The 54071-nt window shown below is 59.1% G+C and carries 47 protein-coding genes and 6 pseudogenes; 19 read left to right on the top strand and 34 right to left on the bottom strand.

All coding sequences use genetic code 11. The annotated features are described in order from the left end of the window. From DQ405_RS19925 to DQ405_RS19905, 5 genes are all read left to right on the top strand, one after another. Positions 1 to 500 (top strand): tetratricopeptide repeat protein (locus tag DQ405_RS19925; RefSeq protein WP_168425793.1); only part of this gene is annotated, 500 nt, incomplete at its 5' end. A gap of 4 nt (positions 501 to 504) precedes the next feature. Next, complete coding sequence (gene bamB, locus DQ405_RS19920) at positions 505 to 1653, top strand: outer membrane protein assembly factor BamB (RefSeq protein WP_168425792.1); 1149 nt, start codon at positions 505 to 507, stop codon at positions 1651 to 1653. Between the two features lie 108 nt (positions 1654 to 1761). Continuing rightward, entirely contained in the window at positions 1762 to 3240 is a 1479-nt protein-coding gene (gene der / locus DQ405_RS19915; protein ID WP_168425791.1) for a ribosome biogenesis GTPase Der, read from the top strand. A gap of 81 nt (positions 3241 to 3321) precedes the next feature. Continuing rightward, positions 3322 to 4470, top strand: a complete 1149-nt coding sequence (locus DQ405_RS19910) for a pyridoxal phosphate-dependent aminotransferase (protein ID WP_168425790.1) — start codon at positions 3322 to 3324, stop codon at positions 4468 to 4470. Beyond that, positions 4458 to 5252, top strand: a complete 795-nt coding sequence (locus tag DQ405_RS19905; RefSeq protein ID WP_168425789.1) for an amidohydrolase — start codon at positions 4458 to 4460, stop codon at positions 5250 to 5252. Before DQ405_RS19910 ends, DQ405_RS19905 begins: the two co-directional genes overlap by 13 nt. Before the next feature lie 12 nt (positions 5253 to 5264). Here DQ405_RS19905 and DQ405_RS19900 read toward each other — a convergent pair whose 3' ends face one another. From DQ405_RS19900 to leuA, 6 genes are all read right to left on the bottom strand, one after another. Continuing rightward, positions 5265 to 5645 (bottom strand): DUF2784 domain-containing protein, encoded by a 381-nt coding sequence (locus DQ405_RS19900; RefSeq protein ID WP_168425788.1) that lies wholly within the window; start codon positions 5643 to 5645, stop codon positions 5265 to 5267. A gap of 5 nt (positions 5646 to 5650) precedes the next feature. After that, positions 5651 to 6277, bottom strand: coding sequence for a DUF2238 domain-containing protein (locus DQ405_RS19895; protein ID WP_168425787.1), 627 nt, complete (start codon positions 6275 to 6277; stop codon positions 5651 to 5653). Between the two features lie 118 nt (positions 6278 to 6395). Further along, positions 6396 to 7127, bottom strand: coding sequence for an endonuclease (locus tag DQ405_RS19890; protein ID WP_168425786.1), 732 nt, complete (start codon positions 7125 to 7127; stop codon positions 6396 to 6398). Positions 7128 to 7219: 92 nt separating this feature from the next. After that, positions 7220 to 8077, bottom strand: a complete 858-nt coding sequence (locus DQ405_RS19885; RefSeq protein ID WP_168425785.1) for a carboxylate/amino acid/amine transporter — start codon at positions 8075 to 8077, stop codon at positions 7220 to 7222. A gap of 121 nt (positions 8078 to 8198) precedes the next feature. Further along, positions 8199 to 9257 carry an NAD(P)-dependent alcohol dehydrogenase gene (locus DQ405_RS19880; protein ID WP_168425784.1) on the bottom strand — a complete coding sequence of 353 codons (1059 nt, stop codon included), beginning with the start codon at positions 9255 to 9257 and terminating at the stop codon, positions 8199 to 8201. 423 nt (positions 9258 to 9680) lie between these two features. Continuing rightward, positions 9681 to 11351: a 2-isopropylmalate synthase gene (gene leuA / locus DQ405_RS19875; protein ID WP_168425783.1), complete on the bottom strand. Its 1671-nt coding sequence runs from the start codon at positions 11349 to 11351 to the stop codon at positions 9681 to 9683. A gap of 303 nt (positions 11352 to 11654) precedes the next feature. Here leuA and DQ405_RS19870 point away from each other — a divergent pair, with 303 nt between their 5' ends. Both DQ405_RS19870 and DQ405_RS19865 read left to right on the top strand, forming a co-directional pair. After that, positions 11655 to 12035, top strand: coding sequence for a DUF2946 domain-containing protein (locus DQ405_RS19870; RefSeq protein WP_168425782.1), 381 nt, complete (start codon positions 11655 to 11657; stop codon positions 12033 to 12035). Positions 12036 to 12090: 55 nt separating this feature from the next. Beyond that, complete coding sequence (locus tag DQ405_RS19865; protein WP_168425781.1) at positions 12091 to 14223, top strand: TonB-dependent copper receptor; 2133 nt, start codon at positions 12091 to 12093, stop codon at positions 14221 to 14223. A 72-nt stretch (positions 14224 to 14295) separates the two neighbouring features. On the opposite strand, the gene DQ405_RS19860 is transcribed toward DQ405_RS19865, so the two are convergent. Genes DQ405_RS19860 through xseA form a run of 4 tightly spaced genes read right to left on the bottom strand, consistent with a single transcriptional unit; the run spans position 14296 to position 18449 of the window. Continuing rightward, positions 14296 to 15600 carry a mechanosensitive ion channel family protein gene (locus DQ405_RS19860; protein WP_168425780.1) on the bottom strand — a complete coding sequence of 435 codons (1305 nt, stop codon included), beginning with the start codon at positions 15598 to 15600 and terminating at the stop codon, positions 14296 to 14298. A 57-nt stretch (positions 15601 to 15657) separates the two neighbouring features. Beyond that, positions 15658 to 16200 (bottom strand): hydrolase, encoded by a 543-nt coding sequence (locus DQ405_RS19855; RefSeq protein WP_168425779.1) that lies wholly within the window; start codon positions 16198 to 16200, stop codon positions 15658 to 15660. Positions 16201 to 16223: 23 nt separating this feature from the next. Then, positions 16224 to 17042, bottom strand: coding sequence for a M23 family metallopeptidase (locus tag DQ405_RS19850; protein WP_168425778.1), 819 nt, complete (start codon positions 17040 to 17042; stop codon positions 16224 to 16226). A 27-nt stretch (positions 17043 to 17069) separates the two neighbouring features. Continuing rightward, a complete protein-coding gene (gene xseA / locus DQ405_RS19845; protein ID WP_168425777.1) occupies positions 17070 to 18449 on the bottom strand; it encodes an exodeoxyribonuclease VII large subunit in 1380 nt (459 codons plus the stop codon). Between the two features lie 127 nt (positions 18450 to 18576). On the opposite strand from xseA, the gene DQ405_RS19840 reads away from it, so the two are divergent. The 6 genes from DQ405_RS19840 to DQ405_RS19815 all read left to right on the top strand — a co-directional run bounded on the left by DQ405_RS19840 (position 18577) and on the right by DQ405_RS19815 (position 24809). Beyond that, a complete protein-coding gene (locus DQ405_RS19840) occupies positions 18577 to 19128 on the top strand; it encodes a sugar ABC transporter ATPase (protein ID WP_168425776.1) in 552 nt (183 codons plus the stop codon). Positions 19129 to 19253: 125 nt separating this feature from the next. Further along, positions 19254 to 20723: an IMP dehydrogenase gene (guaB, locus tag DQ405_RS19835; protein WP_168425775.1), complete on the top strand. Its 1470-nt coding sequence runs from the start codon at positions 19254 to 19256 to the stop codon at positions 20721 to 20723. An 87-nt stretch (positions 20724 to 20810) separates the two neighbouring features. Further along, positions 20811 to 22391, top strand: a complete 1581-nt coding sequence (gene guaA / locus DQ405_RS19830; protein WP_168425774.1) for a glutamine-hydrolyzing GMP synthase — start codon at positions 20811 to 20813, stop codon at positions 22389 to 22391. Positions 22392 to 22691: 300 nt separating this feature from the next. Continuing rightward, positions 22692 to 23948 (top strand): tyrosine-type recombinase/integrase, encoded by a 1257-nt coding sequence (locus DQ405_RS19825; protein ID WP_168425773.1) that lies wholly within the window; start codon positions 22692 to 22694, stop codon positions 23946 to 23948. Positions 23949 to 24007: 59 nt separating this feature from the next. After that, the gene (locus DQ405_RS19820) at positions 24008 to 24280 is read left to right on the top strand and encodes a hypothetical protein (RefSeq protein ID WP_168425772.1); all 273 of its coding nucleotides are present in this window, start codon (positions 24008 to 24010) and stop codon (positions 24278 to 24280) included. Between the two features lie 4 nt (positions 24281 to 24284). Continuing rightward, positions 24285 to 24809 carry a helix-turn-helix transcriptional regulator gene (locus tag DQ405_RS19815; protein ID WP_168425771.1) on the top strand — a complete coding sequence of 175 codons (525 nt, stop codon included), beginning with the start codon at positions 24285 to 24287 and terminating at the stop codon, positions 24807 to 24809. 14 nt (positions 24810 to 24823) lie between these two features. Here DQ405_RS19815 and DQ405_RS27560 read toward each other — a convergent pair whose 3' ends face one another. After that, positions 24824 to 24970, bottom strand: coding sequence for an AlpA family transcriptional regulator (locus tag DQ405_RS27560; RefSeq protein WP_241730085.1), 147 nt, complete (start codon positions 24968 to 24970; stop codon positions 24824 to 24826). Positions 24971 to 25509: 539 nt separating this feature from the next. On the opposite strand from DQ405_RS27560, the gene DQ405_RS28320 reads away from it, so the two are divergent. Further along, positions 25510 to 25749 carry a hypothetical protein gene (locus DQ405_RS28320; protein WP_342030434.1) on the top strand — a complete coding sequence of 80 codons (240 nt, stop codon included), beginning with the start codon at positions 25510 to 25512 and terminating at the stop codon, positions 25747 to 25749. Next, a complete protein-coding gene (locus DQ405_RS19805) occupies positions 25730 to 26539 on the top strand; it encodes a GGDEF domain-containing protein (protein WP_342030433.1) in 810 nt (269 codons plus the stop codon). Before DQ405_RS28320 ends, DQ405_RS19805 begins: the two co-directional genes overlap by 20 nt. Positions 26540 to 26678: 139 nt before the next feature. On the opposite strand, the gene DQ405_RS19800 is transcribed toward DQ405_RS19805, so the two are convergent. Beyond that, the gene (locus DQ405_RS19800; protein ID WP_168425770.1) at positions 26679 to 27224 is read right to left on the bottom strand and encodes a ProQ/FinO family protein; all 546 of its coding nucleotides are present in this window, start codon (positions 27222 to 27224) and stop codon (positions 26679 to 26681) included. 128 nt (positions 27225 to 27352) lie between these two features. Here DQ405_RS19800 and DQ405_RS19795 point away from each other — a divergent pair. After that, a pseudogene (locus DQ405_RS19795) lies at positions 27353 to 28516 on the top strand (IS3 family transposase). A 116-nt stretch (positions 28517 to 28632) separates the two neighbouring features. Further along, positions 28633 to 29394 carry an IclR family transcriptional regulator gene (locus DQ405_RS19790; RefSeq protein WP_168425769.1) on the top strand — a complete coding sequence of 254 codons (762 nt, stop codon included), beginning with the start codon at positions 28633 to 28635 and terminating at the stop codon, positions 29392 to 29394. 91 nt (positions 29395 to 29485) lie between these two features. Here DQ405_RS19790 and DQ405_RS28680 read toward each other — a convergent pair. Further along, a pseudogene (locus DQ405_RS28680) lies at positions 29486 to 30713 on the bottom strand (transposase). Positions 30714 to 30715: 2 nt separating this feature from the next. Here DQ405_RS28680 and DQ405_RS19770 point away from each other — a divergent pair. Next, a pseudogene (locus DQ405_RS19770) lies at positions 30716 to 31632 on the top strand (IS5 family transposase). Positions 31633 to 31777: 145 nt separating this feature from the next. On the opposite strand, the gene DQ405_RS19765 reads toward DQ405_RS19770, so the two are convergent. From DQ405_RS19765 to DQ405_RS19700, 15 genes and pseudogenes are all read right to left on the bottom strand, one after another. Further along, on the bottom strand, positions 31778 to 32353 hold the full coding sequence (locus DQ405_RS19765; protein WP_168425768.1) for an NUDIX hydrolase: 576 nt from the start codon (positions 32351 to 32353) through the stop codon (positions 31778 to 31780). A gap of 109 nt (positions 32354 to 32462) precedes the next feature. Next, on the bottom strand, positions 32463 to 33674 hold the full coding sequence (locus DQ405_RS19760; protein WP_168425767.1) for an MFS transporter: 1212 nt from the start codon (positions 33672 to 33674) through the stop codon (positions 32463 to 32465). A gap of 17 nt (positions 33675 to 33691) precedes the next feature. Beyond that, positions 33692 to 33937 carry a hypothetical protein gene (locus tag DQ405_RS27190; protein WP_206678920.1) on the bottom strand — a complete coding sequence of 82 codons (246 nt, stop codon included), beginning with the start codon at positions 33935 to 33937 and terminating at the stop codon, positions 33692 to 33694. A gap of 71 nt (positions 33938 to 34008) precedes the next feature. Further along, positions 34009 to 34812 carry an ornithine cyclodeaminase family protein gene (locus DQ405_RS19755; protein ID WP_206678919.1) on the bottom strand — a complete coding sequence of 268 codons (804 nt, stop codon included), beginning with the start codon at positions 34810 to 34812 and terminating at the stop codon, positions 34009 to 34011. Positions 34813 to 34958: 146 nt separating this feature from the next. After that, positions 34959 to 36038, bottom strand: coding sequence for a Bug family tripartite tricarboxylate transporter substrate binding protein (locus DQ405_RS19750; protein WP_168425766.1), 1080 nt, complete (start codon positions 36036 to 36038; stop codon positions 34959 to 34961). Between the two features lie 106 nt (positions 36039 to 36144). Then, positions 36145 to 37263 carry a hypothetical protein gene (locus DQ405_RS19745; protein ID WP_168425765.1) on the bottom strand — a complete coding sequence of 373 codons (1119 nt, stop codon included), beginning with the start codon at positions 37261 to 37263 and terminating at the stop codon, positions 36145 to 36147. Between the two features lie 78 nt (positions 37264 to 37341). Then, positions 37342 to 38862, bottom strand: a complete 1521-nt coding sequence (locus tag DQ405_RS19740) for an ethanolamine ammonia-lyase reactivating factor EutA (protein ID WP_206678918.1) — start codon at positions 38860 to 38862, stop codon at positions 37342 to 37344. A 41-nt stretch (positions 38863 to 38903) separates the two neighbouring features. After that, positions 38904 to 39371: a tripartite tricarboxylate transporter TctB family protein gene (locus DQ405_RS19735; protein WP_168425764.1), complete on the bottom strand. Its 468-nt coding sequence runs from the start codon at positions 39369 to 39371 to the stop codon at positions 38904 to 38906. Beyond that, positions 39368 to 40993, bottom strand: coding sequence for a tripartite tricarboxylate transporter permease (locus tag DQ405_RS19730; protein WP_206678917.1), 1626 nt, complete (start codon positions 40991 to 40993; stop codon positions 39368 to 39370). Before DQ405_RS19730 ends, DQ405_RS19735 begins: the two co-directional genes overlap by 4 nt. After that, entirely contained in the window at positions 40990 to 42960 is a 1971-nt protein-coding gene (locus DQ405_RS19725) for a TRAP transporter permease (protein ID WP_168425763.1), read from the bottom strand. Before DQ405_RS19725 ends, DQ405_RS19730 begins: the two co-directional genes overlap by 4 nt. Positions 42961 to 43060: 100 nt before the next feature. Beyond that, the gene (locus DQ405_RS19720; RefSeq protein ID WP_168425762.1) at positions 43061 to 44107 is read right to left on the bottom strand and encodes a TAXI family TRAP transporter solute-binding subunit; all 1047 of its coding nucleotides are present in this window, start codon (positions 44105 to 44107) and stop codon (positions 43061 to 43063) included. Between the two features lie 79 nt (positions 44108 to 44186). Beyond that, complete coding sequence (locus DQ405_RS19715; RefSeq protein ID WP_168425761.1) at positions 44187 to 45026, bottom strand: TauD/TfdA dioxygenase family protein; 840 nt, start codon at positions 45024 to 45026, stop codon at positions 44187 to 44189. A gap of 15 nt (positions 45027 to 45041) precedes the next feature. Then, on the bottom strand, positions 45042 to 46490 hold the full coding sequence (locus DQ405_RS19710) for an aldehyde dehydrogenase family protein (protein WP_168425760.1): 1449 nt from the start codon (positions 46488 to 46490) through the stop codon (positions 45042 to 45044). A gap of 33 nt (positions 46491 to 46523) precedes the next feature. Beyond that, the gene (locus DQ405_RS19705; RefSeq protein ID WP_168425759.1) at positions 46524 to 47297 is read right to left on the bottom strand and encodes an SDR family NAD(P)-dependent oxidoreductase; all 774 of its coding nucleotides are present in this window, start codon (positions 47295 to 47297) and stop codon (positions 46524 to 46526) included. 507 nt (positions 47298 to 47804) lie between these two features. After that, positions 47805 to 48786: pseudogene (locus DQ405_RS19700) on the bottom strand (IS5 family transposase). 241 nt (positions 48787 to 49027) lie between these two features. Here DQ405_RS19700 and DQ405_RS19695 point away from each other — a divergent pair. Beyond that, positions 49028 to 49660 (top strand): hypothetical protein, encoded by a 633-nt coding sequence (locus tag DQ405_RS19695; RefSeq protein ID WP_174824698.1) that lies wholly within the window; start codon positions 49028 to 49030, stop codon positions 49658 to 49660. A 6-nt stretch (positions 49661 to 49666) separates the two neighbouring features. On the opposite strand, the pseudogene istB reads toward DQ405_RS19695, so the two are convergent. The 6 genes and pseudogenes from istB to DQ405_RS28660 all read right to left on the bottom strand — a co-directional run. Continuing rightward, positions 49667 to 50498: pseudogene (gene istB / locus DQ405_RS19690) on the bottom strand (IS21-like element helper ATPase IstB). After that, positions 50495 to 51517: an IS21 family transposase gene (istA, locus tag DQ405_RS19685; RefSeq protein ID WP_168425758.1), complete on the bottom strand. Its 1023-nt coding sequence runs from the start codon at positions 51515 to 51517 to the stop codon at positions 50495 to 50497. The pseudogene istB and the gene istA overlap by 4 nt, the downstream one beginning before the upstream one ends. A 68-nt stretch (positions 51518 to 51585) precedes the next feature. Next, on the bottom strand, positions 51586 to 51924 hold the full coding sequence (locus DQ405_RS28675) for a transposase (RefSeq protein ID WP_241730082.1): 339 nt from the start codon (positions 51922 to 51924) through the stop codon (positions 51586 to 51588). 28 nt (positions 51925 to 51952) lie between these two features. Continuing rightward, entirely contained in the window at positions 51953 to 52180 is a 228-nt protein-coding gene (locus tag DQ405_RS28670) for an IS110 family transposase (protein WP_241730081.1), read from the bottom strand. Between the two features lie 217 nt (positions 52181 to 52397). Further along, positions 52398 to 53622 (bottom strand): IS30 family transposase gene (locus DQ405_RS28665; protein ID WP_446730899.1). Its coding sequence is split into 2 segments (ribosomal slippage): positions 52398 to 52722 and positions 52721 to 53622, totalling 1227 coding nucleotides; the frame shifts between segments, so codons are not numbered across the junction. Between the two features lie 174 nt (positions 53623 to 53796). Beyond that, positions 53797 to 53889, bottom strand: a pseudogene (locus DQ405_RS28660) (helix-turn-helix domain-containing protein); the annotation flags it as partial. Between the last annotated feature and the right edge of the window lie 182 nt (positions 53890 to 54071).

Here is a 54071-nt window from a genome sequence, read left to right as displayed (position 1 = left end):
AGGCACAGAACGCCTCGACCGTCTATCAGCAGTTGCTGAATGCTGCGCTGGAGGAGGGTGGGGTGGATGCCGCCGAGGTTTCGCGCCTGGGCAATTTGCTGAAGAAGGAGTTCGCCGGCTCGCATTACGCTCAATACGGCAGCCTTTTCGTGGCTAAGGTAGCGGTGGAGTCTGATCGTCTCGATGAGGCCGCGACAGAGTTGCAAAGCGTGCTGGACAAACCGGCCGACAAAACCCTCGAGGAGCTGGCTCGCCAGCGCCTGGCCCGAGTTCTGGCAGCACAGGGCAAGGCCGAGGAGGGGCTTGCATTGCTCGAAGGTGATGTTAATGAGGCTTTCGCCGCCAGTCGTGAAGAGCTGCGGGGTGATCTACTGGTCAAGCTAGGGCGCCATGATGATGCCCACGCTGCCTATTCCAAGGCAAAAGAGTCGCTGTCACAGGATGCCGCGATTGGCGGCCTGCAGCTGAAACTGGACGATCTGGCTCGTGGAGAGGCATGAATTGATGCGCTGGAAAACTGCCGCACTGCTGACCCTGGCCGTCCTGGCTGCCGGTTGCAGCAGCAATGACAAGAAAGAGCTCGAACCCGCCGAGCTGGTCAAATTCGACGCTGAAATACAGCTGAACGAGGAATGGAGCCGCTCCATAGGCGAAGGCCAGGGCGAGACTTATAACCTTCTGGCCCCTGTCGTTTATGGCAATGAAATATTTGCCGCCGACGTCGAGGGGCTGGTGGTGGCGATGGATCGCATGACCGGTAAGGTTCACTGGAAGAACGATCTGGAAGTGCCTATCTCCGGTGCGGTGGGGGCTGGCTACGGCCTCGTCCTGGTCGGCACTTTGCGGGGCGAGGTGCTGGCGCTGGACGTGTCGACCGGTGAAGAGCGCTGGCGCAGCCAGGTCAGCAGCGAGGTTCTCGCCGCGCCTGCCGTCAACGGCGACGTAGTGGTGGTTCAGACTCAGGATGACCGCGTCATTGCGTTGGAAATCGACACTGGTGAGCAGCGTTGGAGTTACGAAAGCGCCCCGGCGGTGCTGACCCTGCGAGGTACCGGCGCGCCGTTGCTGACCAATCAGCTGGCGATTGCCGGTCTGTCTAGCGGTAAAGTCGTGGCGCTGGATACCCGCCGTGGCCTGCCGATTTGGGAGCAGCGCGTAGCTGTTCCGCAGGGCCGTTCCGAGCTCGAACGCGTCGTCGATATCGATGGCGGTCTGTTGCTCTCTGCCGGGACCTTGTACGTCGCTTCCTTTCAAGGGCGCGCCGCCGCGCTGGATCTGGAAAGTGGTCGGATTCTCTGGCAGCGCGATGCCTCGACGGCAAACGGTGTTGCGCTGGGTTACGGGAGTGTCTACGTAAGCCAGGCTGATGGCACGGTCATGGGGATCGATGAGCGATCGACTACCGTGCTGTGGAGCAACGACGCGCTACTGCGTCGGCAGCTTTCCGCGCCGGCGGTTTTCTCCAGCTACGTGGCGGTGGGCGACAAGGAGGGCTATCTGCACTTCCTGAGCCAGGTCGACGGGCGCTTCGTTGCCCGGACCCGTATCGACAGTGCCGGGGTGCGTGCGCGCCCGGTGGTCGAAGGAGATTGGCTGTACGCCTACGGTAACGACGGCAAGCTTGTCGCGCTGACCATTCGCCAGGCGGACTGACTGCTACACCTGGTTCGATCTGTTCCGTGCAGGCGGAGCGCTTAATATATTCGGCCGCTGCCTTGCAGCGGCCTTCGTGTTTTCTGAAATATCGCAGTGGAGAGCCGCATGGTTCCCGTAATCGCCCTGGTGGGTCGCCCGAACGTTGGCAAATCCACCCTGTTCAACCGTCTGACCAAGAGCCGTGACGCCATCGTCGCGGAATATGCCGGTCTGACCCGTGATCGCCAGTACGGTGAGGCCAAGTGGCAAGGCCGTACCTACATCGTCATCGACACCGGGGGCCTGACCGGCGACGAAGAAGGCATCGACGCCAAGATGGCGGAGCAGTCGCTACAAGCGATGCAGGAAGCCGACGCGGTGATGTTCATGGTTGATGCTCGTGCCGGCATGACGCCGGGCGATCAGATGATTGCCGAGCACTTGCGCAAGATGAACAAGCGCCACTTCCTCGTGGCGAACAAGGTCGACAGCATCGATCCGGACATCGCGCGAGCCGAATTCAGCCCGCTGGGTCTCGGCGATGCCTTGCCGATTGCCGCAGCACATGGCCGCGGTATCAGTCATATGCTGGAGCAGGCGCTCGGGACGTTTCCCAAGGACAACGCCGAAGAAGCGGAAGGTGAGGGTGAAACGGTCGAGGCGGTTGCCGAAGGCGAAGAACTCAAACGTATTCCTGGTCCTAGCGAAAAGGACGGCATCAAGATCGCCATCATTGGTCGTCCCAATGTTGGCAAATCGACGCTGGTCAACCGCATGCTCGGTGAAGAGCGGGTCATCGTCTACGACCAGGCGGGCACCACGCGAGACAGTATTTATATTCCGTTCGAACGCGGCGACGAAAAATACACGTTGATCGACACCGCCGGCGTCCGGCGCCGCGGCAAGATCTTCGAGGCGGTGGAAAAGTTCTCCGTGGTCAAGACGCTGCAGGCGATCCAAGATGCCAACGTAGTGATCTTCGTCATGGATGCACGGGAAGGCGTGGTCGAGCACGACCTCAACTTGCTCGGCTTCGTACTCGATAGCGGGCGAGCGCTGGTAATCGCGCTGAACAAGTGGGACGGCATGGAGCCAAGCGAGCGCGACTACGTCAAGACCGAGCTGGAGCGCCGGCTGTTCTTCGTAGAATTCGCTGACATCCATTTCATTTCCGCTAAGCACGGTACCGGCGTAGGCAATCTCTACAAGTCGGTACAGGCCTCGTTCACCTCGGCGGTGACGCGCTGGCCGACCAGTCGTCTGACGCAGATTCTCGAGGACGCTGTGCGTGAGCATGCTCCGCCGATGGTGGCGAGTCGCCGGATCAAGCTTCGCTACGCGCATCTGGGCGGCGCGAACCCGCCACTGATCGTAATCCACGGCAACCAGGTCGACTCCATTCCCAAGTCCTACACGCGCTATCTGGAGAATACCTACCGGCGCGTGCTGAAGCTCGTGGGCACGCCCATCCGAATCGAGTACAAGGGCGGCGAAAATCCATACGAGGGTAAGAAGAACACCCTCACTGATCGCCAGGTGAACAAGAAGCGCCGTCTCATGTCGCACCACAAGAAGGCCGAGAAGAAGCGCCGCGACAAAAGATAAACCTGTAGCCGGCAAGCGGGACGCCGATCAGGGCGTCCATGGTTCCGGCTCTCAGTTTCGGCTTCCAGCTCTGAGCGAAAGATGATTACCAGCAAACTCCCTCGTGTCGGCACTACCATTTTCACGACCATGTCGCAGCTAGCTGCTCAGACTGGCGCATTGAACCTGTCCCAAGGTTTTCCGGATTTCGATGGGCCTGATGCGCTACGTGAAGCCGTCGCGCGCCATGTCATGGCCGGGCACAACCAGTACGCGCCCATGACCGGCTTGCCAGCATTACGCGAGCAGGTGGCGAACAAGGTCGCGACGCTCTACGGCCGTCAGGTCAGCGCCGATGCTGAAGTTACTATCACGCCGGGGGCGACCCAGGCCATCTTCTGTGCGATTCACGCGGTCATTCGCCCTGGCGATGAGGTAATCGTCTTTGATCCCTGCTACGACAGCTATGAGCCGGCCGTTGAGCTCGCCGGCGGAGTCTGCGTCCATCAGGCGCTGAGCCTTCCAGATTTCGCCATCGACTGGCAGAAACTGGCCGATGCGGTTACGCCCCGCACCCGCATGATTGTGCTGAACACGCCGCACAATCCCAGCGGAGCGCTGATCGACGCGGCGGATCTGGATCGCCTGGCCGCGCTGATCCGCGACAGGGATATCTACCTGCTCAGCGACGAGGTCTACGAGCATCTCGTATTTGACGGCCGGGCGCACGCTAGCGTGTTGCGCCATGAAGAACTCTATCAACGCGCCTTTGTCGTCAGTTCCTTCGGCAAGACCTACCACGTCACCGGTTGGAAAACCGGCTACGTGGTGGCGCCAGCCGCACTCAGCAGCGAACTGCGAAAAGTGCACCAGTACGTGAGCTTCACCGGCGTTACGCCGTTGCAGTGGGCGCTGGCCGATTTCATGGCGGCGCATCCGGAACACCTCAGCGAATTGCCGGCGTTCTACCAGGCCAAGCGCGATCTGTTCTGTGATCTGCTGGCCGGCTCGCGATTCAGCTTTACCCGTGCGGCAGGTACCTATTTCCAGCTGGCCGAGTACTCGGCGATTCGCCCGGATCTCGACGACGTCGCCATGTCCGAATGGCTCACCCGCGAGCACGGGGTGGCAAGCATCCCAATTTCGGTTTTTTACCAAACACCTCCAGCGCAATCGCGTCTGGTCCGCTTCTGTTTCGCCAAACGAGAGGAGACGCTGCGCCAGGCAGCAGAACGGCTATGCGCGATCTGAACGATTTACCGGACCTCGAACTGGCCCTGATCCAGACCAGCCTCGTCTGGCAGGATGCTGCCGCCAACCGTGCCCGTTTCGTTGACTTGCTCGAGCAGGCCCGGGGGGCTGATCTGATCGTACTGCCGGAAATGTTCACCACGGCCTTTTCGATGAACTCATCGGAGCTGGCTGAACCTGAAGAAGGCCCGACCTATGCCTGGCTGCGTGAACAGGCGGCGCGGATGGACGCGGTGATCACCGGTAGCGTGATCATCGAAGCCGCGGATGGCAGCCACCGCAACCGTCTGCTCTGGGCGCGGCCGAATGGCGAGATATCGCACTACGACAAGCGCCATCTGTTCCGCATGGCAGGCGAGCACAAGCACTACACGGCTGGCGAACATCAGGCGCTGTTCGAGTTGAACGGCTGGCACGTGCGCCCGCTGATCTGTTATGACCTGCGTTTCCCGGTCTGGAGTCGCGACCCTCACGACACCGATTTGCTGCTTTACACGGCCAATTGGCCCGCGGCTCGTCGAAATGCCTGGAACCGCCTGCTGCCGGCACGCGCCATCGAGAATATCTGCTACGTCGCAGCGGTGAATCGAGTCGGGGAAGACGGTAAGGGCTACCCTTACACGGGCGACAGCCAAGTGCTGGATTACCTCGGTGATCCCTTGCTGGAGGCGGGGGATGCGGACGGCGTGTTCCGCACCACGTTAAGCGCCCGGGATCTGGCGGCGTTCCGCAGTAAATTTCCGGCGTATCACGACGGTGACGCGTTCGAGCTGAAGATCTAGCGACGCTGCGTATCAGGCCGGCGGCGCTGACTTATGCCGCCAGCGCCACATCAGCCAGCCGTAGATCAGCAGATTGGCGAGCACCACTATGGCCGCCAGCAGGTATTGCACCGGTACGCTCAGCCAGCTCGGATAGATTAGTGGCAGCAGATACTCATCGACGAAGCTGGTTTCGTAACCAGCGCCACCGGCGAGGTGCCGCAGCCGGTTCTCCCAGTGGGTAAGCGGGCATAGGCGCCCGGTCAGTTCGACAAAAATCCCCCAGGCCACGGCCGGCACGTGCAGCCACAGCAGTCGGCGATTCCACGCCACCAACAGCCCACCCAGAAGTACGAAGACGATAAAGCCGAGATGCAAGACAAGCACCGCATCGGCCGCGAATCGATAGAGCATGACGGCTATCCTGCAGCGCCAGGTTTCGCGTGCCGGGCGACCTGCCTATCCTGAAGACCTGCAAGCCCGGTGACTGAAAGCGTAGCGCCGAGCAGCGCCATGAGCATGTCCGATTGGGTATCCCAGGGATCACCCTGAGTACCGAGGAAATCTTCCGCGCCCTGACCGGCGATCAGCGCTACCCACCATTCGATCAGTTCGTAGAAGGCACTGAATGCCAGTGCGACGCAAACCGAGAGGAAGCCGAGCATTCTACCGGGCTCCAGAAAGCCAAGGCGCAGCAGAATCTCACGGGTCAGCAGAGCTGGGACCAGACCCTGCATAAAGTGGCCGAGCTTGTCGTACGGATTGCGGCTGAGCTCGAGCCAATCCTGTACCCAGAAACCCGCTGGCACGCGAGCGTAGGTGTAGGCGCCGCCCAGGATCAGCACCAGGGCATGGGCGGCGATCAGCACATAAAGCAGCCGGGTGAGCGGGAAACGCCGGTAGCTCACCAGCAGTACTGGCGCCGCGATCAATACCGGCATGACCTCCAGCAGCCAAGTCGCCCGGTCATAGGGACTGATACCGGAGGCGATCAGCGCCAGCAGCACCAGGAGGCCCAGGATTGCGTAGAGCGTCTTGTCTTGCATGGGGGTTCGCCATGGTCGCCTGGTAGGCTGTCAGCATGCAGCGCGAGCGTGGCGGCGCGCAATATCCGAGCGAGTCGATCGCTGGGCCATTGCGAGGGCGCGCAGCCATCAGGCTTGCTCAGCTTCGCTTGACGCGCGTTGCCGGCGAACGTGCCATTGATTTGGCGCAGCGGCTCAGATCCACCGGGCCCACGTAGCGGTTGGCATTGCCTTGCACGCAGGCAATGGTGCGGTTGCGCCACTGCTCCCATTCGTTGATTGGATGCTGACGATTCCAGATGTCGTAGAGGCGTCGGTCCTGCTTCGACAGTCGTAATCCGTAGCGCTCGCTCATGTAGAGATAGGTTCGCGCGATGGCGCCCCGGCTGTATTCCGGAGGCATGGCGGTGCGTTGTTTGAAATTGACCACAAACGGACAGGCGCCGTACTGGCTCGGTTTCTCGCTGAGCATTCCAAAGCTGTAATTGCTGCGGTCGCCGTTGACCTCACCGACGACCGGAACGAGGTTATGCAAGTCGGCTTCGGCTTTGCTGAATACCGGGTCGCTCGAGGTGCAGCGCTTACGTCCGCCCTGTTGCCAACATTGGCGCTGATGACCGATTACCCAGGCCGGCACGATGTGCTCCCACTCCACGCGTGCGGCGCGTTTGGGCTGTTTGCGCGGGACATAGCCGCAGCTGGCAAGATCGATCCGCTTGCCGTTGAAGGCGCAGCCGCAATAGAAATCTACCGGCCGTTCGGCGTAGATATGCCAGGCCAGTTTCTTCGCTTCGCGAAAGGTGCGGGGCGCTTCGGCATGAGCGGTTGGAAAGAAAAACAGGGCGAGCAGAAGCAAGCTGACACGGCGCATGGATATCTCGACGACTGACTGAGAAATGCATCCATGCGGGGCGCCGCAATCTTACCGGTGAGTTAGAGAGAAAACATATGAAAAACAAAGGGTTATAAGACCGCTCGTCGGCCCAGTCGATTGATCCATAGTGAGACGAGGATGATTAGGCCGCCGATGGTAAGCAACAGCAGGTTGGTTGCCGTACCCCAAAACAGCAAATTGAGCACCAGTCCGACCGGTACTGCCATGTTGTTCATGACGGCCAAGGTACCGGCATCGACCTGAGTGGCGCCCTTGTTCCAGCAGAACTGGCCCAGGGCGGTGGCCAGTATCCCCATCCAGATTAATACGCCCCACTGGCTGGTCATTGTCGGCAGCTTGTCGGCATCGCCGAATAGCAGCCAGGCCGGTAGCACGATAATCAACGCACCCAGGAAGAAATAGCCGAAGCGCCGATGCAGTGGGATAGCGGATGGATAGCGCTGGGCCAGATGCTTGTAGCCCACCTGTCCGGCAGCGAAGGTGAAGTTGGCCAGCTGCATTAGCAGGAAACCACCAAGAAAATCGCTGGATACGCCGTCATAGCGGATCAGGCCGGCGCCGAATACCGCGACCGCTGCGGCCACTAATGCCCAGGGGTTGAAGCGGCGGTTAAGCGCGTCGTCAATCAGCGTCACGTGCAGCGGCGTGAGTACCGTGAACAGCAGCACCTCGGCCACGGTCAGGACGTTGAAGCTCAGGTACAGGCACAGGTAGGTCACCCCGAATTGCAGCGCGCCGACCAAGGTCACGCCGGCAATGAAACCCGGCGCCACGCCGCGCCAGCGGGTGAACGGAAGAAAGACTAGGCCGGCAAGGATTACGCGCGTGAGTACAGCGAAATAGCTATCCACCTGGCCGGCCAGGTAGGCACCGATCAGGTTGAAGGAAAACGCCCAGAGTAGCGTGACGAAAATCAGGTAGCGCATGCCGGCTCCTCAGCAGAAGGCCAGCGACCTTAGCGGCTCATCTGCAAAGAGGGAAGACCCGGGCTGCATCCGGTGTGGCAGTGACTGGCGCGCCCCGGACTGGCGCGCCAGTGGCGGAGCCTCAGGCGGACTTGAGCGAGGCCATGTCGATGACGAAGCGGTACTTCACGTCGCTCTTGAGCATGCGCTCGTAGGCTTCGTTGATGTTCTGGATATCGATCATCTCGATGTCCGAAACGATGCTGTGCTCGGCGCAGAAATCGAGCATCTCCTGGGTTTCGGCGATGCCGCCGATCAACGAGCCGGCCAAGCGGCGGCGCTTGAAGATCAGCCCGAAGACGCTGGGCGAGGGGTGCGGCGAAGCGGGGGCGCCCACCAGCGTCATGGTCGCGTCGCGCTTGAGCAGCGACAGAAACGCATCAAGATTATGCGGGGCCGCGACGGTGTTGAGGATGAAGTCAAAGCTGTTCAAGTGCGCAGCCATCTCAGCTTTGTTCTTCGATACCACGACTTCGCTGGCGCCGAGGCGCAGAGCGTCTTCCTTTTTATCCGGTGAGGTGGTGAAGAGCACCACATGCGCGCCCATGGCGTTGGCGATTTTCACAGCCATGTGGCCAAGGCCACCGAGGCCAACCACGCCCACCTTCTGGCCAGGACCGACCTTCCACTGGCGCAGCGGTGAGTAGGTCGTGATTCCGGCGCACAGCAGCGGCGCGACGGCGGCAAGGTTGTCTTCGGTATGGGAGATGCGCAGAACGAATTTCTGGTCCACCACGATGTTGTCCGAGTACCCGCCAAAGGTGTTTTCGCCACCACCGAACGCGGGACCGTTGTAGGTACCGACGAAACCGTTCTCGCAGTATTGTTCGAGGCCCTCGCCGCAGGAGGGGCAGCTCTGGCAGCTGTCGACCAGGCAGCCGACGCCAGCGATGTCACCCACCTTGAATCCGCTGACCGACTCGCCCACGGCCGCTACCCGTCCGACGATCTCGTGGCCTGGAACCGAGGGATAGAGGGTGTTGTTCCATTCGTTGCGGGCGGTATGCAGATCCGAATGGCAGACGCCGCAGTAGAGGATCTCAATCTGCACATCGCTGGGTCCCACGGCGCGGCGCGAGAATGAATAGGGCGCGAGTGGCGTGCTCGGGTCGAATGCGGCGTAACCGATGGTGCTGCTCATGGGAGCTCCTTTGAAATGAACATTCGAATGGGGAAGGCCAAGCGTAATACCGATTTCGGCAAGACCGATTGCACGATCCTGTCGACGACTGACGTGTTACTGCTAAGACGTTGGAGCGTTGTATGGCAACGGTCCGCTCATTCAGCGGCGATATGGCATGGCGATAGGCGGGAAGAGACCCAATGTCCGTTGCCGAAACGGGTGAGGCTTATCGGAAGATCGCCGCCGCACGCCATACGCCTGACGTGTAAATGAGAGGGCTGGTACAACTGATGGTTCGGCATTCACGAAGTTGGCGGTCAGGACAACCGCCCGGAACTCCGCTGGCTCGCCGCGACCGGGCGGGTTGATACCCGATAGCCGTGCGTGCGGGCTGTTTTCCATAAGTCACGGCGAGCCCGCGGACGGGGCTCGCCGTTCAGCTCAGGCGGCTTTCATCTCGGATTCGCGCAGGGCCCGGTTCAGCGCACTGAACAGCGCCCGGATGCTGGCGGTGGTGATGTTTTCGTCGATACCAATGCCGTGCAGTGAGCGTTCACCGTCCAGACGCACTTCGATATAGGCCGCAGCCTTGGCGTTGCTTCCGGCACCAATTGAATGCTCGTGGTAATCCATGATCTCCAGCTTGACCGGCAGCCCGGCGACCAACGCTTCCAGTGGTCCCTTGCCGATGCCCCGCCAGTGCATGGTTTCGCCGTCGCTCGCGACCTCCACTTCCAGCGCACTGGTGCCGTTCTCTTCCTGCAAACGATGGCTCTTGAGCGCGTAGGGGGTGCTGGCCTGCAGATATTCTGCCTCAAGCAATGCGTAGATCTGCTTGGCGCTCATCTCCAGCCCGAGGCGATCGGTCTCCTTCTGTACCACCTGGCTGAACTCGATCTGCATGCGCCGCGGCAGGCTGATGCCATATTCCTGCTCGAGCAGATAGGTGATGCCGCCCTTGCCGGACTGGCTGTTGACGCGAATCACCGCCTCATAGCTGCGCCCGATATCGGCCGGGTCGATCGGCAGGTACGGCACTTCCCACACGCCGTTCGGATCCTGCTGGGCGAAGCCCTTGCGAATGGCGTCCTGGTGCGAGCCGGAGAAGGCGGTGTGGACGAGATCGCCCACATAGGGATGCCGCGGATGCACCGGCAACTGGTTGCATTCCTCGACCACCTTGCGTACTGCGTCGATGTCGGAGAAGTCCAGCTGCGGGTCGACGCCCTGGCTGTACATGTTCAAGGCCACGGTCACCAGATCGACATTGCCGGTGCGCTCGCCGTTGCCGAACAGACAACCCTCGACGCGATCGGCACCGGCCATCAGGCCCAGTTCGGTGGCGGCCACGCCAGTGCCGCGGTCATTGTGGGTATGCAGGCTGATCAGTACGCAGTCACGCTTGTTGATGTGACGGCCGAAGTATTCGATCTGGTCGGCATAGATATTAGGTGTGGCTGCTTCGATGGTGGCCGGCAGATTGAGGATCAGTTTCTGCTCCGATGTCGGCTGGAATACCTCGATTACGGCGTTGCACACCTCGACGGCGAAATCGGTCTCGGTGGAGCTGAACACCTCTGGCGAATACTCGAAGCGCCACTGCGTTTCCGGCGCAGCATCGGCCAGGCGTTTTACGACCTGCGCCGCGTTGACCGCAATCTGCACCACGCCGGCCTTGTCCTGATTGAAGACGATGCGGCGGAAGCTCGGCGCGGTGGCATTGTAATAGTGGACGATGGCCTGCTTGGCGCCCTTGAGGGACTCGAAGGTGCGGCTGATCAAATCTTCGCGCGCCTGGGTCAGGACCTGAATGGTGACGTCATCGGGAATGTGGCCGCCTTCGATCAGCTCACGGACAAAATCGAAGTCGGTTTGCGAGGCGGAGGGAAAGCCCACCTCAATCTCCTTCACGCCAACCTGAACCAGCGTCTTGAAGAAGCGCATCTTCTTCCCAGCGTCCATCGGCTCGATCAGCGACTGGTTGCCGTCGCGCAGGTCAGAGCTCAGCCAGATCGGTGCCTGGGTGATTGTCTGTGATGGCCAGGTGCGGTCGGGCAGGTTGATGACCGGAAAAGCTCGATATTTATTTGACGGATCTTTGAGCATGGTCATGGCATTTTCCTTTGATGCGGCTCCGCGCGCCTGAGACGTCGCGAAGAAAACAGAGCGGATCAATACGGGTTGATGGTTCGAATTTAGTATCTGGGGGCTACGCGTTGCAATGGTTCAGTAAAATTTGGTGATTTATAGTGATAAATCGCTAATTAAAGGAATTTAATTCTAGTTGAGGCGTCGAGTCGTGCGTTGGGTTGCGCCACGATTGCGGCCTCGTGTCGCACTGGACAACATGCGCCGGCGTGCCATCATCCCGCCCATCAAGCGGCAGAGTAGAAGTCCGCAAGCGGGAATATGTTCATGATTCGCAAAGCGCACCTCACCACCGGTCTGTGGCTTGGCCTTTTCGCCATGCTGATGATCCATGTCGGTCCGCTTTATTCAGCGTTGCAGTTGATGCCGCCAGATGCATCCACTGCCGAACACCCGCCGGGCATGCATGCGCAGTCCGGGCACCATGGTCAGCACATCAGCGGCGCCGAGCCGGCCTGGCTGACAGCACTCGACCTGTGCGGCTACTGCGAACTGCTGACGTTGAGCCCGCCGCTGGTGCTGGTGGTCATCGTTGCGATGCCTTACTACGCACCGTGTTACGCTCGGCTGCGTTCACAACAACCGCTGCCGCCGGCACCACGCCGTAGCGACGGTCACCCTCGCGCCCCCCCTGGCTTCCATAGCTGATCTGCGAGCCGCCAGTCCGCGGTTTCTCCGAAAATTCAGATGTGGAAGTCTCAGTATGTCCAGGAATACCTCTATTCACGGGGCGCCCCCGCGCCTGTCCGCTACCTTTGCCCTGCGCCCGTCGCGTCTGTATTGGCGCCTGGCCCATCTCGCGTTGCTGAGCAGCGTTGCCGGCAGCGCCTTGGCGGCCGAACAGCATCAGCACCATTCGCTTGAACTGACACCGATGGTCATTACTGGCGTGGCACAGCAATCGCCGCTCACAGTGGTCACGGACCCGAAGATTCCGCGCCAACCGGTGCCCGCCAGCGACGCCGGTGACTATCTGCAGACGATCCCCGGTTTTTCCGCTGTACGCGGCGGTGGTTCCAATAGCGATCCGGTATTCCGCGGTATGTTCGGATCCCGGCTAAACATGCTCACCAATGGCGGGGTGATGTTGGGTGCATGTCCCAGTCGAATGGACTCACCGAGCTCTTACATCACGCCGCAGAGCTACGACCAGCTCACCGTGATCAAAGGCCCGCAAACTGTGCTGTGGGGGCCGGGCGGGTCGGCTGCGACCATCCTCTTCGAACGTGAGCCGGAGCGCTTCAGCGAGTTCGGTGGTCGCGTCGATGCAAGCCTGCTGGTCGGTTCCGATGGTCGTTTCGACCGCAGCCTTGACGCCGCAGCGGGTAGCGATCAGGGTTATCTCCGGTTACTGGCGAATCGCTCGGATTCCGATGATTACAGCGACGGTAACGGTGACCGCGTCCACTCACAATGGGATAAGTGGAGCAGCGATCTGGTGGTCGGCTGGACGCCCGACGCCGACACGCTATTGGAGCTGACGGCCGGCGTTGGTGATGGCGAAGCGGCCTATGCGGGTCGTGGAATGGACGGTAGCCAATTCGAGCGCGAAAGCCTGGGGCTGCGTTTCGAGCGCGAGAATCTCGGAGAGGTCCTGCGAAAGATCGAAGCGCGGCTCTATTACAACTATGCCGATCACGTGATGGACAACTTCAGCCTGCGCACTCCGTCAGGCAGCGGAATGATGGCCGGCCCCACGGCCAGCAATGTCGACCGCCGAACCCTGGGTGGCAGAGTGGCCGGCACCTGGGTGTGGGACGCATACGAGCTGGTTGCGGGTGTTGACGCCCAGACCAACGAACATCGCAAGCGCTCGTCGTCATTCAGCATGATGGGCGGCTACACCAGCCATGAGCAGGCGAGCTGGAGCAAGGACGCCGACTTCCACAACTATGGTGCTTTCGCCGAGCTGAGCTGGAGCGCGGCCGAGGGCGACCGTGTAATCGGTGGTGCGCGTCTCGATCGTGCTTCGGCCAAGGACTATCGGCAGCGACTCTCCAATTCCATGGGCGGCAACTGGGCCAATCCGAGCGCCAACAGCGAGCGCGCCGACACCTTCCCCAGCGCGTTTCTGCGCTACGAGCACGATCTGAACGACATGCCCGCCACGGCCTACATCGGGCTCGGTCATGCCCAGCGCTTCCCGGATTACTGGGAGCTGTTTTCTGCGAGTACCGGGCCAGTTGGCAGCGTCCAGGCGCTCGAGACGGTCAAACCGGAAAAGACCACTCAGCTTGATTTCGGTGTCCAGTACGAGCAGGGCCCCTTGTCGATGTGGGCGTCCGGGTATGTCGGGCAGGTGCGTGACTACATCCTGTTCAACTATGTGCCGGTGGGCACGATGACTCGCGCCTCAGTCGACAACATCGATGTGCGGATCATGGGTGGCGAACTGGGGGCAAGCTATCGGCTATCGCCCAGCTGGAAAACCGACACCAGCCTGGCCTACGCCTGGGGCAAGAATCGCTCGGATGATCGTCCCATGCCGCAGATCCCACCGCTCGAGGGCCGTCTGGGGCTGACATACGAGCGTGGCGATTGGAGTGCAGCGGGACTCTGGCGTGTGGTGGCCAAACAGAGTCGAGTGGCTGAAGGGCAGGGTAACGTCACCAGCAAAGACTTTGGCGACAGTGCCGGTTTCGGCGTGCTTTCGCTTAATGGCGCCTATCGTCTGGACCAGCACTACAAGGTCAGCGTCGGTGTCGATAACCTGCTCGACAAGGCCTACAGCGAACACCTGAACCAGGCGGGTAGCGCCGGCTTCGGCTATGCCGCGGATACCCGCATCAACGAACCCGGCCGGACCTACTGGGCGCGGGTCGATCTGAGGTTCTGATGCCAGGCAAATAGCCATCGCCACTCGGGAGGGCCGCGGTACAGATTGCCGCTGCTCTCCCGGCACCATCCGTTATTCCAACGCCTGGCTCTCGCCGCGCCGGTCGGCTGGCTGGGACTGCCGAGGCATCGGTCGGCTGAGCAGCTGGTTGACCGAACCATAGCCTTCGCGCATATCGGCTCCGCTTGGATGCTGGAATACCCGCAAGCCGAATTCCGGCAGAATCGCCAGCAAATGGTCGAAGATGTCCGACTGGATGCTTTCGTACTTGGCCCATTCCACCGTGTTGGTGAAGCAGTAGATTTCCAGCGGCAGACCATCTGCCGTCGGGCTGAGCTGGCGCACCATCAAGGTCATGGATTGATGTATGCCGCCGTGGCTGCGCAGGTAGTGCTCCACGTACGCGCGGAAACTGCCGATGTTGGTGATGCGCCGGGTGTTGACGGGCTCCTTGCCACGCTTCTCCAGCTTGGCGTTCCACTCGTCGATCTCACGGCGCTTGTCGGTCAGATAGTCATCCAGCAGGTTGAAGCGATGCAGGTGCTCGCATTCCTCTGCGCTGAGAAAGTGCACGCTCTGCTGATCCAGATACAGGCTGCGCTTGATCCGCCGGCCGCCGCTTTCTTGCATGCCTCGCCAGTTCTTGAACGCATCGCTGATGAAGCGCTTGGTCGGGATGTTGGTGATGGTCTTGTCCCAGTTCTGCACCTTCACCGTATGCAGCGCTATGTCAATGACATCGCCGTCGGCGTTGAGCTGCGGCATCTCGATCCAGTCACCGACGCGGATAATGTCGTTCGAGGAGATCTGCACGCTGGCTACCAACGACAGGATGGTGTCCTGGAAGATCAACATCAGCACCGCCGCCATGGCACCAAGCCCCGACAGCAGAATCAGCGGCGAGCGGTCAATCAGCGTGGCGATGATGAGGATGGTGGCGATTGCGTAGACCACGATCTTGACCACCTGCAGGTAGCCCTTGATCGGATGCACATGCGAATCCGCCCGGCGCTGGTACATCAAGTTGATGATATCCAGCAGCGCGCCAAGGGCTAGCGCGATGGTGAGGACGATGAAACCGCCACAGACGTTGCGCACCACGGTCACCGCCGCCTCGGGCAGGCCGGGAACGGCGTTCACACCGATTGACAGCACCAACGCCGGGACAATGTTCGACAGCCGGCGGATGATGCCGAAATCTTGCAGCTCGGCCTCTCGGGCGTGGCGCAGCACCTTGTAGAGGCCACGCACCAGGATTCGCTTGACCACCCAGTTCGCAAACCAGGCGGCGAACACCAGTGCAGCGCTGGCCACCAGTGTCTGCAGCTCAGCGTGCTCGCCTAGCCATTCCAGCCAGACATTCCATTGTTCCTGCATTACGGCTCTCCGTCAGTTGGCAGTGGGCAGCAGCTGCATGCCCCAGCCGCATGGGTATCAGCGGATGAACTCGCGACTGATACTGCGAAACAGCTCGGTTCCGGCCTGCTCCATCCATTCGAAGGCGACCATCTCCCGCGAAACGATGCAGGCCCCGGCCTGCTGCATGCGTGCCAGTCCCAGCGCCTTGTCGCTGGCGCGCCGCGAGCCGACAGCTTCTTCGACGACAAACACCTGATTGCCGCGCGCCAGCAGGTCGAGCACCGTCTGCAACACGCAGATGTGGGTTTCGATGCCGCTGACAACGAATTGCTTGCGTTCGCCGCCGGGGCGCTTGAACAGCTCGCCATCGCGCGCCGCGGAGAAGTGCAGTTTTTCGATGATCACCTCCTCGGCCATGCCGTCGCGCAGCGAGGCGATCGTCGGACCCAGTCCCTTGCTGTACTGCTCGGTGAGAATCACCGGAACGCCGACACGCTGGGCGATCTGCATCAGCCAGGCGCTGTGCTCGGCCAACGCCGTGTGGCCTCCGATGGCCGGAAACAGGCGTTCCTGGATGTCGACGATGAGGAGGGTGGACTCCCTTACATTGATGAGCATGTCGTTTCCTTGAAGGGCTGAAATCAGGGTTTGAACGCACCGATGAAGATCGACGGGTCGATACGCGCATCGTTGAGGCTGACGTTCCAGTGCAGGTGAGGACCAGTGGCCCGGCCGGTGGAACCCACTTTGCCCAGCACGCCGCCACGGGAAAGCTCGTCGCCGACCTTTACGTCGATCTGCGAGAGGTGGCAGAACATGCTGATCAGTCCTTGGCCATGGTCGACGAATACCGTGTTGCCGTTGAAGAAGTAGTTGCCGGTCAGGATCACTTTACCGGCCGCCGGAGCTTTGATCGGCGTGCCGGCCGGGACGGCGAAATCCAAGCCGGAGTGCGGATTGCGCTCCTCGCCGTTGAAGAAGCGGCGCAGTCCGAACGGTGACGAGAGCGGGCCTTCGACCGGCTTGTCGAACAGCAGATTGCTCGGCTGCCGGGTACTGAATTGACGGTAGGCGTGTGTCTGTTCGTCCAGCTCGCGCGCGATACGCTTGAGATCAGCCGGGTTGGGATTGACCTGCCGCTTGTTCTTCAGGGTGATGCGTTGTTCGCGATAGGTGCGGGGCTCCACACGGAAGCGCTTGGATTGCCCATCGACCTCTAGCGACTGCTGGCCGGCTTTCACCGTAAGCGGAATCCCGACAATGGCAATCCAGCGTTGACCGTCCTCGCGCACCACCAGCACAGGCCTGCCGTCGTAACGTGCCCTGGGCGCGCTGGCATCGTTACCCAGGTCGACCACTGCCACGCCACCGGGCACGGGCTTGTTCAACAGGCGCGTCAGGAAACCTTCGGCGTGGGCGGGGAGTGTCAGGCAGAGGAGCAGGGCAAGGGCGAAGCGCATGGGAATCCTGAGTAAGGGGTGAGTCAATCAATCCAGCAATGACAAGGTGACTGGCGTCTGGTGATTGTCTTCGACGCGTACGTCCAGCTCGCCGTTTCCCAGACGCGCTTTCAGCCGTTGGCCGGGTTGGGTCTGGTCGGCCCGGCGAATCGCCTGACCGCGCTCATCGAGCAGAATGCTGTAGCCGCGTGACAGCGTGGCGAGCGGGCTGACCACATTCAGTGTCTGCGCCAGATTCTGAAGCTGGTAGCGATGGCCTTTTAATCTGTCCTGCATGGCGCGTGGCAGCCTGCTGGATAAATGCTCGAGGCGCTGGCGCAGCAGGCGCAGGTTGCGTCCTGGGTGCTGGCCGGCAAGGCGAGTCTCTAGCCGGGCGAGGCGCTCTTGTCCGGCGCAGAGCTGACGATCGATACCGCGCAGAAGCCGCTGCTCCAGATCGTCGATGCGCTGCGCCTGCTGTTGCAATCGCTCGCCGGGATGGCGCAGGCGCCGCGTAAGGCCTTCGAGGCGCGAGCTGTCGCGGTGCAGCCGGTCGCGAATCCTCAGCAGCAGGCGCTGGCGCAGGCCGTCGAGGCGCTGGCGAATGTCCGCGCTGCTGGGGGCCAGTAGCTCGGCCGCGGCGGAAGGGGTTGGTGCGCGAACGTCGGCGACGAAGTCGGCGATCGATACATCGGTCTCATGCCCGACGGCGCAGACGATCGGTGTCTCGCAGGCGGCCACGGCCCGCGCGACCACTTCTTCGTTGAAGCACCAGAGATCTTCCAGCGAGCCGCCGCCGCGCGCCAGAATCAACGCATCGAAGCCGCCACGATCGGCCAGTTCCAGCGCGCGGACGATCTGGGCGGTCGCTTCGCGGCCTTGGACCGGCGTCGGCACCAAGGTCAAGGCGACGTGCGGCGCACGACGGCGAAACACCGTGATGATGTCGCGAATCACCGCGCCGGTGGGCGAACTGACGATACCGATACGCCGCGGATGGGCGGGCAAGGCGCGCTTGCCGGCGACATCGAACAAACCTTCGGCGCTGAGCTTCTCTTTCAGCGCTTCAAAGGCCAGACGCAGCGAACCGTCACCCGCTGGCTCGACATTGTCGAGAATCAGCTGGTAGTCGCCACGCCCCTCGAACAGCGAAACCCGTCCGCGCACCTTTACTGCCAGGCCGTCGCGCAATGCTTGGCGCACGCGCAAGGCGTTCTGCCTGAACAGCGCGCAGCGCACTTGGGCATTCTTGTCCTTGAGCGTGAAATAAATGTGGCCGGATGCCGGCTTGGCCAGGTTGGAAATCTCGCCTTCGACCCAGACCTGGGCGAACACGTCTTCGAGCAGCAGCCGCGCGCGACCGTTGAGCTGGCTGACGGTCAGCACTTCGCGGTCGAGGTTCAGGCGTTGGAAAGGATCTTTGAGCATGGCGGCGATGATAAGCCGCGTACGGTCATGCGGGAACCGAAACTGTGGCGCGTCCGTCAGGCGCGCTTGACCAGCTTGGGCGGAGCGCTAAGCTGCGCGACTTCCCTCCGCCTTCCGTTTGAGCCTTATGAGCTATAGCCAAGCCATCGTCGTGCCGCGCATTTCCACGTTTCCCGGGCATGAAGCCAAGGCACGGATGATGCTTCGCTGGCTCTCCGAACGACGTATCGTCGAGGCGCTGCCAACCACCTGCGGTCGCGGAGTCGGTGGCATGGGTTATGCGATTGCAGAGGGCGCACGTCGTGTCGTATTGCATCCTGACCGGCTGCCCTTCGGCGAGGCGATCAATGGATTGGAGGTGGTGACCAAACGCTGCATCTACACGCCGACTCGGGACTTCGCCGAGGAGGCGGGCTGCCCGGAATGTCGTCGCGAGATCGGCGAAGCGCTTTTTGAAAGCCTGGATGAGTGGATGCCCGGGCAGACCGACAATTTCACCTGCCCCGAATGCGGCTTCGAGGACGATATCAACGGCTTTCTGTTCATTCCCGCCTGTGGGTTCTCCAACCTTGGCTTTATCTTCAATGGCTGGGGAGATGCCTGTTTTCAACCGGCATTTGTCGATGAATTCGCTGAGCGCCTGGGCTTCGCGGTATCGCTGGTGGTTGATCGCGCGTGACCAGTTGGTCATTCCGTCGACGCTATGTTTGAGCGGCGCACGACAGCTCGCACAACCGCATTGAGCGCAAGGGGCCCCGTGGGTATAATGCCGCGCTTCCTTTTTCCCGCCTGGGAGCCCCCGCCATGCTGCGTATCAGCCAAGAAGCCCTGACTTTCGATGATGTTCTCCTGATCCCGGGATATTCCGAGATCCTGCCGAAGGATGTCAGCCTCAAGACCCGCCTGACCCGCGACATCGAGCTGAACATTCCCCTCGTTTCGGCGGCAATGGACACCGTCACCGAAGCCCGCCTGGCCATCGCCATGGCGCAGGAAGGCGGCATCGGCATCATTCACAAGAACATGAATGTCGAACAGCAGGCTGCCGAAGTGCGCAAGGTCAAGCGCCACGAGACGGCCATCGTTCACGATCCGGCGACAGTGACGCCCGAAACCAAAATCAGCGAACTGCTGCGCAAGGCGCGCGAGCTGGGTTTCTCTGGCTTTCCTGTCGTGTCGGGTAAAGAGCTGGTGGGTATCGTCACCGGGCGCGACCTGCGCTTCACGCCGAATGTCGGTGATTCGGTTGCCGCGATCATGACGCCTAAGGAAAAACTGATCACCGTTCAGGAAGGCACCGGCCTCGAAGAAATCAAGACCAAGCTCTACGAACACCGCATCGAGAAGATGCTGGTGGTCGACAGTAATTTCCATCTGCGCGGCCTGGTCACCTTCCGTGATATCGAGAAGGCCAAGACCTATCCGCTGGCGTCCAAGGATGATCAGGGCCGCCTGCGCGTCGGCGCGGCCGTAGGCACGGGTGCCGATACCGCCGAACGTGTCGAGGCACTGGCTGCTGCCGGTGTCGATGTGATCGTCGTCGACACAGCACATGGCCACTCGCGCGGCGTGTTGGATCGCGTGCGTTGGGTGAAGGACAACTTCCCGCAGGTGCAGGTCATCGGCGGTAACATCGCCACCGCCGAAGCCGCCCTGGATCTGGTCAAGGCCGGCGCCGACGCGGTCAAGGTCGGCATCGGCCCGGGCTCGATCTGCACCACCCGCATCGTCGCCGGTGTTGGCGTGCCGCAGATTTCCGCCATCGCCAACGTTTCCGCGGCCCTCGAAGGTACCGGTGTTCCAATGATCGCCGACGGCGGCATCCGTTTCTCCGGCGACCTGTCCAAGGCCATCGTTGCCGGCGCCAACGCGGTGATGATGGGCTCGATGTTCGCTGGTACCGAAGAAGCTCCAGGCGAGATCGAGCTGTTCCAGGGCCGCTCCTACAAGGCCTATCGCGGCATGGGCTCGCTGGGTGCGATGTCCCAGGCTCAGGGCTCTTCGGATCGCTATTTCCAGGACTCTTCTGCTGGCGCCGAAAAGCTGGTGCCCGAAGGCATCGAAGGGCGGGTGCCGTACAAGGGCTCGCTGGCGGCAATCATTCACCAGCTGATGGGCGGCCTGCGTGCCTCCATGGGCTATACCGGCAGCGCCACCATCGACCATATGCGGACCCATCCGCAGTTTGTGCGTATCACTGGTGCCGGAATGGCGGAATCCCACGTACATGACGTGCAGATCACCAAGGAAGCACCGAACTACCGGGTCGGCTGAGAACCCGAAAATCGATTTTTAAATTATGAATAACGGGGCTGTTCGATCAGCCCCGTGTCATTTGTGACTACCACGAGAGATGCCCATATGGCTCATCCTGACATTCATGCTCACCGCATCCTGATCCTGGATTTCGGTTCGCAGTACACGCAGCTGATCGCCCGTCGCGTCCGTGAAATCGGCGTCTACTGCGAGCTGCACCCGTTCGACATGAGCGAAGAGGACATTCGCGCCTTCAACCCGCGCGGCATCATCCTCGCTGGCGGCCCGGAGTCGGTGCATGCCGAAGGCAGTCCGCGCGCACCGCAAGCGGTATTCGACCTGGGCGTACCGCTGTTCGGCATTTGCTACGGCATGCAGACCATGTCCGAGCAGCTCGGTGGCAAGGTGCAGGGATCGGATGAGCGCGAGTTCGGCTACGCGCGTGTCGATCTGGTCGGCAAGTCCAAGCTGTTCGACGGCATCGAAGACCATATGGACGATGACGGCGTGTTCGGCCTCGACGTCTGGATGAGCCACGGCGACAAAGTGACGGACCTGCCAGAAGGCTTCCATATCCTTGCCAGCACCCCGAGCTGCTCGATTGCCGCCATGGGTGATGACGATCGCCGCTACTATGGCGTGCAGTTCCATCCGGAAGTGACCCACACCCGCCAGGGCGGACGCATTCTGTCGCGCTTCCTGCTGGAAATCTGCGGCTGCGAAGCGCTGTGGACGCCGTCCAATATCGTCGACGATCTGGTCGAGCAGGTGCGCGCGCAGGTCGGTTCGGCCAACGTGCTGTTGGGCCTGTCGGGCGGCGTCGATTCTTCGGTAGTCGCCGCGCTGCTGCACAAGGCTATCGGTGATCAGCTGACGTGCGTGTTCGTCGACAACGGCCTGCTGCGCCTGCACGAAGGCGATCAGGTGATGGCGATGTTCGCCGAGAACATGGGCGTCAAGGTGATCCGCGCCGACGCTGAAGCGCAGTTCCTGGACAACCTCGCCGGCGAAGCCGACCCGGAGAAGAAACGCAAAATCATCGGCCGCACCTTCATTGACGTCTTCGATGCCCAGGCCAGCAAGCTGGACAACATTCAGTTCCTTGCCCAAGGCACCATCTACCCGGACGTTATCGAGTCTGCCGGGGCCAAGAGCGGCAAGGCCCACGTCATCAAGTCACACCACAACGTCGGTGGCCTGCCGGAGGAAATGAACCTCAAGCTGGTCGAGCCGCTGCGCGAGCTGTTCAAGGACGAGGTCCGCAAGATCGGTCTCGAGCTCGGCCTGCCCTACGATATGGTCTATCGCCATCCGTTCCCGGGGCCGGGTCTGGGCGTGCGCATCCTCGGCGAGGTGAAGAAGGAGTACGCCGACCTGCTGCGTCGTGCCGACCACATCTTCATCCAGGAGCTGCGCAACTTCGACTGGTACCACAAGACCAGCCAGGCCTTCGTTGTGTTCCAGCCGGTCAAATCGGTGGGGGTGGTCGGCGATGGCCGCCGCTACGCCTGGGTCGTTGCACTGCGTGCGGTAGAAACCATCGACTTCATGACCGCGCGCTGGGCGCATCTGCCGTACGAGTTGCTGGAGAAGGTCTCCAACCGCATCATCAACGAGATCGAAGGCATTTCCCGCGTCACCTACGACGTGTCGAGTAAGCCGCCAGCGACTATCGAGTGGGAGTGAAATCAGGTCTTTCGGGGACTATCGGTACCTATCGATAGAATGCGGTAACGTATTGATTTTGAAGAAAATACGTAACGGCGTCTATCGGTGGCTATCGCCGGCAAGCAGAATGCTCTGGCGGTAGCGGTGACGGTAGGAACCGAAGGCCGGATTCGGACCCTCCCGTTTACTATCGAGACCAAACCGGTCTTTGACGGTAAATCTCTCAACCGGAAAGCTACTGTCATGCGGCTTTCCCGGCATCAGCAGGTCTCCTGACCCTGGACGGTAAAAGCCGTCCTGAACAGGAGGAAAACCTCAATGCTGACCGACACCGCACTGCGGAAATTAAAGCCTAAAGCCAAGCCCTACAAGGCGTCCGACCGCGACGGCATGTACGTAACGGTATCGCCTGGCGGTACCGTCACCTTTCGCTACGATTACCGTCTCAATGGACGCCGGGAAACGCTGACCATCGGACGGTATGGGCCAGCGGGGATTTCACTGGCGATGGCGCGTGAGAAGCTGCTCGATGCCAAGCGCCAGGTTGCCCAAGGTATCTCTCCGTCTCTTGAGAAGCAGAGGGCAAAGCGGCGGCTGACAGCTGCCAAGGCCTTTGGTGACATGCTGAAGTGTTGGTTAGCGGATGCGCGTATGGCTGACAGCACGCGGGCAATGCGCAAAAGCATTATCGATCGCGACATCCTGCCGGTCTTTGAGAATCGACTGCTGACCGAAATCACGCCTGATGATTTGCGAGCGCTTTGCACTAAGGTCAAGGCTCGAGGGGCGCCGGCCACGGCCGTTCACATTCGTGACATCGTGAAGCAGGTCTATTCATTCGCGATCCTGCATGGCGAGAAGGTCGAGAATCCGGCCAATGACGTGAAAGCGGCGTCGATTGCTACCTTTGTGCCGAAAGACCGAGCACTGACCCCGACCGAGATACGGCTGGCGTTCCACCAGCTTGAGACGATCGCGGCGTACCCCACCATCCGGTTGGCCTTGCGTCTGGTGCTGCTGACCCTGGTACGCAAGAGCGAGCTGATCCAGGCGACCTGGAACGAGGTGGACTTTGAGAGCGCCACCTGGACGATCCCCAAAGAGCGGATGAAGGGGCGAAATCCTCATGTGGTCTACCTGTCGCGCCAGGCTCTGGATATCTTCGTGGCGCTGCACACCTGCGCCGCCGGTTCCAGATTTGTGCTGCCGTCGCGTTATGAAATCCATCGTTGCATGTCACACGCGACCCTGAACCGCATTACCCAACTTATCGCATCGCGGGCAAAGGAAGCAGGGCTGCCTTTGCAGCCGTTCACCGTCCATGACCTGCGCAGGACAGGCTCCACGCTGCTCAACGAAGTCGGATTCAACGGCGACTGGATTGAGAAATGCCTGGCGCACGAGGATGGCCGCTCCTCGCGTTCGGTTTACAACAAGGCCGAGTACGCCGAGCAGCGACGCCACATGCTGCAGGAGTGGGCGGATATGGTCGACGCATGGATTGATGGACGAACCCATGTGCCGAAACTAATGCCGGACAACCTGGCCGTGCCGGTGTTAAGTGCCGCGGTTTGACGGGTGGCATGGTTGTCAGTTGACAACCATGTGAGTCAAGGCAATACTGGAGATCATTGATGACCCGTCCCTCTCATCCGAAGAAAGAGGTCGAAGATGCGCTTAGGCATGCCGAAGGGCAGGGTTGGCGCATCGATGTTGGCGGAAACCACGCCTGGGGGCGGATCTACTGCCCCTACAATGATGAGGAGTGCCGCTGCGGCGAGTTCTGCATCACCAGCGTGTGGAGTACGCCGAAGAACCCAAGTAGCCACGCACGTGCCTTGCGCCGGGTCGTGGACAACTGCACCACGCACCGGAAGCAGCAGGCTGCCGATGGTGCAGAGGAGTAGCACGATGGAATACACCTTCACCCTGAAATACCAACTCGCCGATGATGACCGTAACCCGGACGCTTTGGTTGAGCGCCTTGGTGAAGCGGGCTGCGACGATGCCTTGGTTGGCATCGGCCAGCCGGGGCGGCTGGCACTAGAGTTCACCCGCGAGGCAGAGAGTGCAGATGCCGCTGTGCGCAGTGCACTGGCTGATGTGCGCCGTGCAGTGCCCTCGGCCAGGCTGATCGAGGTCGCCCCGGATTTGGTCGGCCTGACCGACGTGGCCGAGTTGGTCGGGGTGTCGCGACAGAACATGCGCAAGCTGATGCTGGCCAATCCGGGTAGTTTTCCCGCGCCGGTGCATGAGGGGAGTGCGTCGGTCTGGCACCTGGTGGACGTGTTGGGCTGGTTGCAGGCCAAGGGCAGCTATACGCTGGCGAGGGATGTTCTGGAGGTGGCAGGAGTGGCCTTGCAGGTCAATCTGGCCAAGGAAAGTCGGCGCCTACCTCGCTCGACTTCTGAGGATCTAGAGGCTCTTGTTGGCTGAGGTCATTGTCGGCCTCATGGCTGGTCCGAACCCGCCCGAACCGGACGGGTTTTCCGTAGGCGGACATCCGGGCCGCTGATTCCACTGCGAGGTGCCTGCTTTCGCTCCTCGATCCAGGCTTCTACTTCGGCTAGGTCCCACACCACGCATCGCGGGGTCAGATTGAACCGCCGAGGGAACTCGCCGCGCGCTCCATCTCGTAGATAGTCGTTTCGGACAGGGGGATGATTTGCCTCAACTCTTGCCGCCGAATGGTGCGCCGGAAGGGGAGAGGGCAGCGCTCTGGAAAATGCGGTAGCTCGTTGTAGGCGTCTGTTTCTGGGATCGGCAGAGACAGACTGGTTTCGGCGCTGGGAGAGCTGGCCATGGATAATCGAGCCTCCGTATTGAACTGCGTTAGTCTGCTGGATAGCCCCATGGTGCGGTTCAGTACCTATCGAGGCAACTTGCTGCAGCGTAGTGGGGCGAAAACATCGATCTTTTTCATATAGCTAAAATGTTTCTGGGCGGGTGTCGGGTCGAAACGGCAATTCTTTAAGCCTTGATCGCGAGATAAGATTAGCTCTGGCGCCGCCCTCCCAATCTGCGTGGGTTGCGCCGAAAACGTCTAGCGTTCACTGGCTGGAGAGTGGGTATGCTCTCTCTCTTTCTCTGCAAGCAGTAGCGACCGCGCTATCCTAAGCGACCGTCAATCAGTGAAATGCCTATGATTATTGCGCCGCTACACCCCGACGAGTCCCTACGTCAGTACACCTTGGATTGTCTGAACATCCTTGATACTGCGGCGGATGAGTATCTCGAGACGCTCGTCCGGGTAGCGCAAAGTGCCTTTGGCGTGGAAACGGTCCTGATCAGTCTGATCGACCGCGACCGCCAGTGGTTCAAGACGCGGTTAGGGTTGGCTATCAGCGAAACCCCGCGTGGATATTTCATTCTGTAGCCACACCATCTTGCAGACCGACTCGCTGGTCGTGCCCGATACGCTCAATGACCCACGTTTCTGTGCAAATCCGCTCGTGGAGAGTTCGCCTTATATACGCCTGTATGCGGGCCATCCCATCCGCGTTAATGGCTTTCCCATCGGTACGCTTTGCCTGCTGCATCCTGAACCACGCACGTTGAATGATATCGAGCGAGGCATGCTTGTGGACCTCGCAACCTTGGCGGAAGGGCACGTGCTGCACAGGATTCAGAACACACATATCCGCACGCTGTACCAAACGCTCGATGCTGAGCGGCATCGGGCGATGACCGATTCGCTGACACGAACCTGGAATCGAGCCGGCTTGAGTTATTTCGGGCCGGTGATGGTCAAGGAGTCGGTATCCAGCGGTAAAGCCGTTGGTGTGATGTATGCGGATCTTGATCACTTCAAGTCGATCAACGATCGATACGGCCATGCGATCGGAGATCAGGTTATCGTCCAGACCGCGCGGCGGTTGAAGGCGGTACTGCGGGTCGATGACGTCCTGGTTAGACACGGTGGCGAGGAATTTCTGATCATGGTGCTCGTCAACAGTGCTGACGAGTTGGCGGGGCTGGCCAAACGTGCGCGCGAAGCGATTGTTAATAGCGAGTTTAACTGTGACAACCACGTGCTGAGCATGACGTTGAGCATCGGTGTGACGCTCAAGCGCGACGAAGAGCAGCTGGAGAGCGCCATCAGCCGAGCCGATATCGCGCTTTACCGAGCCAAGGCGAATGGGCGCAATTGCGTCGAGGCGGGCTAACGCGCCTTCCGTCTGGGTCGGCCACCGTTGTATCTCTCATAATCCTCAGAGGCTCTATGGCCGGCAGGGCACATTAGAAGGTAATACCGGCTACTTGCTGCTCCTTCAAACCGCCTCCCTATAGCCTCGCGCACCTAGTTCAGTGATCGGGCAACAGTGCCAAGCGCGAGTGTTTTAAATCCACGATCTGTTCCACAGTGCTATGGACGGCCTTGTCCTGTATTTGCTCTTTTGGCTTTTTCTGATTACGTCGTGCTTGCCCGCGCTGCCGCTTAGCCTGCTGCTTCGCATGCAGAGCCTGAGCCGCCGTAACGATACCAACTGCCTGGCCGTTCAAGTCTAAGCGCGGCGCATTCTCCGTCATGCTTGTCCAGTACCGACTTCCTCGACACCACATAGCAATGCCCTGCTTGAGCTGATCGCTGGATATTCCGAGCAGCTCCAAGTGTTGCTCGGCATCCTTGAGAATGCCTTCCTTTAGCGGAACCTTGGGGGCCGGATTGACCGGAAAGGCTAATGGAAACTGCTTTTGCAATCCCCAGATCGCTTCCAACGCAGGGTCTTGCTCGCGAGGTTTCGTCTGCGGAGAAGGCTTCCGCGGACGCTGCTTCGTACTATCAGTCTTTACCTGCACCTTTTCGGCTCGCAGGCGGTCGCGCAGCTCAGCTAGTTGTTCAAAACCCATCGTTCAGTTCGCAGCTTTGTGGTTGATTCGTGGTGCAAGGTTATCCTATGCGATCCGTCAACATGTAGTGGTCTACTAATCCTGGACACCGGTTTAGGCGAAAATCCTCGCCAACAGAGAGGTGTCTGATGAGCAAGCAACGACGTACCTTTTCCGCCGAGTTCAAGCGAGAGGCAGCAGCCCTGGTGTTGGATCAAGGCTACAGCCCTATCGAAGCCTGTCGCTCGTTGGGTGTCGTCGATTCGGCGTTGCGCCGGTGGGTGAAACAACTCCAAGACGAGCGCCAAGGCGTGACCCCAAAGAGCAAAGCGCTGACGCCAGAGCAGCAGAAGATTCAGGAGCTGGAGGCCCGGATCAATCGCCTGGAAAGCGAAAAAGCGATCCTAAAAAAGGCTACCGCTCTCTTGATGTCGGACGAACTCGATCGTACGCGCTGATAGACCAGTTAAGTGAGCGGGAGCCGGTGGAAGTGGTCTGTTCAGCCTTTGATGTGGCGCGGTCTTGCTACTACGCCCATCGTCTTCGACGCCGCCGTGTCGATGCTCGCCGCGTTGCGCTACGTAGCCGCGTCAGCCAATTGTTCAGCCAGAGTCGGAGCTCGGCCGGCAGCCGCAGCATTCTTGGCATGCTGCGCGAAGACGGCGTTGAGATTGGTCGCTTTAAGGTGCGAGGTCTGATGCGAGAGTTGGGCCTGCTCAGCAAGCAACCCGGCTCGCACGCATACAAACAGGCCACGGTTGAACGCCCCGATATCCCGAATCGGCTAAACCGAGCGTTCGCTACCGAGCGCTCCAATCAGGTCTGGTGTGGCGATATCACCTATATCTGGGCGCAAGGCCGTTGGCATTACCTGGCTGCGGTGCTGGATCTGCATACACGGCGGATGGTCGGCTGGGCATTTTCTGCCAAGCCGGATGCCGACCTGGTGATCAAAGCGCTGGACATGGCGTATGAGCAACGCGGCAAGCCGCAACAGGTGTTGTTTCATTCCGATCAGGGCAGCCAGTACGCCAGCCGCTTGTTCCGACAGCGACTGTGGCGATACCGGATGCAGCAAAGCATGAGTCGTCGGGGTAACTGCTGGGACAATTCACCAATGGAACGTCTGTTTCGCAGCCTGAAGTCCGAGTGGGTCCCAGCAACAGGCTACGTTACAGCGCTGGAGGCCCAACGGGACATCAGCCACTATTTGATGCACCGCTACAACTGGATCAGGCCCCATCAATTTCAATGACGGGCTACCGCCTGCGGTGGCCGAAGAAAAACTTAACCCACTGTCCGGGATGGGTTGACCACTACAGCAAGAGCTGAAGTCGGGGGGAAATAAAGGGCTACTTCAGACCATCCCTAGCTATCCCAACGCTCGATCTTTGGCCTATACTCATCTGATTCTAACACATGGTACCCTATGGCCACTCCATTCAATCTCTCAGTAATCAAGGCATTCAAGATACTGAGTGCTTTCCAGGTTGAGGGTGAAAAACTTACCCTCTCCCAGCTAACCCGCCGATTGGATATGAATATCGCTACCGTACACCGTTTCCTGGTCACACTTGAGTCAGTGGGAGCTATAGTCAGAACCATAGACGGTGCATTTGAACTCGGTTTGCTATTGGCAGAGTTAGGGGGGCGCGTATCTATCATGGATGTTATGCACAACGCCTTTGAACCGCATGTGAATGCTCTGGCGGAAACCTTTGGTGAAACAATTCACGGGGGGATTCTCGACAATGGCACTGTTTGCTATGTAGCCAAAGGTGAGGGTTACCGCAGCCTGACCATCACGACACACATCGGCAAGCGTCTTCCCTCCTATTGCACCGGGCTCGGCAAGGCATTGATGTCTATGCTTGACCGGGAGGAGCTCGAGCGCTGTATAGGCTTGCAATCGTTCGAACGCCATACAAATAAAACAACTACCGATCGCACAGAACTACTTCGCGAGATAGAGCTTGTACGAGCCCGTGGATATGCGCTCGATGATGAACAAGTTGAAATGGGACTGCGGTGTGTCGCGGTTCCTATCAGTTGTCCAGGTATACGCGTCAAATCTGCCATTTCGCTTTCCGCACCGACGACCCGCCTTGATCAAAAAAAAATTAAGGAAGTTGCCGATGCCTTAAAGGAGCATGCACAGCAAATTGCAATTACTCTTTCTGCTGCCCCCTAAAGGAAACTCTGAAGAAGACTTCCTGATTTTGGCAAAATACCCGGACGCCACCCGCCGAGTTTTCCGATGAAGCAGATGACCTTTGTAGTGGTCAACCCATCCCGGACAGTGGGTTAAGTTTTTCTTCGGCCACCGCAGGCGGTAGCCCGTCATTGAAATTGATGCGGTCTGATCCAGTTGTAGCGGTACATCAAGTAGTGGCTGATGTCTCGTTGGGCCTCCAGCGCTGTAACGTAGCCTGTTGCTGGGATCCACTCGGACTTCAGGCTGCGAAACAGACGTTCCATTGGTGAATTGTCCAGCAGTTACCCCGACGACTCATGCTTTGCTGCATCCGGTATCGCCACAGTCGCTGTCGGAACAAGCGGCTGGCGTACTGGGCAGATTCAACCGGTCGTAGCAACACCTTTAATCGGAGGTGTTTATGGGACGACCAGCAGCGTGGATGCAGAAGTTGACGGGGCGTGAAGCAATGCGTTCGCCAGGTGCGCCGTCACTTCGCCGCGAGATCGAGCGGCTATTTTGGACGCAAATAGCAACCGGGATCACAAGTGAGAAGGCAGCTGAGTCCGTTGGCGTATCGTCAGCGGTAGGCACACGCTGGTTCCGTCATCGCGGCGGGATGCCATTGTTCATGTCTAACCACATATCCGAAAGGTACTTGTCGTTCGCGGAGCGAGAAGACATTGGGCTGCTCCGTGCGCAAGGTGTTGGCGTGCGAGAGATAGGGACCGGTTTAGCCGATTCGGAATATCCGGGCGTTCAACCGTGGCCTGCTTGTAAGCGTACGAGCCCGGCTGCTTGCTGACGAGGCCCAGCTCACGCATCAACCGACGCACACGGAAACGGCCAATCGTCACGCCGTCCTCGCGCAGCATGCCCAGGAGGCTTCGGCTGCCAGCCGAGCCTCGACTTTGGCTAAAATTCGTTGATCCGACTACGTAGCGCAACGCGACGAGCATCGACACGACGACGTCGAAGGCGGTGGGCGTAGTAGCAAGACCGCGCCACATCGAAAGCTGAACAGACCACTTCTACCGGCTCCTGCTCACTCAACTGGTCTATCAGCGCGTACGATCGAGTTCGTCCGACATCAAGAGAGCGGTAGCCTTTTTTAATATCGCTTTCTCCCGCTCCAGCCGATTGATCCTGGCTTCCAGCTTCTGGATCTTCTGTTGCTCAGGCGTTAGCGCTTTGCTCTTTGGGGTCACGCCTTGGCGCTCGTCTTGAAGTTGTTTTACCCAGCGGCGCAGTGCCGAATCCACGACGCCCAGCGAACGGGAGGCCTCGATATGGCTGTAGCCTTGATCCAAGACCAGGGCTGTTGTTTCTGATCGAGATGGATCGTGTGGTGCCGTGGAAGGGTTTGATTGCCTTAATCGAGCCGCATTATCCGAAGGGTGAAGGCGGCCGACCGGCCTATCCGCTGATGGCGATGCTGCGGGTTCACCTGATGCAAAACTGGTTCGGCTACAGCGACCCGGCGATGGAGGAAGCGCTGTACGAGACCACCATCCTGCGTCAGTTCGCCGGGTTGAGTCTGGAACGCATTCCCGACGAAACCACCATCCTCAACTTCCGCCGGCTGCTGGAGAAACACGAACTGGCTACCGGCATTCTGGCCATCATCAATGGTTATTTGGGTGACCGAGGTTTGTCGTTGCGCCAAGGCACCATCGTCGATGCCACGCTGATCAATGCGCCGAGTTCGACCAAGAACAAGGACGGCAAGCGTGACCCGGAAATGCACCAGACCAGGAAGGGAAACCAGTACTACTTCGGGATGAAGGCGCACATCGGCGTGGATGATGAGTCGGGGCTGGTACACAGCGTGGCGGGCACGGCAGCCAACGTGGCGGATGTCACTCAGGTCGACAAGTTGCTGCACGGCGAGGAAAACATGGTCGGTGCCGACGCGGGTTACACCGGCGTAGAGAAACGCCCAGAACATGCCGGGAAGTGATCTGGCAGATCGCTGCCCGCCGCAGTACATACAAGAAGCTGAGTAAGCGCAGCGCGCTGTACAAAGCCAAGCGCAAGATCGAGAAGGCCAAGGCGCAGGTTCGTGCCAAGGTCGAGCACCCGTTCCGGGTGATCAAGCGCCAGTTCGGTTATGTGAAGACGCGCTTCCGTGGCCTGGTGAAGAACACGGCGCAGTTGGTGACGCTGTTCGCTCTGTCGAACCTGTGGATGGCGCGCCGACATTTACTGGCGAATACAGGAGAGGTGCGCCTGTAACGTGGAAATGGCCGCGGCGAGGTTATCGCGGCGGTCAGAAACACTGAAATGAGCGGGCGATCTGATCGTGTTTGATCGGTTTGCCGCTTTCAAAATCGGCGGAGGCTGAAGTCGACCGGAAATACAGGGCTACTTCAGACCACCCCTAAGAATATAGCTCTCGCCGAAGGGCAAACAAGATGCGTGCGGTTAACCCCCAGACCTGAGCGTTACCGAAGTCTACGATCAACGATTCTTTTAAACGTCCACGGTAACGCCTAACCTCTCGCCGATAATTATCTAAATCCATAAATAAGGCCAATGGAATCTCCAGCACCTCCGATACTTCAGCTGGCTGGAGTTTCCAAATAGGGGGGCGGTCAATTAAGCCAACCACCGGATGAACCACCAGGCCACTACTTGTCTCGAGCTTTGGCAGGCAGGCCCCAACAAGCACCCCACCGGCGCTCAACCCGAGTTCTTCTTCCGCCTCACGCAAGGACGCTCGGATGACAGAGCCCTGGTCATGGGCATCCATTTTACCTCCAGGAAGGCATATTTCTCCCGCATGCTGCCTTAGGGAATGTGTCCGCCTAGTCATTACTACCGAACATTCCGGCTCTTTCCAAAGCACCGGAATCAATACCGCAGCGGTAGTTGGCCAATGGGCCCTTGGCAGTCGTTCATTGCCTGGTGGGTGGGCCAACAGCCTCGTCAGAGCATCAGTCAGCGACTGTGGCATCTTTCCTCCTTAGTGGCACAGCGAAGGCTTGCCGCGCCCCTGCCTCGTGATTGGCGCGGCTGCCGGGTGAGCAGCCCTCGTCCCCATACAGATATGGTTTTCCACAGGATCAGTGAGAAACCCGCAATGCCCGGCGGGAGAGCAAAGAGGTACCGACTCCCAAAATCGCTAATAGTAACGCGCCGACCACATAGAAGCCGTATTCGATTCCCAACCGGTCGATCACGAGACCAAGGCCGATCGGTACGATGACCCCGGCCAGGCGGTTCGCAGTCGACCGCAACCCTACACTGACCCCCTGCTGGGCCCGGGGTATGGCCGACGAAAGAACAGACAGCAACAATGGCAAGGAAATGCCCATGCCGAGGCCGAACAGCAACGCAACGACAAACAGTACCGGAAAGCTACCCAGCGCAGGGGTGATACAGATAAAGACCACCGCCATGCCTATACCCCCCACCAGTACGGCTTTCTGCGATCCAACCATCTTGGCGACGATATTGCTCAATAAGGTCGCAGCTCCGGAACTGAGTCCAGCAATTCCCATGAGCATACCAATGTTCGCCTCGCTTTGCCCGAGATAAACTAACGCGACGGCATAGAAAGAGCCTTGGACACTGTAAGCAGCGATACGGAGGAAAGTCATGAAAACCACCATGTCGACTCCCGGCTGTCTCAGCATGCGGAAGGCTTGAACATAGCTGTTCCAATCCGGCAGGAGCTCCTTCCAGCTAGCCAGGGGCGGCTTGTCACGATCACCCACCGGCAGGAAAAGAACCGAAATCAACAGCAGCACGCCCCAGGCGGAAATACTACCGAAACCTGCTATCGCCCCCCCCAGCTCCCAAGCGATGCCTACCAGCAGTGGGCCTAGCAAATTGCCCAGATTGGTAGCAAAACTGAAACGACCGGCGGCCTTTGGATCACCTTGGGCAACACGCGCCAGAGCCGTCTGCGCACCTATCCAGGCCATGGAAATGGTGAGTCCACCGATAAGCTCGAGGATTACTACCGCGATGATCAGGGGAAACGCCGGATACAGCCAAGGAAGAACCGCATTGATGACGGTCAGCACCATTAGCGTGCGTCGAACGCCTAGTCGATCCATGAGCGCACCCCCATGGATGGATAAGAAAAGCGGGAGAATCGAACGCGCGCTCATCACGACCCCCATCATCGCCGGGGGCATTCCGAGCGCTATACACCAAAGCGGCACTGCGACCCCCTTCATGAGGGTGACGCTGAGTGAGAAGCAGGCGGTCGCGTAGATGGGTAACATCGGAACGCTTTGTCGCAGCCCTACAGATTGCACATTCGCCATCGGCCCTACCTCCAAGCTCAATCCCGGATTGATTGCAAAAACCACTCTGTGGGCAGCTCACGACCGATTTGCTGGCTCCGTGCGGCCTCATACACCAGCCCACCGACGCTGGCAAACTGCAACCCCTGGTTGCCTCCATTGATGTACAGGCTGATTTCATCACGCGACCGGCGCCCCGCTACACGGCCGTTGGCCAAATCGCCGAAATCAGGAAAATCGCGACGAAACAACGTCTGCTTGCGTGGCGGCGGAAGCCGCCGCATTTCCGACTCGCTACCAGCAATATAAGCGAGAGGGCTATGTCCAACCCCTGATTGCACCCTCGGGTTGGATTCTACTTCAGGGGTAACGCCCCCCCATCCCCTTGACGGATAACAATGTCTGCTCGTTCGAGCAGGGCCTCCGACAGCTCGAACGGCCCCAGGTTGGTTACATGCATGCCAAACTCTAGCCACTCAGGCTGCAACGTCGGCACCATGCTGCTGGTACAGGTGGCCACGATGTCGCTTCCCTGCACGGCATCGGCAGCCCCGCCCACCGCGGTTACCCGTACACCAAGGAGCGCTTGCATCTCCTCTGCGAACGCCTGACGGTGTGCCGGGTTGGGACTGTAGACTTTCACCAACTGCACAGGACGCACCGCGCAAAAAGCCATCAGATAGGTTCGCGCCATCCCGCCAGAGCCGATAATACCCACACGGCTGGCGTCCTCTCGGGCGAGATATTTAGCTCCGATACCAGCGCCAGCGCCAACACGCATGTGCTGAAGGTGGCCGTCGTTAATTAGGGCCAAGGGCTCGCCGTTGCGCGTGGAGAACACCAGGATCAATCCACAGTAAGTCCCCGGTTCCCGACAGTACTTGTCTTCTCGAAGCTTGCGACTATGCGGATCCTCAGACCATTGAATGACGTCAGACTTCATCCGTATAGCGAAATACGGACCAGGCGCCGAGGTGGCGCCCTCCATGGAGCCCCAGCGCCAATAACCACCTTCCCGCTCGCAGGGGGCGTAAACGTCGATGCGCGGACGATGTATCGATCGGCCATCCTCCAAGCCTAGGAAAGCCTGCTCTTGAATAGCAACGCAGTCGGGCATGTTCAGCAACTGTTGAACGTCATCATTATTCAGAAAAAGCATCGGCGACTTCCTTATAAGGATAAAGTGCTGCGGATGAGCAGCACGATACTCGATGAACGCCTCTTATTAAGTCCGGAGACACTCCGCTCCGTTTATGTCGCCCGACCGACAGTGACATAGCGCGAGCTGAATTGTCACCCTAGGGCCTAGCGCACATACTTCTCCGTGAATACATAGGTGACCTCCGCCTTGCGTTCCTCAGAGAGCCCCGAGAAGATGGACTCGACTAGCTCTTTCAGCTTATCGGCGGGTAGATAGTTGAGTGGGCGCTTTGTCGCCTCGGCTTCGGCGATCAGCTCAGGATCCGTCAAAACCAGGCGAACTTGCTCTTTGAGATATTCGGCGCGCTCATCGGGCACGTCTCCCTGAGTGACCAGGGCCCGCCCGAGCTTGGTGATGTTGGTGCGAAAGTCCAGCCACCACTGCCCTTTTTCGTCCAGCTCAACCGCTTCGAAAATAGTAGGGGTCTCGGGAAACAGCGGATCGCGCGTACGGTCGAGCACCACCAGCGGGATGGCCGAATCATCGCTGGCATAGTTGACCGCTGAAGTCGAACTCACGACCACGCCATCCGCCTCGCCACGGACGACCGCAAGAGCAATCGCACTGGTCCCCTCATACCCCAGCACGATGGACATCTGGTCCTCCGTCAGGCCGAGAGCCTCGGCCATGACCGCAGTATTATCTGACACCGAATCGGTCAGCCCCGTCGCGCCCCAGCGCGCGCCCTTGGTGCGCATGGTTTGCAAGGCTTCGGCGAATGTCCGTTCAGGGTTTTGCGCGCTCCACATGGCCATACGGGTATCGACCACCGCACGCCCAAGCCAGGCTAGTTTGTTGAGATCAAAGCGGGTTCCGGGCCGGTCGGTTAGCTGCGCCAAGGCTGCGGCCTCGGCGCTGACCAGCATCATGGTCAAGCCATCAGCCCGGCCCTGTGCCAGACGATTCAGCGCCAGCAGCCCGCCGCCACCAGGTTGGTTCTCGACAATCACCGTTGCGCCAAGCCGCTCTTCGAGCTTTGGCGCGATCATCCGAGCGTATTCGTCATAGCCTCCGCCCGGGTTGAATCCAACAACGATTCGTACGGTTTTGCCCTGATAAAACGAGGCGGCGTCTGCCGCTGCCCATGCGGAGGAGGAGACGCCGAGGATCACCAGCAGTGTGGCTGCCAGAACGGCAAGCCGGTGGCCAGCGCCTTGAATCTTGTTCTTATTATACCAATGCATATATTTTCTCCGTGCACGACTATCCCTACTAGCAGGCACGCGGCGGCCAAGAGCGCCCGCCGCGTCCCGCCGTGGACGCTGTCCGCCATTTGGGCGGATAAGCGGTTTACTGGGCGATTTTGAAATTTTCCATCCTAGGCGTTATGCCGTTTTTCGCCATTTCCTCCAGCCAGATACGATGAATCCGCGGGTCCTGGTCTTCATATTCCACCTGATCGCCGCCATTCTTGATGCTAGTCGATACAGCGCCCTTCTCACCCGGCTTCATGCCAAGGAGCGATTTACGTCGGTCAGTGGTGAAGGGATAGCGCAAGCCGCCGACACCGGTGGCCAAGTAGCGTGCGGGCTCCTGGCTGGTGTTGAAGTGTTGGTGAAACTGCCGATCCGCTGGGGGAAAGACCACGCCGTGTTTCCAGTCGATGCGCAGGAAATCTTCTTCGCCCTCGAACCAAAGCATGGAATAACCGTGACCGGTCACACACATAACGTGATAACCGGGGCCATGCCGATGTCCCTTTTTGTATGTACCGACCGGCATCTCGGAGATATGCGCATGCATGGTGCCGTCTGCCAGTACGAACATGATATTAGTGCCGCCGGCACCCCGGTCTCCCCAAGATTTGAGCTCAATACTTGCCAAGTCCGGAACGAAGTTAGTTTCCCACATGTGGTTTCCAGGGCGCACAGTAATCAGATCACCCTCGCCCGAGTAATACTTCTCCTTCCCGCTCCTTTCGCTGAAATCGAATTTGTTGTTGAACACGAAGTCTTCGTTGTGGAAGGCGTTCATCACCATGGGCATGTTAGTGGTGGTCACCAGCAATGCGCGCTCTTGGCCGCTACCGTTGAAGTGTTGGAAGCGGGCGTTAAGCGGGATAGCGAATAAACTCTTGGGGCCCCACTCGAACGAATGCTTGCGTCCATCAGAAAATTCGATCTGAGTACTGCCACGGCCTTCCAGCACATAGAAAACGTCCTCGTATAAGTGCTGCTGCGGTGAGGTCGACTTACCGGGCGCGATGTCATACAGGAACATGTTGCTGAAATCGCAGCGACCTTTAAGGTGGGCTGCCGCCCCCTTCACTCCGTCACCGGCGCGGGCCCATGGCTTGGTTTCGAGTTCGAAAAGATCGATACCGAATGCTTCGGTGACTGGCAGGCCTTCGCGCTCAACCCAGTCGAGGTAAAAATCGACGCCATAACGGGGGGTATTTTGATCATTCATCTTTTTGTCACTCCTTGGTTATTGCTGTTGAGTTACTTCAGGTCTCAGTTGCACTTGTTTTCCACCCCTATCGAAGTGTTAGGAAAAAAGCAGTGATTTTATGACTACTGGAACGACGCCAGGCGGATCCAGCAACTCCCCTACATCGACGTAATCCAGCTCCTCGAGCTGAACGCCGTCGATGCAAATCAGGCTTCCACCCAGCCCTAGCTCCTGGTGCAAGAGATGGCCGAGCGTCCTGCCGATGTCGCCATCGATCATCAGCAGCAGGGGCGCGCGGGACCCGCTATTGCCATTGACCGTCATCGCCTTGACGATGCCTTGCCCTACTGCAGCCAGTCGTGAGTATTCCGGTTCACCTTGCCAGGAAAAAGCCACCGCCAAGCGCGATGCCGGGGTCAAATCCATCCGCTTCATGCCGTCGCGAATCTTCTCGGCGACACGCGCCGGGTCGATTTCCCCCTGCAGTTCGAGATCGACGCAGACCACCGGAACGTTGTGCACGGGCAGGTCCGATTGGCCGGGCAGGTAAATGGTCTTGCCACTGACCTGAACAGTGAACTGCGAGGCTCCGATTACCGTGGCGCGGATACCCTGCCCCGGATCGATGATTGGCAGATCCAGTTTGGGGGGCAGCTGCTCGCATAGCTCCTCAGCGAGCAGCTTGGCGATATCGCCGTACTCTTCGGCCTCGCGCTGGAGGATGTACTCCGACACGCCGCCGGAAAATGTCAACGCCTGGGGCTTGATCGTGTTTGGGAGCCGTTCGGTCAGTTGCAGCGCCATTCCGAGCCGGTCGAGCGGAGCGCCACACAGGTAGTCAATAGCCACCTGTGCCAGGCGATGCACTATCTTCCGACGGTTCTCCGGATTTGCCAGCGTTTCCCGGTCGGTTGCCAGCCCGAGCTCTTCTGCAACCAACCGCGCCGAATCGTCCACGCGGGTCCAGGCACCGTCTTCATCCTGCGCCAGCAGCCGTCCACCCACCGCAAAAGCGGAGACACCGAGGATTTTCCCGTCCTCGATCAGGGCCAGTTTGGTCGTGCCGCCCCCGATATCGACATGAAGCACCCGCTGGTCTCGATTTTTCGATAACTGCACCGCCCCGGAACCATGGGCAGCGAGCGTGCATTCGAGTTTGTGGCCGGCGGTCGCACAGACGAACTTGCCGGCTTCCTCGGCAAACAGCTCGTCGATGGCTCTGGCGTTGTGCCGCTTGATAGCCTCACCGGTTAGAATCACCGCGCCACTGTCGATGTCGCTGCGTTGCAGCCCGGCAGTTTCATAACAGTGACGGATGAAGGCACCGAGCTTCCCTGCGTCTATGGTTCCGTCCGGAAGAAAAGGCGTCAGCATGATTGGTGAGCGCCATACCACGTCCCGGCGAGTGACTACGAACCGGCTCGACAATCCCTGAGAGCGCCGTTGCAGGCGCAATGTGGCAAACAGCAGATGCGAGGTGGAGCTACCTATATCGATCCCTACCGTATTTAGATCCACGGTTTCCTGGCGCCAGATGTAATCGGCCAGTGCTTGCTTGTCTTCCTCGTGCATGTGGCTATGCCCATGCTCATGATCACCATGCAGCTGCAAATGCATAACGCGTTCCCTTTTTAATTATTCAGTTGGTTAGGCTTGATTTATTCCCGAAGCCAAACGGGCTCGATTGGCAGAGGCACTCCGAGTAATTTGTAAAAGCCAACGTAGACAAAGGCGAAAACCACGGCGGAGGTTACAAGCCGCTGCCACCAAGGCAGGCCGTGGTAGCTGGTGTAGCACAACGTGAAGGCAATCAGGCCGATCACGAAGCCGAAGAAATAACCCAGCGGAAAGATGGTGCCCAGCCAGAGGGTGCGTCTAGCCAGGCTGCAGCGATGATTGCCTTGCGCGAACGGCTGACATTCCTTTTCCAGCTCATCGTTATTAACTGTGCAGCTCCGAACGACAAGCCAACCGGCGCATAGCATGGCGAGGGTGCCCACCAATGCGGGGAAGGCCATGACCTTGGTCGTATATCCCCAATGGACGGTGCCCAGGACTAGCATCGTCGAAACGAACAACAGCAGCAGCCCGGCCGTAAATATATTGCCTTGACGAGACGTCATCATGCGGCTCTCCCGGTTTGTTGTAGCAGAGTGGCGGCGGCTTTGCGCTCGCGACGATTTTTCATGAACGCCAGCACCGCGCCGCCGATGATCAGCACCGACAGGAGCAAGCAGATAGGTCGCATGAAGAAAGTCGGTCCGAAGGTATTCAGCGAGATATACAGATAGGTTTCGAGCATGGGTGCCAGCACGAACCCCAGCAGCAGGGCCGGCCGGGAGAACCCGTAGGCCCGCATGGCAATCGCCAACGCGCCAAAGATGAATACAAACAACACGTCCATGAAATCGTTGTTGCCCGAGTAGGCACCGACAACCACGAGCGACATGAGGATAGGCGCCATCAGGTGTCCGGGAAGTAGCGTGATTTTGGCCAGGTACTTGGCGAGCAAAAGCAGAGCCAGAGCGCCAATCACGTTCGCAGCGACCAGTAGGAACGCCATGCTATAGGCCAAGTCCATGTTCTCTTCGAGAAACTTGGGCCCCGGCTGCAAGCCGAGGAGCAGGAAGCCCCCCAATAACAGCACCATAGAGCTGCTGCCGGGAATGCCGAATGCCAGCGTCGGGACCAGTGCCCCACCATCTTTTGCATTATTCGCGCCTTCTGGCCCAATGACCCCCTCGATCGAACCTTTGCCGAACCGATAAGGACGCTTTGACGCTTGCTTAGCGGCCCCATAGGTCACGAAAGGTGCTGTTTCGCTTCCCACGCCAGGAATGATGCCGAGGAAGACGCCCAGAAGGGCCGAGCGAATCAATACCCATTTGCGAACGATTGAAGCCCTGGTGCCCAACCAAACTTGCTTGTGAGTGATGGCGATCGCAGACCCGTCAGGACGCTTGGCAGCGATACTGCGGCCCGACATCAAGTCGACGATTTCCGGGATGGCGAACATCCCTAAAGCTAAAGGAATCAATCGAAACCCATCGAGCAGGTAATCGAAATTCATCCAGAATCGGGGCACACCCGTCGCGTGCTGATAACCGAAGGTGCCGAGAAACAACCCGAGCGCACCTGCGGCCAGCCCCTTTACCGGAGAGCCGCCGCCCAGCATGGCCAGGTAACTGATACCCAGCAGCGCGAGGAAGAAGGTCTCAGGCGAGCCAAACGACATCACGACCGGACGCACCACAGGCAGCAGCGCGAACAACACGAGCGCGCCGATGATACCGCCCAGTGCGGAACTGCCCAGCGCCGCGCCCAGCGCGTAGCCCGCCCGACCGCGACGGCTCAAGGCATAACCGTCCAGCACCGTCGCCGCATTAGACGGCGAGCCGGGTATGCCTAGCAAGATAGAGGTAACCGACCCGCCGGTGGAGATCACCGCATGGCTACCAAGCAGAAACGCCAGGCCCACGATCGGCTCCATGCCGTAGACCAGTGGCAGCAGCACTGCAAGCGCCACCAGCCCCCCCAGGCCAGGAAGAATCCCGAACACAAGCCCTATCGGTACGGCGGCCGCCAATATCAGCAACACATCCCAGCGTGCCAGATTCGTGAATCCGATCCATAATTCAGTCAAGTTAATCACCGTTCGGATTGTTGTTATGTATTCGCGCGCGGGTATTCGGAGCGGTGCGAGCCCCCACGGTCCAGCACCTGGGGACTTGCCGCAATGAATCGTCAAATATGCTCATGGTTTGGTCCTTTGATCGTCACGGATACGGCTTCCTTGCGCCAGGCACGATTGACGCACCAGGACCACAAGCCAACGGCCAGTCCGGCGGCCGAAGCTTGCATGAGGGGATAAGGAGCCATTAGCAAAACCGCCAGCAACGCGAATCCGAGGCGGGTCAACGCGCCTAACCTTGCCGTCAGAACCCAGCCGTGAATGGCAACGCTAAAGCACAAGACCATGATTATCGCCGCGATAAAGGCGCTGGCGATGGTCAGGGGACCACCTTCCATGAGCAGGCCGGGGTTGAAGATAAAGAAGAAGGGCAGCACATATCCTGCAACCGCCAACTTCGAGGCATAAGGCGCGACCGAGAAAGGATTGGTGTTGGCAATAGACGCCGCGGTGAAACAGGCCACGGCGATCGGTGGAGTAATCGCCGACATGCAGGAGAAATAGAGTAGGAACATATGCGTGCCGAGCAGCGGCAGCCCGAACTCGCCAATCAGCACTGGCGCCAACAGCGCCGCCCCCATGACGTAGACCGCCACGGTTGGCATGCCCATCCCCAACACGATCAGCACCAGCGCCGAGACCAACAAGGACGGCACCATAAGCCCTCCGGTCAGGCTATAAAGCAGCGCTGCGGCTTTACTCGAAAGACCTGTCATCTCGATGCAACCAATAACGATGCCGGCCACCGCCACCGCCGCAGCCAAGGGCACCATTCTGTAACAGGTCTCGACGCAGCCCTCCATCAGCCTATGCGGACCTATCGCGTGACGCATCGCAATCCAGCTGGTGATCAGGGTGACCAGGCACGCGCCCGCCGCTACATAGGCCGGCGAGAATCCATGGAGCAGTAAATAGGTCAGGAAGATAATAGGAATAAGATTCGGCCAGCCCCGGCGTAATGCCATGGACAGTCCAACTCGTTCCTCTCGTGGCAGGGCACCGACGCCGCGGCGGCGGCATTCGAAATCTACAAGCGCGAACACCCCGATGTAATAAATGATGGCCGACAGCAAGCCAGCAACCAGGATTTCCCGATAAGGAATGCCTGTCATATCCGCCATTAGAAATGCAACCGCGCCCATAACCGGGGGCAGCAAAGCCCCTCCAGAAGAGGCCGCTGCCTCGATCGCCGCCGCGTCCTTTTTGCGGACTCCATATCGCTCCATAAGGGGGATGGTGATCGGGCCGGTAGTTGCCACGTCGGCAACGGGGCTACCCGAAACCGACCCGTAGAGCGCGCTTGAAACGACACAGGCCTTTGCTGGTCCGCCCACGAAACCGCCAGTCGTGCTGGCGGCCACGTCGAAGAACAACTGTCCGCCACCAGCAAGCTGGAAAAAGGTGCCGAATAGTACGAACAGGAAGGCATAGGTGGCAGCGACGTAAAGCGGCACACCAATCAGCCCGTCCATGGTGATGGTCTGCATCTCAAGGAAATAACGGAGCTCCACCCCACCATGGGAAAAGGCGCCGGGCAGATACGAGCCCCAAGCTACGTAACCCAGGAACGCACAGGCAATCAACAACAGTGGCCAGCCGGTAGTGCGCCGCACCATTTCCAGAGTGATCACCAGTAAGGCCACTCCGCCTGCCACCTCAAGGCTCGTCAACTGGTCAAAACTCTGCATCCAGTTGTGGTAGCGGGGCTCATTGAGCACGAAAGCAGTCGCCAGCAGGAAGCTGGTGACTGCCAGAACTCCGTCGAACCAGGTGATCCGCAATATATCCTTGGATGCGGTCGTGGTGAGAAAGGCGATGGGCATCAGAAACGCAAGGAATAGCCCCACGTGCAGCAGCTCTGAGCGCCCGCTAAACACCGCCATGTAGATAATAACGGCCGACCCGAACACGGCCAGGGCTGTCACCAAGCGCCCCAGCCAGCCGGTCGGCAAGACTCTATGACCACATCCGGTCAGATGCACGGTGCGCTGCAATCCGGCACTTAGTGCGCTTTGAACAGACATTACAGATCCTCCTCATCGCAACCGCTTGGCTGCCTGCCGGCATGCGAGACTCATCCGGGTAGTGATGACCACCGAGGCGGTCACCCTGGAACGGGCAGTTTCAGTCGAGCAAGCCTTTCTCTCGGTAGAACCGTTCTGCACCGGGATGAAACGGAAGACCCATCGGGTTGCTCAACATCATCCCAGGGCCAAAGTCCTTTAGCGAAGGATGTATCGCCCGTACACGATCCTGATTGTTGTAGAGGGCAGTCAGGAACTTGTAGACCGTTTCCTCGGAAACATGGGAGCCTGCCTGTACGGCGTTCCACATTTTCTGTGTGGCGCTATCGACGGTGATGAATGGGCTGATATTGGCGGGCGCGATATAGAGGTCATAATTCCACTTACTCGCGGCGGATTTCATTTTCTCCGGGTCAATGCGGATCCAGCGCAAGGGCCGGTGACGGTGGACTTCCTCCAGTTTCGAGTCAGGCATGAATCGCCCATTGATAAACACATCGGCGCGACCATCCGACAGGGCGTCCAAGCCAATTCCGGAGTTGCCCCGCAATACCGAGCCACCCCACTTCTCTATGTCACTAAGGGAGAAGCCATACTCGGCAAAGATGTGTTCGTACATAGCGACAGTAGATTGAAGATTGCCTTCAGTATTGACAGCGATGCGCATGGGCGGTTTTTTCTCTGCAATATCCGCCATGGTTTCGATCCCATGCTGCTGCGCCCATTCCTCGGTCATCACGTAATGCACGGTCAGCTGGTTATGAATCGTCATAACCTGGAAGATCTTGCCTTTCAACGGCTCCCGAAACGGTGGTGTGCCATCAAGCGCATATTGAATCTCGACCGCACCACTGGCCCCGGCAAAATCCACATCGCCTTGGGCGATTTCAAGCAGGCTGCCAGCGGGGGAGCCTGGTTTGAATTCCGCAGAGGAACCGGGATAGGCGTCCCGTACGATACCGTTCAACGCTTCAAAGACAACGCGGGAGTAACCGCGTGCCGTACCGCCAGTTGCGACATAAGATATTGGTTTGTTGTCTTTGAGTTCAGCTTGCGCTGATCCGCTAGCCAAACACAATGTGGCCAAGCCTGAACAGGCGAACAGGGTAGCGGCCCCGGTAGCATTGAATAACTTACGAATATTCATTCGGCACTTCCTTATTGTTATTAGGATGTTTTGATGCCCGATCGCGATTTAAAAACAAATTGACGAGGCGGAACTTTACTCAGCCCTGCTCTGGAACTTCTCCCAGTACAGTGACACGGCGCAGCCAGCGTCGCTCGGCCGGGTTGAAATCTCGCCGGGCGTGCAGCGTACAACGGTTATCCCAGAGTAGAAGATCGCCAACCCGCCACTCGTGCTCGTAACAGAATTCTGGTTTTGAAATGGTCTCGAACATCACGTTCAAAAGTTTTTCGCTTTCCTGCCATTCCAGACCTTCAATGTGATGCGTCATCAACTTGTTGACGAACAGGCTTTTGCGCCCCGTGGCGGGATGGACACGCGCGATGGGGTGGGCACAGGAAATGCCATCGGTGATATCCACCATCTTGCTACGTTCGGTGACTGCGCCACCGTAGTCATACACGTGAACCGCCTTTAGACCTGCAACACGATCCTTCACCCACCTAGGCAGCGCCTCGTAAACCTTGTAACCGTTGGCGAAAAGGGTCTGCCCACCTTCCGATGGAATCTCGATGGCATACAGCATCGTGCCTTTGGCCGGTCGCTCCTGATAGCACTGGTCGATATGGAACTCCATCTCGCCTACCGGCAACGCCCCCATGTTTTGCCCTTTATGTTTGAGGTTGCCGATATACATGACAGCTGGATGATCGCCGCTATATTCCGGTACATGAATCTGAGCCAGTTCACCAAAGCGCTGAGCAAAGGCCACTTGTTGCTGCTCTTCTGGCAACTGCTGGTCACGGAAAAGGATCACTTGATAGCGATGCCAGGCCTCGATGATGGTGGCAAACTCGCTATCGGTAACCCCCTTGGACAGATCGACACCGCGGATTTCAGCCCCCAGCGCCGGAGACCGTGGAATTATTTCGATCGTCATGAATACGCTCCTTTGTCACAGCTTGATGTGAACGGTCTTGTTTTCAGTGTACGAGAGGAGCTCCTCGATGCCTTCTTCGCGCCCCAGCCCGCTATTGCCCATACCCCCGAAGGGAGTGCCAAGATGGTGGGCCGAAAAACCGTTAATCCATACGTAACCGGATTTGACGCCCCGCATCATGCGGGTGGCCTTATTTAAATCATTCGTCCAGATTGCGGCAGTGAGTCCGTACTCGGTGCTGTTGGCGATTCGCAAGGCCTCCTGCTCGTCACTCCAGCGGAACACCGAAAGCACCGGGCCGAATATTTCTTCATGGCCGATCCGGATTTGCGGCGTCACCTCTGCGAACACCGTGGGCTTGAACCAATATCCACGCTCGAACTGCCGCCCCTCCGGCCGCTCGCCCCCGGTCATCAGGCGAGCGCCGTCCTCGTGCGCGGTGCGAACGTAGTGCTCGACTTTATCCAGCTGCATGCGTGAGTTCATTGGCCCCATCTGGGACTGTGGGTCGAGCGGATCTCCAATAATCAGCTGCTCGGTCTTCTCGACGATGCGCCGGAGCACCTCGTCATACACGTCCTCGTGAAGCAGCAAGCGGCTGCAGGAACCGCATGACTGGCCCTGCCAGGCAAAATTCATCGCCGATACCGCAGCGGTTGCCGCCACCTCTGGATCGACGTCAGGGAAGATGATCATCGGATTCTTCCCGCCGAGCTCCAGGCTGACATGCTTGACGCACACCTCGGCGGCCGCACGCTGTATGGCCAGCCCAGTAGGCACTGAGCCGATAAAGGCCAGGCGTTTCACCTGCCGATGACGAACCAAGGCCGCACCAGCCTCGGCCCCCGTTCCGGTGACGATGTTGACCAAGCCCGCTGGCAATTCGTCGCGGCAGATTTCGGCTAGGATTCCAGCCGACAATGAACTGGCCTCAGGCGGTTTGATAATGATCGAGTTACCCGCCATGAGCGGTGCCGCCATGCGCGAGAGGGCGAACATCACGGGGTGGTTAAACGGAATAATGCGGCCCACTACGCCGTACGGCTCACGCAACGTGAAATGGAGATGGTCCTGGCTAGCAGGAATGGTGCTGCCTTTTAGCTCCAGACCGAGCCCGGCGTAATACTCCAGCACCTTGATCCCCATACCCACGTCGCCACGCATCTTGGAGATGGTGTTGCCGGTATCACGCACCTCGAGCTGGAGAATTTCGTCTGCCCGCTCGGCTACCCGTGCGGCAACCGCGCGGAGCCGCGCGGCCCGCTCATCCATCTCGGTTTTCGCCCACTCCACCTGCGCCCGGGCAGCCGCTGCGACCGCCGCTTCGACATCGGCCGGACCGCCGGCCGGAATGCGGCCAATGACTTCTTCGGTAGCCGGATTGACCGAGTCCAACGTCTTCCCGCTTGCCGCCTGCACCAGTTCACCATTGATCAACATGGGGGTTGTTTCAACGTATCTCATTTAGATTCTCCTTTACCCTATCGCCCGCGATGCTCAGTGCATCGACTTGCCACCGTCCACGTTGATGGTCTGGCCGGTAATAAAATCGCTTGCAGATGACAGCAGGAACAGCACCGCACCGACCAAGTCCTCTGGAACTTGGGGTCGCTTGATGGCGCGCTGCTGGTTATAGCTATCGGTGAGATAGCTATTGCTGGACGTCGCCAGTTGCGTCTCGCTAAGCGTCAATCCCGGCATGACGACGTTGACATTGATGGCATCGTCGCCGACTTCACGCGCCAGCGCTCGAGAGAAGCCGATGACACCGGCCTTGGCACTGGTGTAATGCAGACGATTGGGGGTCCCCTCAAGGACCCGGCTGGAAGACACATTGACGATCTTTCCACCGCCTTGAGCTTTCATGGCCGGATAGACCGCTCGGCAGGTCAGAAACAGACCGCACAAGTCCACTGCCATCACACGATCCCACTCCTCGAGCGGAATCTCCATCCAAGAGCGGCGAGGCAGCGAGCTCATCAGAGATGCATTGTTAACGAGACCGTCAATACGACCGTATGCCTTCAACACGGCCTCTGCCAGCGCAAGCGTGCTCTCCTCCTTTGAGATGTCCGTAGCCACTGCAATGGCTTCGCCCCCACTCTCACGGAGTTCTTGCGCAACCACTTCTGCTTCTTCGGCATGAATATCGGCGATCACAACACGCATTCCGGCCGCCACGCAGGCCCGCGCATAGACTTTGCCGATTCCTCGACCACCGCCGGTAATGATGACCACGCGCTGGTCCAAAGTGAATGACTGGTATGCCATAGTGCCTCCTTCTGGGCTAATTACGATTTCGAGAAGAACTCTCGACATGTAATACAATAAATCGAAGATAGCCCGCGGACGCTGATTGTCAATGCGAATAAAAAAATATTTTCGAACAGCATCACTAGGCGCTTTTCATACTTTTTCGTAATTTGTAATAATCGAAATTCGAAGGCCGATTAAATAATAATGCTTGGTAATAAGATCAAAAATTTGATCGGTAACGAAGCTCGGCTAGTCGCCCGTTTGATTAATTCATTTATCTATTTATATATTCAACTTCACCGACAGGCTCTACAGAATTACCTCGCCGCACAAAAGTCTGAATTATAAATAAACGAAGTTTACAGACAGTCCACTATGGATGGTCTGAAGTAGCCCCGAATTTTGGCCGACTTCAGCCTCCGTCGATTTTGAAAGCGGCAACCGATCAAAAAACGTTCAGATCGCCCGCTTATTTCTGAGTTTTTAGCCGCGGCGGGCTCCTCTTGGCAGCCATTTCCTGCATTACAGGCGCACCTCTCCTGTATTCGCCAGTAAATGTCGGCGCGCCATCCACAGGTTCGACAGGGCGAACAGCGTCACCAACTGCGCCGTGTTCTTGGCCAATCCCCGGAAGCGCACTTTGACGTAGCCGAACTGGCGCTTGATCACCCGGAATGGGTGCTCGACCTTGGCGCGAACCTGCGCCTTGGCCTTTTCAACCTTGCGCTTGGCTTTGTAGAGCGGGCTGCTCTTGCCAAGCTTCTTCTAAGTGCTGCGGCGTGCCGCGACCTGCCAGATCACCTCCCGGCCTTCATGTTCGGAGCGCTTTTCGGCGCCGGTGTAGCCGGCATCGGCGCAAACGACGTTCTCGTCGCCGTGCAGCAACTTGTCGACCTGATTGACATCCGCCACGTTGGCTGCCGTGCCCACCACGCTGTGTACCAGCCCCGACTCATCATCCACGCCGATGTGCGCCTTCATCCCGAAGTAGTACTGGTTACCCATTCTTGGTCTGGTGCATTTCCGGGTCGCGCTTGCCGTCCTTGTTCTTGGTCGAACTGGGCGCGTGGATTAGCGTGGCATCGACGATGGTGCCCTGGCGCAGCGACAGGCCGCGATCTCCCAGGTAGCCATTGATCACGCCAAGGATGCCGGCCGCCAATTCATGCTTCTCCAGCAGGCGACGGAAGTTGAGGATGGTGGTTTCGTCCGGAATGCGCTCCAGGCTCAACCCGGCGAACTGACGCAGTATGGTGGTCTCGTACAGCGCTTCCTCCATCGCCGGATCGCTGTAGCCGAACCAGTTCTGCATCAGATGTACGCGCAGCATCGCCATCAGCGGATAGGCCGGACGGCCGCCTTCACCCTTGGGATAGTGCGGCTCGATCAGGGCGATCAATCCCTTCCAGGGAACCACCTGATCCATCTCGATCAAGAACAGCTCTTTACGGGTCTGCTTGCGCTTGCCGGCATACTCGGCGTCGGCGAAGGTCATCTGCTTCATCGGAAAACTCGGCGGGTGGCGTCCGGGTATTTTGCCAAAATCAGGAAGTCTTCTTCAGAGTTTCCCTAGCCGACGCCCGCGCTGCCTGATTAGAGCCCTACCCACTCAAGCCCGGCTTAGCGGCGGCAACCGCGGCCGGACTCCGCTCTATCTGCGAAGGGTTCCGTTAATGACTTCTCTCTCTGTCGTGGCGTACGCCAGATCGGCATGCGCTCGGCTATCTGATGATCACATTCAGCGCTTGCGTAACGCCCTTGTCGGCCGCTACATCGCCGTATGTTTCGGCTCCGGCGTGGGCTCTACTGCGATGCTCTGCGCGTTGCGGATAGCCGGCATTCGGCCTCACGTCATCACATTCGCTGACACTGGCGGCGAGAAGCCGGAAACCATCGCCCACGTCGATGCGATGAACGAAGTTCTAATCTCGTGGGGCTGGCCGGTGATCGATGTTTGCAAAAAGGTGCCGCTCGCCTCGACTGGATATTCGGATCTGTACGGCAATTGTCTAGCGAACGAAACGCTTCCGTCTCTCGCTTTCGGCATGAAATCCTGCAGCATCAAGTGGAAGCAGACGCCCCAGGATCAGTTTCTTAAAGGTGCCCGGTCTGGCCCCAATGCCCGGCCTCCTCACCCGCTATGGATCGAGGCAAAAGCCGCTGGCCAGCGCATCGTTAAGCTCATCGGCTATGACTGCGGCCGTGCCGATATGCGGCGCTCCAAAGGGCTTAAACAGTCCGATGGTGACTTCGATTTCACGTATCCCCTGCAGATAGTCGGTTGGACCCGTCGCGATTGTGTGCGCGCAATCACCGGCTTGCTCGGTGCTTGTGTAAACCCGGTAGGTTGTTCAATGTCAATACCGGTTGAAAACTGACCCACCCTACCGAAGTAAAACTGACCCACCTCGGCGGTTGTTATCGTCGATATACGAGCGAGTAGTTCCAGTTCCCCGAGGTATCACCTGGCCCGACTTCAGCTTGTCTTTCAGCCGGTAGCTCTGTCCGCTGACCTGCACGATATGCGCATGGTGCAGCAGCCGATCCAGCAGCGCCGCGGTCAGAGTCGAGTCGTCAGCAAAGGTTGTTGCCCATTGGCTGAACGGCAGGTTGCTGGTCAGCACCACGCTGCCGTGTTCGTAACGCTTGGCGATGACGTTGAGAACAGGTTGGCTTCGTCGCGGCCAAACGGAGGTAACCGACCTCATCGATCACCAGTAACTTCGAGCGCTGCACGACCCGGCTGAAATATTGAGCCAGGCGCCCTTGTTGGTGCGCAGCGATAAGTTGCAGGGTCAGGTCGGCCGCCGAGATGAACCGGGTGGAGATGCCGGCCATGATCGCCCTTTGAGCCAGAGCGCTGGCCAGATGCGTCTTGCCGACGCCCGAAGGCCCAAGCAGCACGACATTCTCGCGACGCTCGATGAAAGCCAGTCCGGCCAACTCCAGAAGCTGGCTTTGCGGCGCGCCGCTGGCAAACTTGAAATCGTATTGCTCAAGGGTCTTGACCGCCGGCAGACCCGACAGTTGAAGTAGGGCTTGCCGTCGACGCTCCTGCCTAACCCGATCTTCGGTGAGCAGCAACTGCTCCAGGAAGTCGGCATAGCTTGTTTCCTGCTCAGCCGCCCGCTGTGCCAGAACCGGCCATTCGACGGCGAAGGTATCCAGTTTGAACTGTTGGCATAACGCCTCGATGCGCAGATGTTGCAGGCTCACGGGCGTGCCTCCAGCAAGGATTGATACACCGGTAAGGGGTGCTGCAAGCTTTCCACCGGGATCGGCTGAGTCAACGTAGTTATCGTCGCCAGAAGCTGTTGGGGCTCAGGCAGCGGCAGCAGATGATGCACCTCGGTATCGAGCCGATGCTGTGGGATCTCGCCCGTTGTCGCATGCACTCGGGCATTGGCTATATCCGTCAGCCATGGCCCTATTTTGCTGTTGGCGACCTCAACGTTGAGCAGCAAGTCGACCTGTTTGAGAGAGGCCGCCAACGGCACCACGAAGCTGTTTTTCAGGTAGTGGTTGAAGCGTTCAACCTTGCCCTTGGTCTGCGCCCGATAGGGGCGGCACACCTTGGGCGTGAAGCCGTAACGCTCGGCCAACATCAACAGCGCGGGGTTCCAGCGATGCTCTCCAGGGCCATAGGCGTCACGGGCCAGAACGACTGCCTTGGCGTTATCGAACAGCAGTTTTCGCGGCGTGCCGCCGAAGTGGCGCAGGGCTTTTTCGATCCCGACACACCAAGCCGCCGAGTCCTCACGGCGCGAAAAGACCACGTAGGTGGCTCGGCTCCAACCCAAGGTGGCGACGAAGGCCAGCAGCGGGTCTTTGCCACGCCGAATCACCGTAAAGTCCACTTGCATCTGCTCACCCGGCTCCGTTTCGAAGCGTACAGCAGGCTCAGCCGACTTGGACTTCAAGGCGAGCAGGAAGCTGGTGAGAATGGAGTATCCACCTTGATAGCCTTGTTCGCGAATCTCGCGCAATAACACGGTGGCGGGAATCCAGTGCGGCCTGGCGGCGTCTATACGCTGGTGAAGATAGTCCTCGAAAGGCGCCAACTTGCTGGCCCGCTCGACGCGCGGGCCATAAACGGGCGGCTGGCGAACGGCTTGCAGTTTGAGATGGCGTCGAACCGTGTTTCGCGAGCAGTGCATTTGCCGGGCAATGGCCCGAATCGATAAACCCTGGCGGATAAGAACACCGATTTCCACGTGTTGCTCCTTGGACAGCATGGGCAGCTCGCAAAGCTGCATTTTTTCCAAGTGGGTCAGTTTTGAACCGGTAGATACCGTCTTACCCCCTACCGAGCAAGGGCCAATTGTGGATCGAAGCGCTGGCCTGATTTCAGCACGCCATAGGCGATGTGCAATAGCTTGCGCATCGCTGCACAGACGATCTGCTTACCGGATTTGCCCTTGGCCTTCAGACGTTCACGCAGAGCACTGATGGCGGGGTTGTGCGTGAGCGAGCACACCGCTGGCATATAGAGTCCAGCCCTCAAACGGGGCGAGCCGGTGCGGGAAATGCGCGTCTGTCCCTTGTAGATGCCTGACTCCTGTAGCCGCGGGTTCAGCCCTGCAAACGCTGTGATCGCGCGTGAGCTGGCGAAGCGTAAAGGGTCCCCGAGTTCGGCCAGCAATAAGGCGGCAGACCGCTCACCGATGCCATCAATGCTGGTCAGCAGGTCGCGTTTGTTGCGCAGGTTGGTGCGCGCCGGTCGCTTCCATGACGATCCAGGCCTCTGAGTCTGCGTGCTTGAGCAACCATTGCTGCAACGCTTGGAAACCGGTCGCATCGTTGGCCAGTTTGGCCTTGGTGCGGTACTTGCCGTTGGTTTGCAGGGTGGCAATATCAAATGTGTGCTTGGCAATATCAATGCCGATGACGCTGGGCATAGAAACTCCTTCTGCTGGTTCAAAGAGATCAGCACTGCACTCGGCTCAACCTTGTTGATGCGAGCTCTCGCCCAGGGCGGGCTCTGGATACCGTTCGAGCTGTGAGAGTGAGTGTGGAAGGGCGGAGCGCTATCTACGTCGCAGGCTCGAAGCCTCAGGGTGGGCACGACTTCCTGACTGAACCGCCCCGGGAATTCTGGAGGCTCTTTGGTGTGAGTCATGCCGCTTGGGCCGACTCGGTAAGTTGCTGATAGGAGTTCGCTTCGGCTTCTGCCGGCGGCATATTCCCGATGGGCTCCAACAGCCTTCGGTGGTTGAACCAGTCCACCCATTCCAGCGTTGCCAGCTCCACGGCCTCGCGGCTCTGCCATGACCGCCGGTGGATCACCTCGGCTTTGTACAGGCCATTGATGGTCTCGGCCAAGGCATTGTCATAGGAGTCCCCCACGCTGCCCACCGAGGGCTCGACTCCAGCTTCGGCCAGACGCTCGCTATAGCGGATCGAGACGTACTGGGCGGATTCAACCGGTCGTCGCAACACTGGATTGTTGAATAGATTTGAGATACTCGTTCAGCGTCTCGGCAGGTGTTTTCCAGCCGAGTGTTTTTCGGGGTCTCGTGTTTAGCGCATGGGCTACGGCTTGGATCTCTTGGGCACTCCAACGAGACAGGTCAGTGCCTTTCGGGAAGTATTGCCGCAGAAGGCCGTTCGTATTCTCGTTCGTGCCGCGCTGCCATGGGCTATGAGGGTCGGCAAAGAAGACTTTCACTCCTGACTCGATAGTAAAACGGGCGTGGTCCGATAGCTCCTTCCCACGATCCCAGGTCAATGATTGCCACAGCTGCATGGGCAGGCCAGTCACGGTCTTCTTCAGTGCATTAGTCATCGTGACAGCGCCGTAGCCGGCAAGTGCGGGGCCGTTCTTTGTCCGGGGAATTAGCCCATAGCCTTCTTCACGGGGTAGGTGGACGAGCATGGTGAAACGAGTTGACCGCTCGACCAGAGTCCCTATCGCGGAACGGTTCAGGCCGATGATCAGGTCACCCTCCCAATGCCCTGGTACGGCGCGATCTTCTACCTCAGCAGGGCGGCTGGAGATCATGACACCCTCGCTGACATGGGCCCACGCTTTGGCTTGTGCCCTGGCTCTCGGTACGCGCAACGCCGGCCCAGTGCGCAGACAGCTCACCAGCTCACGCTTGAGAGCACCTCGCCCCTGAATGTAGAGCGCCTGATATATGGCTTCGTGAGAGATGCGCATGGATTCGTCATCCGGAAAGTCGATCCGTAGCCGGTTCGCAATCTGTTCGGGCGACCAGCCATTAACCCATTTGCGGTCACCACGGTGTGGTTTATTTCGGCCCTTGAACGGCGCTTGTCGAGGCCCGGTAATCTCACGACCATCAGCACCATGAACCTTGCCCTCCAGACGATCTTGCACATAGTGGCGCAGACGCAGGTTAGTCACCAGTTTCGCCGGCTTCGGTCTCTTGGCAACTAGTTCCGCCTTCCACTGTGCGACTGAAGCGCGATACTCGAGCAGGCCGCCGCGAGTCGCAGCATTACGCGTCAGCTCCCGGGAAACTGTCGATGGATTTCGCCCAAGACGGCGAGCAATCTCTCGCACGCCAACACCTTGCGCACGGAGCAGCCCAATGTCTTCTCGCTCCGCGAACGACAAGTACCTTTCGGATATGTGGTTAGACATGAACAATGGCATCCCGCCGCGATGACGGAACCAGCGTGTGCCTACCGCTGACGATACGCCAACGGACTCAGCTGCCTTCTCACTTGTGATCCCGGTTGCTATTTGCGTCCAAAATAGCCGCTCGATCTCKGCGGCGAAGTGACGGCGCACCTGGCGAACGCATTGCTTCACGCCCCGTCAAC

This window comes from Pseudomonas sp. SST3 (assembly GCF_003325755.1).
The sequence above is the reverse complement of the archived record's forward strand: the minus strand, read 5'-3'. Positions and strand labels throughout refer to the sequence as shown.

Bases quoted from the DNA above. Each gene is read 5' to 3' on its own strand.
- bamB (WP_168425792.1), top strand. From the start codon at position 505: ATGCGCTGGAAAACTGCCGCACTGCTGACCCTGGCCGTCCTGGCTGCC.
- der (WP_168425791.1), top strand. From the start codon at position 1,762: ATGGTTCCCGTAATCGCCCTGGTGGGTCGCCCGAACGTTGGCAAATCC.
- DQ405_RS19910 (WP_168425790.1), top strand. From the start codon at position 3,322: ATGATTACCAGCAAACTCCCTCGTGTCGGCACTACCATTTTCACGACC.
- DQ405_RS19905 (WP_168425789.1), top strand. From the start codon at position 4,458: ATGCGCGATCTGAACGATTTACCGGACCTCGAACTGGCCCTGATCCAG.
- DQ405_RS19900 (WP_168425788.1), bottom strand. From the start codon at position 5,645: ATGCTCTATCGATTCGCGGCCGATGCGGTGCTTGTCTTGCATCTCGGC.
- DQ405_RS19895 (WP_168425787.1), bottom strand. From the start codon at position 6,277: ATGCAAGACAAGACGCTCTACGCAATCCTGGGCCTCCTGGTGCTGCTG.
- DQ405_RS19890 (WP_168425786.1), bottom strand. From the start codon at position 7,127: ATGCGCCGTGTCAGCTTGCTTCTGCTCGCCCTGTTTTTCTTTCCAACC.
- DQ405_RS19885 (WP_168425785.1), bottom strand. From the start codon at position 8,077: ATGCGCTACCTGATTTTCGTCACGCTACTCTGGGCGTTTTCCTTCAAC.
- DQ405_RS19880 (WP_168425784.1), bottom strand. From the start codon at position 9,257: ATGAGCAGCACCATCGGTTACGCCGCATTCGACCCGAGCACGCCACTC.
- leuA (WP_168425783.1), bottom strand. From the start codon at position 11,351: ATGACCATGCTCAAAGATCCGTCAAATAAATATCGAGCTTTTCCGGTC.
- DQ405_RS19870 (WP_168425782.1), top strand. From the start codon at position 11,655: ATGATTCGCAAAGCGCACCTCACCACCGGTCTGTGGCTTGGCCTTTTC.
- DQ405_RS19865 (WP_168425781.1), top strand. From the start codon at position 12,091: ATGTCCAGGAATACCTCTATTCACGGGGCGCCCCCGCGCCTGTCCGCT.
- DQ405_RS19860 (WP_168425780.1), bottom strand. From the start codon at position 15,600: ATGCAGGAACAATGGAATGTCTGGCTGGAATGGCTAGGCGAGCACGCT.
- DQ405_RS19855 (WP_168425779.1), bottom strand. From the start codon at position 16,200: ATGCTCATCAATGTAAGGGAGTCCACCCTCCTCATCGTCGACATCCAG.
- DQ405_RS19850 (WP_168425778.1), bottom strand. From the start codon at position 17,042: ATGCGCTTCGCCCTTGCCCTGCTCCTCTGCCTGACACTCCCCGCCCAC.
- xseA (WP_168425777.1), bottom strand. From the start codon at position 18,449: ATGCTCAAAGATCCTTTCCAACGCCTGAACCTCGACCGCGAAGTGCTG.
- DQ405_RS19840 (WP_168425776.1), top strand. From the start codon at position 18,577: ATGAGCTATAGCCAAGCCATCGTCGTGCCGCGCATTTCCACGTTTCCC.
- guaB (WP_168425775.1), top strand. From the start codon at position 19,254: ATGCTGCGTATCAGCCAAGAAGCCCTGACTTTCGATGATGTTCTCCTG.
- guaA (WP_168425774.1), top strand. From the start codon at position 20,811: ATGGCTCATCCTGACATTCATGCTCACCGCATCCTGATCCTGGATTTC.
- DQ405_RS19825 (WP_168425773.1), top strand. From the start codon at position 22,692: ATGCTGACCGACACCGCACTGCGGAAATTAAAGCCTAAAGCCAAGCCC.
- DQ405_RS19820 (WP_168425772.1), top strand. From the start codon at position 24,008: ATGACCCGTCCCTCTCATCCGAAGAAAGAGGTCGAAGATGCGCTTAGG.
- DQ405_RS19815 (WP_168425771.1), top strand. From the start codon at position 24,285: ATGGAATACACCTTCACCCTGAAATACCAACTCGCCGATGATGACCGT.
- DQ405_RS28320 (WP_342030434.1), top strand. From the start codon at position 25,510: ATGCCTATGATTATTGCGCCGCTACACCCCGACGAGTCCCTACGTCAG.
- DQ405_RS19800 (WP_168425770.1), bottom strand. From the start codon at position 27,224: ATGGGTTTTGAACAACTAGCTGAGCTGCGCGACCGCCTGCGAGCCGAA.
- DQ405_RS19790 (WP_168425769.1), top strand. From the start codon at position 28,633: ATGGCCACTCCATTCAATCTCTCAGTAATCAAGGCATTCAAGATACTG.
- DQ405_RS19765 (WP_168425768.1), bottom strand. From the start codon at position 32,353: ATGCCACAGTCGCTGACTGATGCTCTGACGAGGCTGTTGGCCCACCCA.
- DQ405_RS19760 (WP_168425767.1), bottom strand. From the start codon at position 33,674: ATGGCGAATGTGCAATCTGTAGGGCTGCGACAAAGCGTTCCGATGTTA.
- DQ405_RS27190 (WP_206678920.1), bottom strand. From the start codon at position 33,937: ATGCGGCGGCTTCCGCCGCCACGCAAGCAGACGTTGTTTCGTCGCGAT.
- DQ405_RS19755 (WP_206678919.1), bottom strand. From the start codon at position 34,812: ATGCTTTTTCTGAATAATGATGACGTTCAACAGTTGCTGAACATGCCC.
- DQ405_RS19750 (WP_168425766.1), bottom strand. From the start codon at position 36,038: ATGCATTGGTATAATAAGAACAAGATTCAAGGCGCTGGCCACCGGCTT.
- DQ405_RS19745 (WP_168425765.1), bottom strand. From the start codon at position 37,263: ATGAATGATCAAAATACCCCCCGTTATGGCGTCGATTTTTACCTCGAC.
- DQ405_RS19740 (WP_206678918.1), bottom strand. From the start codon at position 38,862: ATGCATTTGCAGCTGCATGGTGATCATGAGCATGGGCATAGCCACATG.
- DQ405_RS19735 (WP_168425764.1), bottom strand. From the start codon at position 39,371: ATGATGACGTCTCGTCAAGGCAATATATTTACGGCCGGGCTGCTGCTG.
- DQ405_RS19725 (WP_168425763.1), bottom strand. From the start codon at position 42,960: ATGTCTGTTCAAAGCGCACTAAGTGCCGGATTGCAGCGCACCGTGCAT.
- DQ405_RS19720 (WP_168425762.1), bottom strand. From the start codon at position 44,107: ATGAATATTCGTAAGTTATTCAATGCTACCGGGGCCGCTACCCTGTTC.
- DQ405_RS19715 (WP_168425761.1), bottom strand. From the start codon at position 45,026: ATGACGATCGAAATAATTCCACGGTCTCCGGCGCTGGGGGCTGAAATC.
- DQ405_RS19710 (WP_168425760.1), bottom strand. From the start codon at position 46,490: ATGAGATACGTTGAAACAACCCCCATGTTGATCAATGGTGAACTGGTG.
- DQ405_RS19705 (WP_168425759.1), bottom strand. From the start codon at position 47,297: ATGGCATACCAGTCATTCACTTTGGACCAGCGCGTGGTCATCATTACC.
- istA (WP_168425758.1), bottom strand. From the start codon at position 51,517: ATGCTGTCCAAGGAGCAACACGTGGAAATCGGTGTTCTTATCCGCCAG.
- DQ405_RS28670 (WP_241730081.1), bottom strand. From the start codon at position 52,180: ATGCCCAGCGTCATCGGCATTGATATTGCCAAGCACACATTTGATATT.